The sequence below is a fragment of the Streptomyces sp. NPDC127092 genome (genome assembly GCF_042722475.1).
Classification (GTDB): domain Bacteria; phylum Actinomycetota; class Actinomycetes; order Streptomycetales; family Streptomycetaceae; genus Streptomyces.
Genome location: NZ_JBHXFE010000059.1, coordinates 1 through 48951, shown reverse-complemented (window position 1 = coordinate 48951; position 48951 = coordinate 1). Strand labels below are relative to the sequence as shown.

Genomic DNA, 48951 nt, shown 5'->3' with positions numbered 1-48951 from the left:
GACCACCGCTATCTGGAGCCGGAGATACGCGCGGGCGTCGCCACGGTCTTCGTGGACCGCCCGGCGGGACGGATCGACGCGGACACGGTGCTGTCCGACAGCTTCGGCGGCGCGCGGGCGGGCGTGGCGCACCTGATCGCGCACGGCCACCGCCGGATCGGTTTCATCGGCGACCGGCCGCGGATCCACACCGCCGTCGAGCGGCTGCGCGGCTACCGGGCGGCGATGGACGACGCCGGGCTCGACGTGGCCGAGGAGTGGGTGTCCCTCGGCCCGACCGACCCGGAGCGCGTGACGGCGGCGGCCGAGGCGATGCTGTCCGGCCCCGAGCCGGTGACGGCGCTCTTCGCGGGCAACAACCGGGTCACGGTGACGGCGGTACGGGTGCTCGCGGGGCGCGAACGGCCGGTCGCCCTGGTCGGCTTCGACGACATCGAACTCGCGGACCTGCTCGGCATCACCGTCATCGCGCAGGACGCGGCGGCCCTGGGCCGCACGGCGGCGGAGCGGCTGTTCCGCCGCCTCGACGGGGTCGAGGAGCCTCCGTCGACGGTCGTCCTCGGCACCCGGCTGATCGCCCGCGGCTCGGGCGAGATCCCGCCGCCGCCCGCCGCCTAGCACTCCGCCCGGAGACCGTGATCTCGTTGCCGGAGCGCGGCGGGGGGGCGCGCCGTCATCGACGAGATCGAGCCGGGCAGCAGAGGTGTCCGCTACTCGTCTACTCGTCGGGTCCGCCCAGACGACGGGCTTCTTTGATCTCGTGGAGTCTGGCAGCCGTGGTCGGGGTCCACTCCCTGCTCTGTCCAGCGGCATGGAGGGCTTCTCCGACCTCGCTGAGCTTCGCGGCGGACAGGACGCCCGCCCGCTCGATCAGGTCGTCCCGGGCCACGGTGGTCAGCCACGTACAAGGGGTGAAGCCCGGACGCGGGAACGCGAACCGCAGCACGCCTTCGAAGGGCAGTCCTTCCAGGGCACCCACGGCCACTTCGACGCCGAGGCCGCTCATGTCGACGCCCGCCGGGGCGACGACCTGCATCACCTGGAACCCGGATGACTCGTCGTCCGACAGCAGCACGACGGGGCGTCGCTCGTCGAAGTCGACCCACCAGACTTCACCGCGTCGCATGTGTCCTCCTAGGCCCTGTCCGGCCGCAGGCCGCCGTCAGCAGACCGGAAGGCCCGGTACCGGGCGGTCGTTGTCGCCGCCCTTGATGTAGACGACGCTGAAGTAGACGTTGGTGTTGCCGCTGTCGTCGTCCGTCCTGGCCCACCACACGTTGGTCCAGCTGCCGTACGTCTCACGGCGGCCGAGGTTCACCTGGCAGTAGAAGTAGTTCGTGCCGGCGTTCAGGATGCCCATCTCGCCGCCGTCGTGACGGTAGGTCTTCTCGGTGCGCCACACCTGGCAGTCGTACTTCCCGCCGCCGCGGGAGGTGCAGCCGCCGGACGCGGGGCTCGGGGCCGTACCGCCGCCGGAGCCGCCGCCGGCGGTCGCGCTCGGCGCGGGCGCCCTGGTCGTCCGCGACGCCGACGGCGCCGGTGCGGACGAGGAGCCGGCGGCGGGCGAGGACGGCGAGGCGGACTTACCGGCGCCCTCCTTCGACGGCGTCGCCGACGCGGAACCACTGCCGCCGGCGCTCGGGGTGGCCCCGGGCGCTCCCGGGTCAAGGACCCGGCCGGGCTCGCCCGTCGGGCCCGTCGGCGCCTGCCCGCCGGCCACCTGGCCCTGCCCGGCCTCGCCGTCCTTGCCGACGAGGGCGTACGTCACGCCGCCGCCGACGAGCAGGACGGCGGCCGCCGCCGCGGCGGCCAGGACCGACGAGCGGTTACGTCCGCCACGGGCGCGGCCGGCGCCCGGCGCGACGGGTGAGGTCTGCGGTCCCGACAGCGGTACCGCGCCCGGCGCGACGGGCGTGACCGGCGGCCCCTGCGGCGGGGTGCCGTGCCCGCCCTGGACGCCGTACGGCACGGGCGCCGGGCCGTACGGCGTGGGAACCGCGCCCCCGTCCGCCCCGGTGGCCGGCGGCACCGCCGGGCCGAAGCCCTCCGGGCGGTGCGGTACGGCGTCGGGCTCGGTAGGCACCCACAGGTGCGCGGCCCCGGGCGCCGGGGTCCCCGCGGCGTTCGGTACGTCTCCGGGCCCGCCGGCCGGGCCGTACGGCGCCGAGCCGTGCGGCGCCGGCGCCTGGCCGTACCCGGCCGGTGCCGGTGCCGTACCCTGCGCCGCCGTTGCCGGACCCGGTGCGCCCTCGGCACCCGGGGCGTGCGCTTCGCGGCCCTCGGCGACCGCCCTCAGCAGGCCCGCCGCCGTGCGGGCGTCCGGGCGGAGGGCCGGGTCCTTGTGCATGAGCAGGCGCAGGGCCGGGGCGAGCGGACCCGCCCGGAGGGGCTCCGGGAGGGGTTCCACGACGATGGCGTTGAGGGTGGACCAGGTGGAGGTGCGGCGGAACGGCGAGGCGCCCTCGACCGCCGCGTACAGGGTGGCGCCGAGCGCCCAGACGTCCGAGGCGGGGCCCGGCTGCTGGCCCTGGGCGCGCTCGGGTGCGAGGTAGTCGAGCGAGCCGACGATCTCGCCGCTGCGCGTCAGGTGGGTGGCGGAGCCGTCGCCGGGGTCCTCCATGGCGGCGATGCCGAAGTCGGTGAGGACGACCCGGCCGCCGGTGTCGAGCAGGATGTTGCCGGGCTTGACGTCGCGGTGGAGCACGCCGGCCTCGTGGGCGGCGGCCAGGGCGTCCAGGACGGCGGCGCCGACGGCGGCGGCCTCGCGGGGTTCCATGGTGCCGCGTTCGCCGAGGACGCCGTCGAGCGAGGGCCCGTCGACGAACTCCATGACGATGACGGGGCGGCCCTGGTGTTCGGTCACGTCGTGGACGGCGACGACTCCGGGGTGGCGGACGCGGGCAGCGGCCCGTGCCTCGCGCTGCATCCGCAGGCGCAGGTCCTCCAGTTCGCGTCCCGACGCGTCGTTGTAGGTGCGCAGTTCCTTGACGGCCACCTCGCGGCCGAGGACCTCGTCGACCGCGCGCCAGACGATTCCCATGCCGCCGCGCCCGAGCTGGGCCACGACCCGGTAGCGGCCGGCAAGCCGCTCGTACTCCCCCGAAGACACCGATGCCCCGTTCCCTGTCGGCCGAAGTGGACGCGTACAGGGTACGGGGCAGGGGCGGCGGCCCCGCGCGGGCCGGGGACTACGGGGCGGTGGCCGTCAGGTCGCCGCGCCGCGGGGCGGCGAACCGGTCGAGGTCGGCGCGGGTGAGGCCGGTGAGGGCGTCGACCTCGGCGGTGTCGAGGGCTCCGCAGTCGATGCCGCGCAGCAGGTAGGAGCTGAGCGCCTTGGCGGTGGCGGGCTCGTCCATGACGTCGCCGCCCGCCTGGTTGGCGTAGGCCGACAGGCGCTTGGCGGCGGTCCGGAAGCCCTCGCGGTAGAAGGCGAAGACGGCGGCGTAGCGGGTGGGGATGTGGCCCGGGTGCATGTCCCAGCCCTGGTAGTAGGCGCGGGCCAGGGCGCGGCGGGTGAGGCCGTAGTGGAGCTTCCAGGCCTCGTGGACGTGGGCGGTGGAGCCGACGGGGAGCACGTTGGTGGAGCCGTCGGAGACGCGGACGCCGGTGCCGGCGGCGGCGACCTGCATGATCGCCTTGGCGTGGTCGGCGGCGGGGTGGTCGCTGGCCTGGTAGGCGGCGGAGACGCCGAGGCAGGCGCTGTAGTCGAAGGTGCCGTAGTGCAGGCCGGTGGCGCGGCCCTCGGCGGCGTCGATCATGCGGGCGACGGTGGCGGTGCCGTCGGCGGCGAGGATGGCCTGGCTGGTCTCGATCTGGATCTCGAAGCCGAGCCGGCCGGCGTCGAGGCCGTGGGCCTTCTCGAAGGCCTCCAGGAGGCGTACGAAGGCGGTGACCTGCTCGGGGTAGGTGACCTTGGGCAGGGTGAGGACGAGGCCGTCGGGCAGACCGCCGTTCTCCATGAGGCCGGTGAGGAAGACGTCGGTGGTGCGGATGCCGCGGTCGCGTACGGCGGCCTCCATGCACTTCATCCGGATGCCCATGTACGGGGCGGCGCTGAGGTCCGCGTAGGCCTCGGTGATGATGCGGGCGGCGCGGGCGGCGTCGTGGTCCTCGTCCGTGCCGCCGTAGCCGTCCTCGAAGTCGACGCGGAGGTCCTCGATGGGCTCGCGCTCCAGCTTGGCGCGGACGCGGCCGTAGACGTCCTCGGCGAGGTCGTCGGAGAGGCCGAGGACGTCGGCGAAGGTGGCGGCGTCGGGGGCGTGCTCGTCGAGGGCGGCGAGGGCCTGGTCGCCCCAGGAGCGGATGGTGCCGGCGTCGAAGACGTTGCCGGGCACGTAGACGGTGTGGACGGGCTGGCGGGTGCCGGGGTCACCCGGGTAGCGCCGGTCCAGCTCGGCGTCGACCCCGGCGAGGGAGGCGCTGATGCCTTCGCTGACCGCGCCGGCGAGGCTCGTCGACACCTTCTCCTGCTGACCCATCCCACATCCTCCTGTTTTCCGCTGCACGGAATCAACAATCCGTATGGCGAAGTTAGTAGTCCGCCTCCACTTGCGTCAATGGGTGTCCACGGGTGGCCGAAACGGCCGGGGGGGGGGGGGGGGAAGGGTCCCCCCCAAAAGGGGGGGTTTGGGGTCCCCCGGCCGGTGCTTCCGGCCGGGGCGGCGGCCGTCAGTCCTTCCGAGACCATCAGACCTTCAGGGCCTTGCCGGTCTCGTCCAGGATGTGCTGCGCGGACAGCGGCCCGCCGAAGAGCCAGGTGCCCGGGTCGAGCGGCAGCGCCTTGTCGTTCTTGACGAAGGGCAGACCCTTCCACACCGCGTTGCCGGCGAGGTCGCCGGTGAACGGGTTGTCGTTGTCGGCGGCGACGTACAGGAAGGTCGCGTCCTTCTCCACCTGCGTCAGACCCTCGACGCCGACGGTGGTCATGCCCCACGCGTCGGACTGGCCCTTCCAGCCGTTCTTCAGCCCGGCGAGGTCGAGCACCTGCGGGGCGATGGCGTCGTCGGTGAGCATCCGGATCGAGGCGGCGCCGTTGGCGGTGAAGCCCTGGGCGAGGGCGTACTTGAGGCCGCCCTTGCCCGCCTTGTCCAGCCGGCCCTTGAGGTCGGCGGCCTTGGCGTCGATCTGCGCGGTCACCTCGGCGGCCTTGCTCTCCTTGCCGACCGCCTTCGCCAGCTCGGCGAAGTTCTTCTTCATCGTGGCGAGCTGGGGCTTGGTGGTGTACGTGAAGGACAGCACGGGCGCGATGGCCTGGAGCTGCTTGAGGTTGGCCTTGGAGCGGTCGTTGTCGATGACGATGAGGTCGGGCTGGAGCGCCTTGATCTTCTCCAGGCTGGGCTCGTTGCGGCTGCCGACGTCGGTGACCTGGGCCGGCAGGGCCGCGCCCTTGGCGGTGATCCAGGTGCCGTAGCCCTTGTTGTCGGCGTTGCCGACGGGCGGCAGGCCGACGGCGACGAGCTCCTCGGCGTACGTCCACTCCAGCGTGACGACCTTCACGGCGGGCTTGTCCAGCGAGACCTTGCCCTGCGCGGTGTCGACGGTGATCTTGGCGCCGGCGGTCGTGTCTCCGGTCTTCTTCCCGTCGTTCGCCTCGCCGACGGTACCGCCCCCGCAGCCGGCGACGGTCAGCACGAGGGCCACGGTGGCACCGCCCGTGGCGAGGGCGCGCAGCGTTTTCTGCATGGTGAATCTCTCCTTGTGTACGGGCTGTACGGGCAGTGCGGGCAGTGCGGACACCGCTGTCGGCGGAGCGCCGGAAGGTACGTCGCGGGTTCGGGACGTGATGAGGACGTGGCAAGGACGTGGCGAGGACGCGGTCGTGACGGGGCCGGGCCGGTTCAGGACGCGGCGGAGGCCTCGGACCGTTGGGGGAAGCACGCGAGGTAACCCGTCGCGGGGTCGCGGACGACGTTGACGCGCAGCCCGAAGGCGCGCTGGATGACGTCGGGGTTGAGCACCTCGTCGGGGGCGCCGGAGGCGGCGACGCCGCCGTCGGCCACCACGACGACCTCGTCCGCGTAGGCGGCGGCCTGCATCAGGTCGTGCAGCACGACGCCACAGGCGATGTCGTGTTCGCGGGCGAGCCGGCGGACGACGTCGAGGACGTCGAACTGGTGCCGCATGTCGAGGTAGGTGGTGGGCTCGTCCAGGAGGAGGACTCCGGCCCGCTGGGCCAGCACCATGGCGAGCCAGGCGCGCTGGCGTTCGCCGCCGGACAGTTCGTCGAGCCGGCGGTCGACCAGGGGCCGTGCGTCGGTGACGTCGAGGGCCCAGTCGATCGCCTCGGTGTCCTCGGCGGTGTGCCGGGCGAGGGCGCCGCGGTGGGCGTAGCGGCCGTGGCGTACCAGCTCACGGACCGTGACCCCGGCGGGTGCCTGCGAGGTCTGGGGAAGGAAGGCCAGGCGCTGGGAGAGCGCGCGGCGGCCGAGCGAGCGGAGCGGCTCGCCGTCGATGCGGATCTCGCCGCCGATGGGCGGGAGCAGTCCGGCCACGGTGCGCAACAGGGTCGACTTGCCGCAGCCGTTGGGGCCGACCAGGACGGTGATCTCACCGACCCGTAAGGACAGGTCCACCTGCTTCAGTACCGTCCGGCCGCCATGACCGACGTCCAGATCGTTCGCCATGAGGCGGACGTCACCCATGGACACCACATTCCCTCCCGCCGTCGAACCGACCGCGCCACCATACAACTTAGGTAAGGCACGCCTTAGGTGTCAGGCATTCTCCGGTGCGGCTTGTGACCATGTCGAGATCTCCCGCACCACCGTGCGCCCCTTCCTGCACGGTCAACCCCCTTGTCCGGAGGGCCACATGAGGATAGAGAACGCCCTTTTCCGGCCAGGGCGGCGAGGCGGCGGGAGGTGGCGGACGCACGCCTCTTGACGGAGCGTTTCCGGCCATGGGAGAAAGCGCTTGCCGTTCCGGTTGCCGTCCGACACGTCACCGGCCCGCCACCCGGGCGACGGCCCTTCACCGCCCGTGCGTCATCTCCCTCGCCCCCGAGAGGCAGTCACATGCATCCGGTGTCCTTCCCCGCCGACCCTGGCCGCCTGTCCCGCCGCGGGCTGCTGCGAGCCGCCGTCGCCGCGGCGGCGCTCGCGCCCGTCCCCGTCGCCGCCACGGCGGGCACCGCGGCCGCCGTGGAGGCCGCCGACGCGTACGGCGCCCTGCGCCTGGCGTGGCGGGATCTGATCCTCGGAACCGGTTACTCCCCGACCGCCGAACCCTTCGCGAGCAAGCTCGCCGCCCTGGGCTCCACCGCCGCGAACCTGCGCTCCACCATGTCCCGGGCGGCCGGCTCCCTCTGGCCCGACCTCCCCTACGCCGACCCGGAGCCCGACACGGACGCCGAGTCGTACACCTACTCCGGCAACCTCAACAGCAGTTTCAACCGGCTGCGCACCATGGCCGAGGCGTACAGCCAGCCCGGCACCGGGCTGACCGGGAACGGCGCGCTGCGCGACGAGATCCTCGCGGGCGTCGACCACCTGCACGACCAGGCGTACCACGCCGGGCAGGCCCGGTACGGCAACTGGTACAGCTGGCAGATAGGCGCTCCGCAGGCGCTGCTCGACATCGACGTGATGCTGTACGAGCACCTCGGGGCCGCCCGCGTCGCCGACCACTGCGCCGCCGTCGACCACTTCGTGCCCGACAGTGCCGTCGCCTCCTACAGCGGCACCTCCACCGGCGCCAACCGCGTCGACCTGTGCCGCGTCCTCGCGCTGCGCGGAGCGGTGGGCGGAGCCGCGCCGAAGCTCGCCCTCGCCCGTGACGCCCTCTCCCCCGTCTTCCCCTACGTCACGACGGGCGACGGGCTCTACCGGGACGGCAGCTTCGTCCAGCACCTCTACGTCCCCTACGCCGGGTCGTACGGATCCGTCATGCTCGGCGGACTGTCGCTGCTGTTCGCCCTGTTGAAGGGCACGGCCTGGGAAGTGATCGACCCCGGCCGCCAGGTCGTGCTGGACTCCGTCGAGAAGGCGTACGCGCCGTTCCTCTTCAACGGCCTCGCCATGGACCTGGTGTCGGGGCGCGCGATCAGCCGCGGCGTACAGAAGAGCGACCCGGCCGGCCTCCGCCAGGACGACCACCTGCGCGGACACGGGATCATCGCCTGCATCGCGCTCCTCGGCGTGAGCGCGTCCGCGGCCGAGAAGAGCCGCTGGGACCAGATGATCAAGGGCTGGATCGCCCGGGACTACTACCGTCCGGTGCTCGCCGGCCCCGCCCTCGGCGTCGCCCAGCTGGCCCGGCTCAAGGCCGTCGACGACACCGTCCCGACGGGCTCGGCGGAGCCGACGGGCCACCGTCTCTTCCCGTCGATGGACCGGGCGGTGCATCGCAGGCCCGGCTGGGCGGCCGCCGTGGCGATGGCGTCCCAGCGGATCACGTACTACGAGAACGGCAACGGCGAGAACCTGCGGGCCTGGCACAGCAGTTCCGGAATGCTGTACTGGTGGGGCGGCACGTTCGCCAACGGGCAGTACACCGACGACTTCTGGCCCACCGTCGACCCCTACCGGCTGCCCGGCACCACCGCGTCCCGCAAGCCCCTCGCGGACGGCGAGGGCGGCACCTGGGGCGCGGCGCGCCCGGACGTGCGCTGGGTCGGCGGTGCGACCGACGGCACCTACGCGGCCGTCGGCCAGTACCTCAAGGGCCTCTCCTCGACGCTGCTGGCGAAGAAGTCCTGGTTCTTCCTCGACGACGCGGTGGTCTGCCTGGGCGCCGGCATCCACGGCCGGGACGGCACGGGCGTCGAGTCCGTCGTCGAGAACCGCAACCTGGGCCCGTCCGGCACGCACGCCTTCACCGTCGACGGCGCCGCCCAGTCCACCGCCCTCGGGTGGAGCGCCACGCTGACCGGGGCGCGCTGGGCCCATCTGGCCGGCCACGCCGGATACGTCTTCCCCGGCGGCGCCACCGTCAGGGCCCTGCGCGAGGCCCGCACCGGGGCCTGGTCCGACATCAACCGCTCGGCCGTCACCGATCCGGTCACGCGCCGCTACCTCACCCTGTGGTTCGACCACGGTACGGACCCGACGTGGGCGGACTACGCCTACGTGCTCATGCCGGGCGCCACGGCCCAGCAGACCGCGGCCCGCGCCGCGGACACCTCCTGGCTCGGGGTCCTGGCCAACACCAACGAACAGCAGGGCGTCCGGGTCCCCTCGCTCGGCGTCACCGCGGTCAACTTCTGGCTCGCCGCCACCGTGGGCCCGCTGACCGTCTCCCAGCCGGCGAGCGTCCTGATCCGCGAGACCGGCGCCACCGCCACCGTCTGCGTCTCGGGCCCCCTGCGCACGGGCGACCTCATCGACGTCACCTGGAACCGCCCCGTCGCCTCGGTGACCGCCAAGGACCCCTCGGTCGAAGTCCTCTCGACGGGCACGGCCCTGAGACTGCGCGTCACACCGGGCACCCTGGGCGCGGTGCACAAGGCGACGGTGTCGCTGGGCTGAGCCGGCCGGGGGCGGCTCCGCCCGGATCAGTACAGCGGCGACTGGGGCATGTGGTGGTCCGGCCAGAAGGGGTCGTGTGGGGGCTGGGGCGGGTTGGCGCGGGCTTCCGCCGCGGCGTTCGCCAGGCGGCTCGGCCATTCCGCCGCCCACATCAGGGCGACCGTTCCGACGAGGGGCCAGAAGCCGTCGACGTGGAGCAGACCGGTGAGCCACACGACGAGCCAGAGCGCCAGCACGTTGAGCGACACGAGGACCAGCGACGCCACTCCGGGTACGGGAAGGGTCAGGGTGAACCGGAAGCGCAGGTCGAAGAGGGCGGCGACGACGGCGAGCGTCAGCCATCGCGGATCCGCCGCCTGCACGCCGTCCAGCCACACCTCCGCGAGCGCCAGGCCCGCCCCCGCCAGGAGCAGGCCGCTCAGGGAGCGCAGCGCCCCGCGGCGGCGGCGCTTCACCGGCACGGCGAGCACGAGCTGCAGCACCGTCTCCACGGCGGCGACCACGAGCCCGGCGGTGACGAGGGCCTTGAGCCCGCCGTCGAGCCGGACGTCCAGGCCCAGCGCGGCACCCAGCTCGGTCCCGGCCCACAGCCCCGCCGGCCCCACCACGAGCAGGACGACGGCCGCGAGCGCCATGCCGAGACCGACGTAGACGAAGTGTCTGCGCAGCGGCGCGAAGAACTCCCAGTCGGAGCCGCCCCAGTCGGGCTCCTCCGCCATGCGCCGCTGATTCTTCGTCACGGCCCGCCCGAGCAGTCGCGTCAGGGGCAGCGGGACGAGCATGACGGAGGCGATGAACACCGCGGCGAGAACGCCCACGGACCCCAGGCGCTCGCCCGCGGTGCCACCGATCCGTAACCGGCCCACGACCTCGGAGGCCACCCACACCCCGCCGGCCGCGCACACCAACCTTCCGATGATCCGCGCCGTTGTCTTCATGAAGCCAGAATCCCGCCGGGAACGCCACGACGGAACCCCCAGCGGCACGGAGTCGCCGTGACACCGCCTCCGCGCGAAGTGCCGGGCTACTGCGGGCGGTTGAAGCGGCGGGCCGCCCACAGGAGGGCGGCCGTGCCGACGGCCGCCAGGAGGCCGGCCTCGAGCAGCAGGGGAGGCTGCCGGCCGGCCCACTCGACGCCGCCGGTGGCGGCCTGGTCCGGTACGCGCAGGGCGATGCAGCGGCGCAGCAGGTCGACGGCGTGCGCGAGGGGGTTGGCGTCGGCGACGGCGCGGACCCAGCCGGGCAGCGTCGTCAGGGGGAAGAAGCCGCCGGATAGGAACAGCAGCGGCATCATCACCAGGCCGAGCAGCGTGTGGAAGGTCTCCGCCCGGCGCAGGCCGACGGCCAGGGCGAGGGCCAGCGCGGTGATGGTGAAGGAGGCCAGGACCATGCCGGCGAGGAGCAGGACCAGGAGCAGCGGGTCGTAGGGCAGGCCGACGTAGCCGGCCAGGGCGAGGAGTACGGCTCCCTGGCCGGTGGCGACCAGGGTGCCGCCGGCGCAGCTGCCGAGGAGCAGGGTGGCGCGGTGGACCGGGGCCATCAGGAGCTCTCGCAGGTAGCCGCTCTGCCGGTCGGTGATCAGCCGGACGCCCACCATGACGGCCGGGGTCTGCACGGTCATCATCAGCATGCCGGGGAAGAGGTAGCCCTGGTAGCCGACGCCCAGCCGGGAGCTGGGGATGAGCGCGGCCAGGCCGCCGCCGAGGACGAGCAGGTAGAGCACGGGATGGAGCAGCATCAGCGCGGTGTGGGTGCGCTGGCCCGCCAGACGCAGCAAATCGCGGTGGACCAGGGCCCCCACCGCCCGCAGTTCCCGCCGCAGACGGTCGGTCCCTCCGCCGTCGCGGACGCCCTTCGAGGCCCGGGCGGTCTCCGAGGCGCGCGAGGTCTCGGAGGCGTCGCCCGGTGGTGAGCCGCCGGTGCCGCCCGAGGCCTCCGGTGTGAGCGTGGTCATGGGCCGCCTCCGGTGTCCGCCGTGGCCGGGGACGCGGCGGAGCGGGCGTCGAGGCTGCGGCCGGTGTGGTGGAAGAAGACGTCGTCGAGCGTGGGCGGCGTGGCGGAGGCGGCGTGCACGGCGATGCCGTGGCCTTCCAGTGCCGCACACAGGCGGGGGATCCAGGCACTGCCGCCGCGCACCCGCAGCCAGACGCCGCCCGCGTCCACGGTGACGGCGCGGTCGGGCGCGACCCCGCGTACCACCTCTGCCGCAGCCGCGTCGTCACTCGTGCGCAGCGCCACCCGGTCGTCGCCGATCGCGGTCTTCAGCGCGGCGGGCGTGCCCAGGGCCGCGAGCCCGCCGCGGTCGATGATGGCGATGCGGTCGCAGTTCTCCGCCTCCTCCAGGTAGTGGGTGGTGACGAAGAGGGTGGTGCCGTGCCGGTCGCGCAGTGCGCGCAGGTGGTCCCAGACCTCGGCGCGGGCGTGGGGGTCGAGTCCGGTGGTCGGCTCGTCCAGGAACAGCACGCGGGGGGCGTGCAGGAGTTGGCGGGCGATCTCCAGCCGGCGCCGCATGCCGCCGGACAGGGTGCGTACGGGCGCGCGCCGCCGGTCGGTCAGCCGGGCCGTCGCCAGCACCTCGGCGGCGCGGGCGCGGGCGTCGCGGCGGCGCATCCCGTAGAGGCGCGCGTGGACGTGGAGGTTCTGTTCGACCGTCAGGTCGGTGTCCGTGGCGCTGTGCTGGAAGAGGATGCCGACCCGTCGCCGTACCTGGTGGGGCTGGGTGAGCACGTCGGCGCCGGCCACCGTGGCGTGACCGGACGTGGGGCGGGCGAGGGCGCACAGCAGGGCGATGGTGGTGGACTTCCCGGCGCCGTTCGGGCCGAGGAAGGCGAAGGTCTCGCCCTGGGAGACGTCCAGGTCGAGGCCGCGTACGGCGTGGGTGACGGTGCCCTGCGGGCCCGGGTAGCTCTTGACCAGGCCGCGCGTGCTGACGGCGGAGGCGGGGCCGGGCCGGTGGGGCGGGGCGGGCGGGCCGGCGGGCGCGGCTGTCGGGGCGGCGGCTCGGGCGGTTTCGCCGGCACCGGCGGATGGCTGCATGTGGTCCGTTCCTGTCTGGGTCCGTGCGTCATCCCGGCCGGCGGCTGTCCCGGGCAGCTGCCGGCCGGGCGACTGTCGGCCTAGGCGCAGCTGACGCCGATACAGACGGTGTTGAGGAGGGTCAGCAGTCCGACGCACTCGCACGTCGCGGCGAACGGCGCCCCGTCGGCGCCGACGGGTTCGGTCTCCGGCAGGGCGTGGAGCCGGGCCAGCAGTTCGAGGTCCTGGTTTTCCATGGTGACTCCCTTTTTTCCGTGTTCCTTTTCTTCGGGGACGGCGGCAGAACTTTCTGCCGCTCAGACCGGCTGCTGGACCATCCAGTGCCGGGGGCCGGCGTGGCGGACGCGCAGGAGGAAGGCGAGGATTCCGGCGGAACCGTCGCTCCAGCTGGTCGAGACGTCGCCGTACTCGTTGGGGAAGACCATGTGGCCGTTGCGGAGGGCGCCTTCGGAGAGGATGAGGCGGGCCAGGTCCTCGGCCATGGCGTGGTAGACGGGATCACCCGTGGCCTCGGCCATGTCGAGGAGGAAGTCGCCGTTTCCCGCGAGCCCGTGGCACTGGGTGAGCGGGGCGCGGGAGGCGCGTTCCGTGACCGCGTGCGCGCTGCGGCGGGCGAGCTCCCCGAACCTGTCGTCTCCGGTCGCCTGCCACAGGCGGACGAGGAAGGTGCCGATGCCCGCCGCGCCGTGGCACCAGTACGCGGCCGTGGGCAGGTCCGTGGCCTTGGCGGGCCACTGGGCCGCGTCACCCGTGCGCACGGCGTTGGCCGCCAGGAGCTCGCCGGCCGCGACGGCCAGGTCCAGGTGCTCCTGGCGGTGCGAGACGGCCGCGGCGGCGAGCAGGAAGCAGCCGATGCCGGCCGTTCCGTGGGCGAAGCCCAGGTAGCGCTTGCCCGCCTCTCCCGACGCGGTTTCCGCGGGAACCTCCCAGCCCGCTCCGGACGGCTCGCGCCGGACGGCGGCGGCCAGCCGGTCGGCCGCGTCGACGGCCAGTGCGGCGAAACGGGGGTCGCCGGTGCGGTGCCAGAGGTGGACGGCGGCGAGTCCGCTGCCCGCGGTGCCGTGGGTGATGTCGTGGCCGGGCGTGGACTGCTGCGGGGCCAGCGCCAGTTCCACCGCGTGGTCGGTGAGCCGGCGGTCGTCGACGGCGCGCCCGGCCTCGTACAGGGCCCACGCCGTTCCGCGACCGCCGAAGTGCAGGCCCGGGCGCGTGGAGCGGGTGTCGGTGCGGCGGGCGATCCAGTGGCCCGCGGTGGAGATCGCTCCGGGCAGGCGCGGGTCGCCGGTGAGTGCGTGGTACCGGGTCAGTACGGCGAGGACGCCGGCCGCGCCCTGCTGCACGGTGCAGGGGTCGGTCTCTCCGGCCGTGGTGGACACGGGCCACAGCCGGCGGTCGTCCCCCGGGGTCATGGAGTCGACGAGGTGGCCGACGATCGCGGCCACCGGGTCGTCGTCGTGACGACGGTCGGGCCCTGCTGGCGAGGCAGCGGCGGCGGCGTGGCGGTGGCCCGTCGGCGCCGGATCCCCCGTTCCGGGGGCCTCAGGAGTGCGGGCCTCGTCACGCGGCGATGCCTCACGTGCCGGGGGCTCGTCCGCCGTCAGGGCCTCGCCTGCCAGAAACCCGCCTGCCAGGGCCTCGCGTGCCGGCGCCTCGCCTGCCAGGGCCTCGCGTGCCTTCTGCGGGTCCCAGCGCTCGGCGGGCTCGTCCTTCATCAGTCCCAGGACCATGTCCACCAGGGCCTGCGGCAGCCCCAGCGGGCCGGTGCAGGCGGCCAGCCAGGAGGCGAGGCGCTGCTCCGGCGTCCTGGTGGCGGGCTCCTCGGGCAGCAGGTGGGGCACCTTGCCGGCCAGGACGAAGCAGAGGGTGGCCCCGAGGCTGTAGTAGTCGGCCGTCGGGCGGACCGGTGCGTCGGCCAGGCGTTCGGGAGCGCTGAAGCCGGGGGTGCCCACGCGGGTGGGCAGGGCGCGCTCGTCCTGCCAGACGGCGAGTTCCAGGTCGATGAGGCGGAGTTCGCCGTCCGGGCGGACCATGACGTTGGCGGGGGTGAAGTCCCGCAGGACGCAGCCGTGGGCGTGCGCCGCCGCGACCAGGTCCACCAGGCGGGCGGCCTGGGCCCGTGCGTCGGCGCGGTAGCGTTCGCCTCCCACGTCCCGGAAGCGCTCGGCGACCCAGGTGCGCAGGGTGACGCCCGGCACCTCCTCCTGGGCCAGGAACAGGTGCCCGCCGTGCTCGAACACCGCGAGCGGTTCCGGAGCGAGCCCCGTGCCCTTGAGCCGTTCCAGCGTGCGGGCCTCCGCCCGCAGCCAGTCGCGTACGTCGCTGCCGGAGGCGTCGGCCTCGACGTGCGGCCGCGTCTCCTTGATCACCACGGGTGCGCCGGTCCGGAGGTCGGTGCCACGGTAGACGCCGCCCTTGTTCGTGTGCCGGATCGCCTCCCGTACCGCGAAGCGGCCGCCGAGCACCACCGGCGCACTTGTCGCGTCCGCCGTGCGGGGCGGGGCGGGCACCGTGGCGGGGAACGGGCAGACCGCCCAGGAGGGCGGGGAGTACCGGCCGGTGCGCCTGTCCTCCACGGGATTGCCGTCGGGGTCCTCGATGTACCAGACCAGCAGGCCGTCCTCCGCGAGGCGTCGCCGGCCGACGAAGGCGCCGTAGCGGTAGTGCACGAGGCTGTTCCCGGCGTAGGGCTGGTCGGACAGGATCCGGGGGCCGGCGAGGCCCGCCGTGGCCTGGTGCAGGTCCTGCGCGAGCCGGGTGGCGGCGGCGTCGGAGCGCGGGTAGACGGTGAGGAACTTGCCCGAGCTTCCGCGGGGCGTGGCACGGGAGTTGAGCGCGCTCACCTGCTCCAGCGAGCGGGCGAACTTGAACGCCGACTGCTCCCGCAGGAGCACGTCGAGGGCCTTCGCGAGGACCGTGGGCGCCGAGGCGGCCGTCGCCGACAGGTGGAGCTTCCAGCCCTGCTCGCGCCGGGTCCCGGACCGGGGCGCGACACGGCACCACGTCTCGTCCGTCTCGGTCGTCCAGCGCGCGCCCGTGCCCGTGGCGCGCAGCGCCTGGTGCAGCAGGTCTTCAAGCCCGGCCTCGGTGGCGTGGCTCGTCATGGGTGCCCCTCTCAACGGTGAGAACCGCCGGCAGGAACGTGCCCGATGACATAAACCGACCAACGCGCACCCGGCCCCATTCACTTGAACCGGCGAGCGCACGGCGCTCTTCGCTTCCCGGGCCCCGCGCCGGGCGCACGGCAGACGGCTCCTGGCGCAGAAGAAGACGCCGGGCGCTCGCGGTGACCGGCGCGGCCCGGACCGGACCGGTCATCCCCTGGCTGGAAAGCGCACGCACGGCGGCGATCAGGTCACGGCGACTGCAGGGCCAGCCGGACGGCGAAGCCGATCAGCAGGAGGCCGGTGACCTGCTCGATCCGGGCGCGGACCCGCGGGCGGCGCAGCACTCTGCCGAGGCGGTCGACGGTGACGACGTACAGGCTGAACCACAGCAGGTACAGGACGGCGAACACCAGGGACAGGGCCATGGCCCTGGGGAACACCTGGCCGTCGGGCGGCAGGAACTGCGGCAGGAAGGTCACGAAGAACAGCGCGACCTTCGGGTTGAGCGCGTTGGAGAGGAAGCCGTACCGCACGTATCTGCCGCCGGCCCCGTCCTCCTCCGTCCCGTCGCCGCCGTCGGGCGTCCCGGACTGCTCGCGCAGCGTGCGGCGGGCTCCGCGCAGGGTCGCGATGCCCATCCAGACCAGGTAGACGGCGCCCACCACCTTCAGGACGGTGAACGCGGTCGCGGAGGCGAGGAGCACCGCGGAGATGCCGAGGACGGCGGCCCCGACGTGCACGACCAGACCGAGCACGCCGCCCACCATGGTGAGCAGGCCGGCCCGCCGGCCGCCGGCCAGGGCGCTGCGGGTGATCAGCGCCTGGTCGGGGCCGGGGATCATGATGAGGACCAGGGACGCGGCGGCGAAGGTCAGCACGGCGCTTTCCTCTCTCCCGCGCCCGCCGCCGTGAGGGCGCCGGAGAGTGCCCGCAGGACGGGGGCCGGCCGGTCCCGGAGGTAGAAGTGGCCGCCCGGGAAGCGGCGTACCGTCACCTCGGCGTCGGTCAGCTCGCGCCAGGCCTCCAGCTGTTCGGCGGTGACCCGGTCCTCCGTTCCTCCGAGCACGGTGACGGGGACGGACAGGGGTGCCTCGGGCCGGTGCGCGTAGGTCTCCAGGACCTGGTAGTCGGCGCGCAGGGCGCGGGCCGCGAGGGTCGCCAGGTCGTCGTCGGCCAGGACCTCGGGCGGGATGCCCCCGTGCAGCTCGGAGACGGCTTCGAGGAGCTCGCGGTCGCCCAGCAGGTGCAGCCGGGAGGCGGCGCGGGGCAGGTGCGGGGCGGGGTAGCCGGAGACGACGAGGTGGGCGGGCTGCGGCCGGCCGGCCGCCCGCAGCGCGCGGGTGAACTCGAACGCGACGAGCGAGCCGAAGCTGTGCCCGAAGAACACGAAGGGTTCCGCGGCCGGCCGTACGCCGTCGAGGAGCGCGGCGACCAGCGCCTCCATCGACGTGATCACGGGTTCGCCGGTCCGCGAGCCGCGTCCGGGCAGCTGCACGGCGTGCGGTTCGCCGGCCCTGAGGTCGCGGGCCCAGCGCAGGTACTCGGCGGCGGAGCCGCCCCCGTGGGCGAAGCAGTAGAGCTTGGGGGCGGCCGGCCGCGGCGCCCCGCCGATGATCCAGCGGGGCGGCGTGGAGGTGCTCACGGGTCGCTCACACTCCCGCGGGCTGTGGTGCCGTCAGGTGCCGGGCGAGGGCGTCCGCCGTGAAGTGGTCGAACACGTCCCTGGGCCGTACGGGCAGGGCGAACTCGTCGCTGAGACCGGCGCACATGACGAGCGTCGTGGCCGAGTCGACGCCGAGCTCGTCGAGCGGCGTGGCGGGGTCGATGTCCTGCGGCGGTACGTCGAGGATCTCGGCGAGGAAGCCGAGGACCCACGCCACGATCTCGTCGGCGGAGGGCCGGACTCCGGCGCGTGGTGGCGTGCCGCCGGTGCCCGTGTGCTGGGTCTGCTGGGTCTGCTGGGTCTCGTTCATCACTTCTCCCCGGGCATGAGCTCGGACGGTCCGAGGAGCTGCTCGAGGTAGCCGTCGAGCGCCTCCACCGTCGTGTACTGGAGGACCGTGCCGACCGGCACGGCGACGTCGAACGCGGTCTGCAGATGGGCGACGAGCCGCGCGGCGAGCAGCGAGTCGCCGCCCGCGTCCAGGAAGTCGTCGTCCAGGTCGACCCGGCTGAGGCCCAGGACCTCGCGCCAGATCTCGACGAGCTTGCGCTGCCGGTCGGTGCGCGGCGGCCTGGCCGGCTTGCCGCGGCTCGCTCCGCGTGCCCCCGCCTTGGCGAGTGCCGCGCGGTCCACCTTGCCGGTGGCGTTCAGGGGCAGCTCCTCCAGGGCGAGGATCTGCGCGGGCACCATGTGCCGGGGGAGGCGTGCCGCCGCGAACTCCCGCAGGGCGTCGGGCGCGAAGCGGCGGCGGGTGTCGGGCGCCTGGGCGACGATCACGTCGAAGCCGACGGAGGCGGGGCCGCCGGTGACGGTGAGAACCTGGCTGCGCGCGAAGCCGGCGGCGGCGAGTTCGGCGGCCCACTGCTCGCGGCCGAGCAGGCAGTGGCGGGTGCGCAGTTCGGTGTCCTCGAAGTTGTCGAAGCCCTGCTGGAGTCCCATGACGAGGTCGAACCACGGGTGGAAGGTGGTCTGCTCGACCATGAGCAGGATGCCGCCGGGCGCGGTCATGGAGCGCAGGTTGCGCAGGGTCGGGCCGATCCGCCGCATGTCGTGCAGCACGCTGGCCGCGACGAGGAGGTCCGCGGCCTGGTCGCCGAAGCCCTGGACGGCGGGCGGGAGGTCGAGGTCGAACAGGTCGAAGCGGAGCGCCGGGTGGTCGGCGAAGACGGTCCTGGCCCGGTCGGTGAAGTAGCGTGAGATGTCGGTGAAGAGGTATTCGGTGCGGTCCTCGGGGAGCAGGGGCAGCAGGTGCCGGGTGAGCGAGCCGTAGCCGGAGCCCACTTCCATGGCCTTGAGGGTGCGGTCGGCGGGCCACCGGGCGGCGAACTCGCGTACGGCGTCGGCGGCGGCCTCGTACGTGGGGCCGAAGAGCCGGTCGTAGACGCCGGGGGTGCGGTCGGAGGCGTACAGCTCGGCGGAGTGGACGCTCTGGGTGAGGACGTCGGCGAGGCCGTCGGCGAGGGTGAGCATCCAGTCGGTGACGTCCTCGTCGATGCCGAGGACGTCCTTGAGGACGTCGCGCGCACGGCCCTTGAGCTCGTCCGGCAGGGCCTTGGGCAGCGGGCGGGCGACGGTCGTCCCGTCGGGTCCCGCCGCGAGGTGCCCGGTCGCCTCCAGGCGGGCGACGGCGCGGGCCAGCCACCGTTCGTAGCGGGGCGCGACGCCCGCGCCGCGCAGCGCGGCCGGGTCGAAGACGGCGCCCGGCTCGTGCGGGAGGCCGAAGGAGCGGAAGGCGGCGGCGGTGGCGAGGGTGTACACCTCGTCGAGGACGTCCCAGGCGGCGCGCAGCCGCTCGGGGGCGGGGCCGGCGCCGGGGCGGCCGGCCGTCGTGCCGAGGGCCTGCCAGAGCTCCGCGCTGGTCCCGGGTTCGGCGTGCTCGGTCACGAACAGCGTCTCGTCGCGGGTCGAGGGGACGACGTAGCCGTGGAGGCGGGCGGCGCCGGCGCCGTCGGCGGACTTGACGACGACCGCGGCTTCCACGCCGGGGTGCTGGGAGAGGGTGGCCTCGATCTCGCCGAGCTCGACGCGGTGGCCGTTGATCTTGACCTGGCCGTCGCGGCGGCCGAGGAACTCGATGGTCCCGTCGGTGCGGTAGCGGCCGAAGTCGCCGGTGCGGTAGAGGCGTTCGCCGGTGCGCGGGTGGGTGACGAAGGCGGCGGCGGTGCGCTCCTCGTCGGCCCAGTAGCCGCGGGCGAGTCCGGTGCCGCCGATGTACAGCTGGCCGGCGGTCCACACCGGGCAGGGCTCCATGCGCTCGTCGAGCACGTGGAAGGTCTGGTTGCGCAGCGGCACGCCGTACGGCACGCTCTTCGCGCCCTGCGGGACCTCGTCGACGGGGTGGTGGATCGACCAGATGGAGGCCTCGGTCGCGCCGCCGAGGCTGATGATCTCGGCGTCCGGCCACAGGTCGTGGATGCGGCGGGGCAGGTCGACGGGTATCCAGTCGCCGCTGAGCAGGACGAGGCGCAGCCGCTCGGGGACCTCGCCGCCGGCTTCGAGGTGCTCGACGAGCATCTGCATCTGGGCCGGTACGGAGTTCCACACGGTGACGCCGTGCTGGGCCATGAGCTTGGCCCAGTGGGCCGGTTCCGAGCGCATGTCGGGGTCCGGCAGGACGAGCCCGGCGCCCACGGCGAGGGTGCCGAAGAGGTCGTACACGGAGAGGTCGAAGCCGAGGTCGGCGAGGCCGAACACGCGGTCGTCGGGGCCGACGCGGAAGCGCTCGTTGATGTCGGCGACGGTGTTGAGCACGGCGCCGTGCTCGATCATGACGCCCTTGGGCGTGCCGGTGGAGCCCGAGGTGTAGAGGACGTACGCCAGGTCGCCGGGGCGGGCGGGACCGGCCGGCAGGCGGCCTGCGGGCGCCTCCGGGGCGGCGGGGCCGTCGACGAGGAGGCGCGGGATCCCGTCGGGCCACTCCAGGGCGGCGTCGAGGGCGCGGTCGGTGACGATCGCGGGGGCCCGGCCGTCGGCGAGGATCCGGGAGCGGCGCTGCGCGGGGAGGGCGGCGCCGACGGGCAGGTACGCGGCGCCGGCCATCATCACGCCGTACGCCGCGGCCACCTGCTCGGGGCCCTTGTCGAGGGTGATGCCGACGAGCCGGTCGCGCGGCTCGCCGTCCGTGGCGGCTGCCACCTGGAGCCGTACGGCCTCGGCGCGGGCGGCGAGTTCGCCGTAGCTCACCTCGCGGCCGGCGGTCAGCACGGCGGGCCGCTCCGGGTGCGCGGCGGCCCGGTCGAGGAAGGGCTCGTGCAGCAGGCCGTCGGGGCGCGGGCCCTCGGTCGCGTTGGCCTGCGCGCGGGCGGTCAGCTGGTGCCCGGGCAGGTCGACGGTCAGTTCCTCGTCCCAGGGGCTGTCCTCGTGGGCGAGGCGGGCGACGGTCGCGCAGTAGGTGGCGAACATGTCGTCGAGGAGGCCTTCGGGGAAGAGCTCCTCCACGCAGTCCCAGGTGAGGTCGAGGGAGCCGGTGAAGTCGACGACCTGGTGGTCGAGCCAGACCTGCGGGGTCTGGCTGACCCGGTAGGAGATGTCGCCGAAGTAGGCCATGGCGTCGCTGACGTCGGCGGCGGTGCCGAGGCCGCTGGTGAAGACGACGGGCATCGTCTCGAAGCCGCTCTGCAGGCCGAGCCGGCGGCGTTCGCGCAGCGTCTGCAGGGCGCTGACCTGGCGGTGGCGCAGGTCCTTCTGGAGCTGGGTCTGGGTGGCCTCGGCGCGTGCGGTCAGCGAGCGGCCGGTCGAGGCGTCCACTTCCAGGAGGCAGATGGAGGTGAAGTCGCCGACCATGCGCCGCAGATGGGGGTGGACGACGCGCTTGCCGGCCTCGTTGCGGTCGAGGAGCAGCGGCAGCCGGTTGAAGAGGGTGAGGTTGAGGGTGAAGCGCCGGGTGCCGCTCCAGACGGCGAGCACCTCGGAGAAGACCGCGGCGAGGACGGCGGTCGGTGTGAGGCCGCGGGCCTCGCAGCGCTCCTGCAGCCGCTTCCAGTCGGCTTCGGGCAGGTGGTACTCGCGGTGGGTGAAGCGGGGCTTGTGGACGGAGACGGGCGACTTGGCGAGCGGCAGGTCGGGCGGCGGGGCGAGCGTGGTGGCGCGGGAGGTCCAGTAGTCGAGGGCCTTCCGGTGCCGGGGTGCCTGGGAGCCCTGCTCCAGGGCGAGCGCGTAGTCGCGGAAGGTCACGTCGACCGGAGGCAGTCGCAGCTCGGCGTCCTGGCAGAGCGCGCTCCACTCGCTGAACAGCAGCGTGAGGCTGGCCAGGTCGACCATGAGGAGGTCGAGGCTGACGTGCAGCCGGTCGTGGTCGGGCAGCCGGGAGAGGCGGATGTCGAACAGGGGCCAGTCGGCGGCGGTGTAGACGTGGTGGGACATCTCGTCGCGTATGCCGGTCAGCACGCGCTCCGCCTCTTCCGGCGGCGCCGACCGGAGGTCGGTACATCGGACCTCGAACGTCGGCACGGAGGCGAGGACGCGCTGCTGTCCGTCCTCGTCCACGACCGCGCGCAGCATGTCGTGCCGCTCGATCAGGGTCCGCCAGCCGCGGGAGAGCACGTCGGGGTCGAGGCGTCGTCCTTCGAGTTCGAAGTAGGCGTGTGGCGCCACGTTGCCGAGCACGAAATTGGACCCTCGACCGACCCAGTAGGCGTACTGGATCTCCGTCAGCGGAAACTTCTCGAACCTGTCGTCGCTCCGGGGTGTCCGGCTCGTACGACCGTTGTCCGTCATCGTTTTCCCTCTTCGTCTGTTTCGGCTTCCACCGGATCACGGAGGAAGTCGTGCGGCCCGCTACCATTTGTTGAAGACGCGAGAGTTGAAGGAGTAAGGATTCGGCTCCGACGAAGGCCCGCCCGCCCGGCGCGGAACCGCCGGGGGCATGCCGAAGGCGCCGCCCTCGGCGGCGCACCCTTCCCGATCGCCGACCTCCTCGCAAGCCCCCGTGACGCCCTTTCGGACAGCCCGTACGAATGGGCCCGCCAATTAGAACCACCGCGAACCCGGGGGTCCACGGTGAGGACCCTCACGTTTCACCACGACGGCCGGAAACACTCCCTCGGACCGGCCCCGAGAAGACCTCCGCGCAGGGACTTCTCCTCCGGTAAGGGAATTCTCGGAGTATGACGGATGACGCGAATTCGCCGGGCGATGGCGAAGACCTGACAGAGAAACTGACCGAAAAGGACTGAACCCCCGGGGGCGCTGTTCGATCGGCGTCCGCCGGGGGCTCCCGGTTCGTCGGCGGCGGGCGCGCCGGACCGATTATTCGCCCGCCCGGCGCAAGCTCCGGCGCGCCCGTGGCCGCCCGGGGAGGACGGGGCGGCAGGGTCTCCAGGGCGGCCCCGCGGGCGGCGGGGCGCGGGAAGCGGCGGGATCGTCAGGGAGAAGACGGATGTTCCTTCGCAGGCACAGGAACCGCTGGAACGCCCGCGCGAAGGCGGCGGTCGTCCGCGGCTTCGACGCGGCCGACGGGCGCCTTCCGCTCGCGGAACTCGCCCGTGGCGCCCTGCGGAAGGCGTTCCCCGACCACTGGGCGTTCCTGCTCGGCGAGATCGCCCTGTACGCGTTCGTCGTGCTCCTGCTGACCGGGGTCTACCTCACGCTGTTCTTCGACCCGAGCATGGTGGAGACCGTGTACGCCGGCCCGTACGCCCCGCTGCAGGGGCAGCGGATGACGCAGGCGTACACGACGACGCTGCGCCTCAGCTTCGAGGTACGCGGCGGCCTGCTGATCCGGCAGGTGCACCACTGGGCGGCGCTGGTGTTCGTGGCCGCCATCGCCGTGCACATGCTGCGGGTCTTCTTCACGGGGGCGTTCCGCAAGCCCCGCGAGGCCAACTGGGTCGTGGGGGTGACGCTGTTCGTGCTGGCGATGCTGGAGGGCTTCGCCGGCTACTCGCTGCCGGACGACCTGCTGTCCGGGACCGGACTGCGCACGGCGGCCACGATCGTCGGCTCCGTCCCGGTGCTCGGCACGTACCTGGAAATGGCCCTGTTCGGAGGGCAGTTCCCGGGCCAGGTGGTCATTCCCCGGCTGTACGTGCTGCACGTGCTGCTCGTCCCGGCGCTCCTCGTCGCGCTCGTCACCCTGCACCTGCTGCTCGTGTTCTACCTGAAGCACACGCACTGGGCCGTGCCCGGGCGGACCAACCGCAACGCGGTGGGGCAGCCGATGGTCCCGCACTTCGTCACCAAGTCCTCGGGACTGTTCCTGCTGGTGTTCGGCACGCTGACGGTGACGGGCGGCATCGCGCAGGTCAACCCGGTGTGGAACTACGGCCCGTACCGGCCCGACCAGGTGTCGGCCGGCTCCCAGCCGGACTGGTACGTCGGCTTCCTGGAAGGCGCGATGCGGCTGATGCCCGCCTGGGACACGGTGGTGGCGGGCCACACGATCATGTGGAACGTCTTCGTGCCCACCCTGGTCCTTCCCGGCGTGCTGTTCACCGCGTTGCTCTGCTATCCCTTCCTCGAGAAGTGGGCGACGGGCGACCACGCCGAGCACCACCTGTGCGACCGGCCGCGCAACCGCCCGGCCCGGACCGCCCTCGGAGTGGCCGGGATCGTCTTCTACGCCGTGCTGCTGCTCGCCGGCGGCAACGACGTCATCGCCTTCACCTTCCGGGTCTCGGTCGAGACGATCACCTGGCTGCTGCGCGTCGCGCTGGTGCTCGGGCCGGTCCTGGCCTTCGCCGTCACCAAGCGGATCTGCCTCGCGCTCCAGGCGGCGGACCGCCGCCGGCTGACCCGCGGCGAGGAGACCCGTCAGGTGGAGCAGGCGGTGTACGGCGAGCTGTCCGGCCGCCACCGGCCCGTCCCGGCCGACGTCCGCTACCGGCTGCTGGTACGGGAGTCCCCGGAACCCCTGGCGCTCCCCGAGGACGGGCCGGTGCCCCGCCGGCTGCGGCTGCGGGCCGCCCTGAGCCGCTTCCTGCTCGCCGACCGGGTCGTGCTGCCCGCGCGGGCGGAGGAACGCGCCGCGGTCGCGGAGCGCACGGCGCCGCCCACCCGGCCGCTGGTGCCGGAGGGCTCCGGAGAGGGGGCGGCGGTGCCGGCGGCGGCGGAGGGCGGCGGCGGCGAGGACGTGACGCCTTGACGGGACCGCCCCGCCGGCGGCCCCCGTCTACCGGCCCTCGTCCTCGCCCGCGTACTGGAAGACCAGGCCGCCGACGCCCGCGGCGAGGGTGCCGAGACCGATGAGGGCCAGCCACAGGCCGTAGACGACACCGAGCGCGAGGACGGCCGCCCCGGTGGCGATGAGCACCGGCCAGCCGCTGTGCGGCGGGAACAGGTCGAGCGGGCCGGTCCGGTCCTGCACCTCGCCGTCCCCGCGGTCCTCGGGCCGCGGCCCGTTGACGCGGTGGTGACGGGCGAAGAAGAAGCAGACCAGCAGGGCCATCAGGAAGGCCACGGTCAGCGCGGCGATGCCCGCGGGTTCCCGCGCCCAGACCCCGTACAGGACGTCCACGGCGAGGAAGAAGCCCGCCGTGACGGCGAACACGAACGCCTCGGCCCTCATCCGTTCTCCCCTTCCTCCACTGCCTTCCGCACCCGGTCCCGCGCGTCTCCCGTCCACGTCCCGGGGCCGGGAGACTGCGGATGGTGCAGGTCGGAGGCGGGCGAGTCGGACCGTACGCGGGGCAGGGCGAGGAAGTTGTGCCGGGGCGGCGGGCACGAGGTCGCCCACTCCAGCGAACGGCCGTACCCCCACGGGTCGTCCACGCCCGCCTCGCGTCCCCGCGTCCGGGTGCGCACCACGTTGTACAGGAACGGGAGGGTCGACAGGCCGAGCAGGAAGGAGCCGACGGTCGAGACGGTGTTGAGGAGCGTGAACCCGTCGGCCGCGAGATAGTCGGCGTAGCGCCTCGGCATGCCCTCCTCCCCCAGCCAGTGCTGCACCAGGAACGTCGTCTGGAATCCCGTGAAGAGGGTCCAGAAGTGGATCCGGCCCAGGCGTTCGTCGAGCATCCGTCCCGTCCACTTGGGCCACCAGAAGTAGAAACCCGCGAACATCGCGAAGACGACGGTCCCGAACAGCACGTAGTGCAGGTGCGCCACGATGAAGTACGAGTCGGTGAGGTGCAGGTCGAGCGGGGGCGAGGCGATCAGCACACCGCTGAGCCCGCCGAGCAGGAACGTGACGAGGAAGCCGATCGCGAACAGCATCGGGCTCTCGAAGGAGAGGCTGCCGTGCCACATGGTGCCGATCCAGTTGAAGAACTTGACGCCCGTCGGCACGGCGATGAGGAACGACATCAGCGAGAAGAACGGCAGCAGCACGGCCCCGGTCGCGAACATGTGGTGCGCCCACACGACGGCGGAGAGCATGGTGATCCCGATCGTCGCCCCGACCATGCCGACGTACCCGAAGAGCGGTTTCCTGCTGAACACCGGGATGACCTCGGAGATCACGCCGAAGAACGGCAGCGCGACGATGTAGACCTCCGGGTGTCCGAAGAACCAGAACAGGTGCTGCCAGAGCAGGGCGCCGCCGGAGGCCGCGTCGAAGACGTGGGCGCCGAACTTCCGGTCGGCCTCCAGGGCGAGCAGCACCGCGGTGAGCACGGGGAAGGCGAGCAGGGCGAGGACGGAGGTGAGCAGCACGTTCCAGGTGAAGATCGGCATCCGGAACATCGTCATGCCCGGGGCCCGCAGGCACACGATCGTGGTGATGAAGTTGACCGAGGTGAGGGTGGTCGCGACGCCCGAGAGGACCAGACCCATGGTCCACAGGTCACCGCCCGCTCCGGGCGAGAACACCGGCCCGTTGAGCGGGGCGTAGGCGAACCAGCCGAAGGACGCGGCTCCGCCGGGGACGACGAAGCCGGACACGACCATCGTCCCGCCGAGGGCGAAGAGCCAGTAGGTCAGGGCGTTCAGGCGGGGGAAGGCCACGTCGGGCGCGCCGATCTGGAGCGGCATGACGGCGTTGGCGAAGCCGGCGAACATGGGGGTGGCGAAGAGCAGCATCATCACGGTGCCGTGCACGGTGAAGAGCTGGTTGTACTGCTCGGCGCTGACCAGGGACAGTCCCGGCCGCATGAGTTCGGCGCGCATCACCATGGCCAGCAGCCCGGCGAGCAGGAAGAACGCGAACGACGTGACCATGTACAGATAGCCGACGACCTTGTGGTCCGTGGTCGTCAGCAGCCCCAGGAACCTGACTCCGGACCGGATCCGCCGGTCCACGGCCGTGTCCGCGACCGTCGGCGCGGGCGCCGTGTCCCGGCTCTCCGGCAGCGCGCTGTCCCGCCGCATCGTGCACCCCAGTGTCTCGTCGGCCAAGGCCGAGGCCCGTGCCGCGATCCTGCCGCCGTACGGGGCGACGGGGAGGCCGCCGGGCGGCGACGCGCACGGAATTCACCGGTTCGTCGCCGAGGACCTGCCGGGGCGGGACGCCCGGGACCGGCGGGACGCCTCGGGCCTCGCGGGGGGGGTGCCGGGGCGCCAGGCCCCAGAACCCGCGGGACCCCCGGGCCTCGCGGGAAGGGCAGCGCTCTCCCCCGGGCAGGGTGAAGGCGGGCTCCCGGTCGGGGAGTCCGCCTTCGGTGAGGGCTTCGTGGGTAACGGCTCAGGGGCCCGTCACCTGGGGGTTCGGAGTCGGTAGGGGTGGAGGGTCAGGGTTCGTCGGGCGGGCGGCCGCCGGGGATTCCGCCGTCCGGTGCGACGCCCTTCTCCGCCTGCCCGGGCCGGCTTCCCCGGTCCCCGCCGCGGTCCCGGGGAGCCGCGTGCCGCCCGGTCCGCTGCTCAGCCGTCTCCTTGCGCTCGTCCTCACGGTGGGCCTGCCGCTCCTTGAGCTCGGCGAGGTCACGTGGCGTGGCCGAGGTCCTGCCTCCGCCCGGCTGCGTACCGCTCCGTGATCCGTTCATGGCCGCCTCCTGATGTCGTACGGGTCCGCCGGTCAGCGGTCTGCCGCCTCCTCCGGCCCGCTGCGCGGCCAGCGCAGGAGCGCGCCGATGCCGCCTGCCGGGATGTCGGCCGAGCTGTCGCCCGGCACCATGACGGCCTCGCCGCCGGTCGCCGCCGCGCTCAGCACCAGGGCGTCGTCCGCGCGGGCGGCGTGCGGGCTGCCGGCGCCCAGCGACTCGGCCTCGGAACGCCGTACCGCCACCTGGTCCGGCGCGTCGCCGACCCAGACCTCGCGGCCGGAATCGGCGCCCTCGGGGCTGATCAGCAGCGTGTCGACCCGGTGCTGCCGGACGGCGTCGACCACCGCCGGGATGCCCTCGACCGCCGTACGGTCCCGGTCGCCGTCGGCGCGGCCCGCGCGGAAGCGGTCGAGAACCTCCTCGGTGCCCTGCGCCGCCATCTCCATCCGGGCCGCCTCGACGTCGGCCATCAGGAGATCGGTGTCGGCTCCGGCCGCCCTGCCGCCGTGCTCGCTGATCCTGGTCATCTCCCTCAGGTCCGCCGGCAGCCTTTCGCGTACGGCGTGGCACTCGCGCGCGCCTCCGGCCAGCATCATCATCGCGGCGCCGTGGGCGCGGCAGAGCGCGGCGAGCTCGTCGGCGATCAGGGCGGCGTTCTCCTCCCAGGTGTTCTCGACGGCGGCGTCGAAGTGCGTGGCCGACCAGTCGCCCGAGGACGCCTTGTGCAGGGGCCAGTCACGGCCTTCGACCGAGCCCGCCTCCTCCGCCGTGGCCGCTCCATGGACGCGGTAGTCCGCGCCACCGCGGTCGACGCGCGCCACGAGGCATACGGGCGCCTGTCCGACGGGTTCGAGCAGCGGCGTGACGTGGGGCAGGTCCGCCCAGAGCGCCTCGGTCACGCTCGGCGGCCGGTCGAGACCGCGGGTGAGCGCGACCCGCCCCTCCGCGGCGAAGAGCGCCAGTCCGCGCTGTCCGGTGTCGGGCCGCACCCGGTCCAGCGCCTCGCGCACCGCTCGGGTGGTCTCCTTGTCCGCGCCCTGTTCCTCCAGGGAGCGGCACAACTCACTCCAGGTGAGTTCCCGGCGCTGTGCCGACGCTTCGTCGGGCGGTCCGGTGGTCGCGTACACGGAGGCCCAGGGTCCCTTGTGGGTCACGGGCTCCAGGAAGTCGAGCTTCACCCTCATCACCTCGCACGCCGGTGTGGTGTGTCGGTCGGTCGCGATGCCCCTGTCAGTCGCCGCGGCCGTCGATCCCGGTGTCCCGGTGGACCGCCGCCTCCTCGGCGGCGATCTCGTCGTCGGGACCGGTGTCGCGGGCGGTGACGCCGCCGGGGACCGGCGGGTCGGGTACGACGAGGCGTCCGGCCGGCGTGGCGCCGGACTCCTCGTCGAGCGGCTCGCCCTCGCCGCCGGGAAGGTCTCCGACGTCGTCGCCCTCCGCGGGCGTCACGTCGGGGCGCTCCTCCGCCAGGCGGTCGTCGAGGCTGGTGCCTTCGCGTTGGTCGTCGGTCGTCGGGCCGCGGCGGGTGAGCACGCTCGGCCGGTCGGGCGGCGAGAATCCCGGTTCTTCGGGGCTTTCGCCCGGCTCCAGGTCCAGCATGTTCTCCGGGTCGAGCGGGTCGCTCGGCCGGTTGGCGGCGTCCGAGCCGGTCGGCTGGTAGACGTCGTCGCCGCGTGCGTCCGTGTCTGTCGCGTCCGTGTCCGTCGGGTCCGTGGCGGGCTCCTCGGGCGCCGTCACTTCCCCTCGCCTTCCTCCTTGTCGTACGGCGGCGGGTCCACCGGAGGCTCGGGGTCGTGCCATTCCTCGGCACGCGTCGGATGCCCGGACCTGACCTGGCCCTCGACTTCCTTCTTGCGTTCGTCGTCCAGTCGGGGACCGGACTTGCTGCTGCCGCGCTGAGGCGTGGTCATGGCTCTCCTCCTCCTGCGCACGCTGTTGCTCGGTATCGGCGTACCTCGCTGCGCGACTACCCGCTGGGGACGAATGAAACCGGCCCGGCGGGGCAGTCGTCGGACCGCACGGCCGTGCCGGCGTGCCGGAACCCCTGAGCAGGAGGTGACGGTCATGACCGTCCCGAGCAACCCCGATCCCGACCCCCGTTCCACGACGGGCCTGGAGCCCGGCGGGGGCGTGCCTCCGGGCGAGACGCCTCCGGCGGAGACGGGCACGAGCACCGGCGTCGGCCCGCACCGGCGTCCGACCCGCGGCTGGGCCGCCGGTCCGCTGGTCATCGTGCTCATCGTCGTCTTCGTGGTCGCCCTCTTCTTCGCGGTGTACGGAATCGTCCTGGCCACCCGCTGACCCCGGCGAGGTGTGCCGTACGGGCGGGTGCCGGCTCCCGGCACCCGCCCGTACGTCGCTCCGCGCGCGTACGCCGCTCCGCGCCCGTACGCCGCTCTGCGCTCTCCCGGTCAGCTCTGACCGGTGATGTTGACCATCCACGTGATGCCGAACTTGTCCGTGCACATGCCGAACACGTCGCCCCACATCTGCTTCTCCAGGGGGACGGAGACGTCTCCGCCGGAGGACAGTTTCTCCCAGTAGCCGCGCAGCTCTTCCGCGTCGTCGCCGCTCAGGCTGACCGCGTAGTTGTTCCCGGGCCGGTGCTCCATGCCGGGCGGCAGGTCGGCCCCCATCAGCGTGAATCCGCGGTCGGTCTCCAGCATGCCGTGCATGATCTTGTCCTCGTAGCCGGGCGGCGTCTGCGAGCCGAACTCGCCGTAGCCGCTGAGGCTCAGCGTGCCGCCGAGGACGCTCTTGTAGAACTCCATGGCCTGCCGCGCATCGCCGGAGAAGCTGATGTACGGGTTGAGTCGAGATGCCAAGGGTCGCTCCCTTCGGGTGACGAACGATGTCAGGCGGCCAGCTTATGGCGCTATGGGGTGATTTGAGCGTTGTGGTGGTCCTGGTGGCTCGTCCGGTCGCGGCGGATGTCTGTTCCGGCGGCCGCCGGGTAGTCGTCGGGCGAGAACCGCGGAAGCGGAGAGGCGGAGAGGATCATGGGCAGGCAGGCCGAGAACCGGGCGACCGACGGTGGTGCCCGCCGTCGACGCAGGCTCAGCGACGAGGAGTTCGTCCTCCTGATGCGGGAGGCCCGCGCGGAGGCGCGGCGCTTCTCGGTCGGCCGCCCGCCCGGGGAGGAGACCGACTTCGCGCTCCGTACGCAGCACGCCGAGTTCGGCGCCGCCGCCCACTGAGCGGGCCGCGACACGCTGCCCGGCCCCACCGACGAGGGGCTGTTTCCCTCGTGGACACGCGGGCAGTCGCGAGGCGAAAGCGCCCGTCACAGTCAAGCCCGTCACGGTCAAGGGGGCCGGGTCATGTCCACAGGAACCGTTCTGGCCATCGTCATTCCGATCGCGGTCGTGATCGTCCTGATCGTCCTGGCCTTCGTGCTCGACCGCCGCAGACGGAACCGGCTGCGGGAGCGTTACGGCTCCGAGTACGACCGCACGGTCGACGAGGCGGGCGGCCGGCGGGCGGCCGAGTACGACCTCGGCGCACGCGAGGAGCGGCACGACTCGCTCGACATCCGCCCGCTCGACGAGGACCTGAGGAAACGCTATCTGCGCGAGTGGCGCGGCGTGCAGGAGCAGTTCGTCGACCACCCCGAGTCGGCGGTCCACGACGCGGACCGGCTGGTGACGGCCGTCATGCGCGAGCGCGGCTATCCCACCGAGGACTTCGAGCAACAGGTCCGTGACCTGTCCGTCGAACACGGCCGCACCCTGGAGCACTACCGCGCGGCACACGACGTCGAACACCTCAGCTCACGGCACCAGGCCACCACCGAGCAGCTGCGCGGGGCGATGATCCACTACCGGGTCCTCTTCGACGAACTGCTCGCCGACGGAAACCAGTCCGGCTCCGGCCGGGCCTGAGAGTCAGGACTTCGGCATGCGCGACAACGACCCTTCCGGACGGGCCGACACCGGCCTGTCGACCGAGGACATCGCCCGGGGCCCGGTCGGGAAAGAGCGTGAGCCCGGGAGCACGACCGAACCCGGGTCCGAAGCCGGACCCGAGACCGGACCCGAGACCGGGGTCGGACCCGGGACCGGGACGGAACGCGAGGGCGGCTGGGGCCGTGAGACCGACTCCGGTGCGCCTCCGACGTACCCCGGCGAGAGCATCGCCACGAGCGGCGGCGAGTACGCCGGCACCGGCGCGGACACGGCGACCGATGCGGACACCGTGACCGGCGCCCGTACCGCCACGGACGGCGACGAGACCGGCGCCGCCAGGGCGGACCGTGCGGCGGAGGAGACGCCGCGGCTGATGGAGTCCGCGGACGAGGAGGATTTCCGGACCCGCTGGCACGACATCCAGAGCATGTTCGTGGACGATCCCCGCGAGGCGGTGCACGCGGCCGACACCCTCGTCGCCGACGTGATGCAGAAACTCGCCGCCACCTTCGCCGACCACCGGCGGACGCTCGAAGGGCAGTGGAAGCAGGGCGAGGACGTCGACACCGAGGACCTCCGCACGGCCCTGCGGCAGTACCGCTCCTTCTTCAGGCGGCTGCTCAGCCACGGCGCGGACCATGGGAGCGAGGAAGCGTGATGACGACGAACACGAGACGCCCCGTGGCGGGAACGGCGCCCGTACGGACGGCAGCACTGCTGATCGGCGCCGCGTTCCTGGTGGTCGGGATCCTGGGCTTCATCCCGGGCGTGACCACCGACTACGACGCGATGACCTTCGCCGGACACGACTCGGGCGCCGAACTGTTCGGCGTCTTCCAGGTCTCCGTCCTGCACAACATCGTGCACCTGCTCTTCGGTGTCGCGGGCATCGCCATGTCCCGGACCGCGCCCACGGCCCGTTCGTTCCTCGTCGGCGGCGGTCTGATCTATCTGGCCCTGTGGCTGTACGGCCTGCTGATCGACCTCGCCGACGACGCCAACTTCGTTCCCGTCAACGAACCCGACAACTGGCTCCACTTCGGCCTGGGCCTCGCGATGCTCCTCCTGGGTCTGCTGCTCGCCAGGCCGCGCCGGGCCCGCTGACGCCCGCGCCTCCCCCAGGCGGGATCCGGGGGCGCGACGGGGCCGCCGCGTCAGCCGTGGACCCGCGAGGTGACGCTGAAGAGGCCGGTCATCGTCCCCAGCGGGGCGCTGACGTCCTCCCAGAACCCGTTGATCCACGGAAGGGCGAGCACGAGGAGGAACAGCCCTACGGCCAGCGGGATGAACTCTGGTCGGCCCATGTCTCCAGCACACCCGGGATCCGGAGCGCCCGCCCCCAGGGATCGGCCGAACGAGGGTTTCGCCGGTGTGTCGCGCGGGCCGCGCGACGCGCGCGGGCAGGGTGGGAGCATGTCGGTGAATCCGCGAGCGGTCGGTGCGCTGCTCGGCACGGCGGCGCTGCTGTGCGTACTGGGCGGGTGTGGCGCCTCGCCGGCGCACGAGCGAGGGGCCTCCGAAGCGGGGCGGCGGTTCGCCGCGGCACTGGCCGCCGGGGACTACCGCACCGGTTGTGAGCTGCTCGCGCCCGAGACCCGCGACCAGGTCGAGGAGGACGCGGAGGGCCCGTGCGGCCCCGCCCTGCGCGAGCTGGAGCTGCCGCGGGCGGGTGCGACGCGGGGCGTCGACGTGTACGGCCGCGACGCCATGCTCCGCATGACGGGCGACACGCTGTTCCTGTCGCTGTTCCACGGCGGCTGGCGGGTGACCGCGGCCGGCTGCGAACCGCAGGCGGAGGACGAGCCCTACCACTGCTCGCTCAAGGGAGGATGACGCGATGAGGGCCGTGTTCATCGGCTGTGTCCTGACGATCCTGGGCGGCCTCGCCTACTTCACCGCGATCGGGGCGATGCACAGGTGACCGGGCGGACGTCCGGGCCGGGAGGCGAGGACCGGACCGGGTTCTGGCGGTCCAACAGCCTGACCCTCGCCTTCGGGGCGGCCTTCTTCGTCGTCCTCGCCGCGCAGGCCGTCGCGGGCCGCGCCGAGTTCAACGAGCAGCTGACCCTGGACGGACTCCAGCAGGTCGGGCTCGGCGAGTACCTGATGTCCTCGGACTTCGCCGCCGACGTCACCGAGAACTGGCAGTCCGAGTTCCTGCAGTTCTTCCTGTACGTGTTCGGGACGGTCTATCTGGTCCAGCGCGGCTCGCCGGAGTCGAAGCCGCTGGACCGCGCGGGGACCGAGAGCGACCGCCAGCAGCGGATGGGCGACCACGCGGAGCCGGTCTCGCCCCGCTGGGCGGGGACGAAGGACTGGCGCCAGGGGCTGTACTCCCGCTCGCTGGGCCTGGTCATGGCGGTGTTCTTCCTGCTGTCCTGGCTGGCCCAGTCCGTGGCCGGCGTCGCCGCGTACAACGGCGAGCGGCTGCGGCGGCTCCAGGCCCCGATCGACTGGGGCGCGTACCTCGGATCCTCCGACTTCTGGAACCGCTCGCTGCAGAACTGGCAGTCCGAGCTGCTCGCCGTGGCCGCGATGGCCATCCTGTCCGTCTACCTGCGTCAGCGCGGCTCCCCCGAGTCCAAGCCGGTCGGCGCCCCGCACTCCGCCACCGGCGTCGAGGGCTGACCCCGGCCGTCGCCGGGCGGCCGTTTACGGCCGGGCCCACGGGGAACCGCGCGACACATGATGCACATCGGCTACACGATGATGACCGAACAGACCGGCCCGCGTGAGCTGGTCCGGGACGTGGTCGAGGCGGAGGCCGTGGGCTTCGACTTCTCCGTGGTCTCGGACCACTCCTTCCCGTGGCTGGAGTCCCAGGGGCACGCGCCGTACGTGTGGAGCGTGCTCGGGGCGGCCGCGCAGGCCACGTCCAGCATCCCGCTGATGACGTTCGTGACCTGCCCGACCTTCCGCTACCACCCGGCGGTGGTCGCGCAGAAGGCGGCGACCGTGCAGCTCCTGTCCGAGGGCCGCTTCCGGCTCGGCCTCGGCTCCGGCGAGAACCTCAACGAGCACGTCGTCGGCGCGGGCTGGCCCTCCGCCCGGGTCCGGCTGGAACGGCTCGAGGAGGCGGTCGGGATCATCCGGGCGCTGTTCACGGGAGAGTACGTGACCCGGCACGGACGGCACTTCCAGGTCGACGCCGCCCGGCTGTGGGACCTGCCCGAGACCCCGCCGCCCATCGGGATCGCCGCCTCCGGCCCCCGCTCCTGCGCCCTCGCGGGCAACCACGGCGACCTGCTGATCGCCACCGAGCCGGAGCGCGAGCTCGTCGACGCCTTCGACGCCCACGGCGGTGCGGGCAAGCCCCGGATCGGCCAGCTTCCGATCTGTTACGACACCGACCGGGACGCGGCGGTGGCCCGCGCGCACGCACAGTTCCGCTGGGCGCTCGGCGGCTGGCGCATGAACGCCGAGCTGCCCCTGCCGGCGGGCTTCGAGCAGGCCGCCGCGCACGTCCGTCCGGAGGACGTGGCCGAGGCGTTCCCCTGCGGGGACGATCCCGACGCGGTCGTGAAGGCGGCGCGGGCGTACGAGGAGGCCGGCTTCACCGATCTCGCCCTGGTCCAGATCGGCGGCGGGCAGCAGCGCCCGTTCCTGCGCTGGGCCGAGGACACGCTGCTGCCGGCCCTGCGCGAGCGCTGAGCCCGCCGTCCGGGGTCAGCGGTCGAGGGGTTTGCCGGCGGTCTCCGGCAGCCGCAGGTACACGACGGACGACACCAGACACAGCACCGCGACGTACCAGGGGAACAGGTCCGGCCTGCCCAGGTCCTTCACCAGCGTGCCGACGTAGGGCGCCGTCCCGCCGAAGAGCGCGACGGTCAGCGAGTACGGGAAGCCGATGCCCGCGGCCCGTACGCGCGCGGGGAAGGTCTCCGCGTTCACCGCGGCCGAGACCGACGTGAAGCCGGTCAGCAGCACCATGCCGGCGCACTGGACGAGGAGCAGGTTGAGGAAGGAGCCGTCGAGCGCGCGCAGCAGGGGCACCACGAGCACCGCGAAGCCCAGCCCGAAGAACAGCAGGGCCGGCCTGCGCCCGAAGCGGTCGGACAAGATGCCGCCGAGCGGCTGCAGCGCGGCGAAGAACGCGAGGGACAGGGTGCCGGCGAGCAGCGCGTCCTCCTTGGCGATGCCGGTCTCGAGCTCCGCGTAGGTCGGCAGGTAGGAGGTCCAGGTGTAATACGCGAGGGTGCCGCCCGCGGTGATGCCGCAGATCAGCAGCGAGGCCCGCGGGTGGTGACGGAGCGCGTCGAGCAGTCCGGGCCGGCGGTCCTCGGCGTGGTGGCCGCCGCGGGTCTCCTCGGCGCCGCGGCGGATCCAGAAGCCCGCGAGGCTGAGCACCGCGCCGAGCAGGAACGGTACGCGCCAGCCCCAGCCGTCCATGGCATCCGCGGGCAGCACGGCGACGAGGAACGCTGCGGTGCCGGAGGCGGCGAGCTGGCCGACGGACGTGGAGACGTACTGGAAGGAGGAGAACAGTCCGCGGCGGCCGGGGCCCGCCGATTCCACCAGGAAGGTGGTCGACGCGGCGAACTCACCTCCGACCGAGAGGCCTTGGAGCAGCCGGGCCGTCACGAGCACGACGGGGGCGAGGACTCCGGCGGCGGCGTAGGTGGGCGTGAGGCCGACCAACAGGCTGCTGCCGCCCATCAGCAGGATGGTGACGGTGAGCGCGGTGCGGCGGCCGCGCCGGTCGGCGACGGCGCCCATGAGGAGCCCGCCGACCGGGCGCATGAAGAAGCCGACGGCGAAGACGGCGAACGTGGACAGGAGCGGGACCAGCGAGTTCCCGGTGCCGGGCGGGAAGACCTGGCGCGCCAGGTAGGCGGCGAGGAAGGTGTACGCGTACCAGTCGTACCACTCGACGGCGTTGCCGACGGAGGCGGCGAGCAACTGCCGTAACGGACGGGCCGGGGGCGCCGGGACGGCAGGGGCGGGCGGCGCGGGAGCGGCGCCGGGCGGCGTCGAGCCGCCGGTCGACGAGGGGGAGGCAGACGGGGACGGAGACGGGGACGGGGACGGGGACGGGGACGGGGATTCTGTCATGATCACGCTCTGCCCGACCTTCGGACTCCCTACGCACCGCCCCTCCCGGTGCCGATGCCGCCGTCAGGCAGGCGGGGGCGACCCCGGGGGCGTGGCCCGGAGGTCGGCGAGCAGTTCCGCCTGACCGGCCAGCACGCCCGAGAGGATCGAGCGGGCGACGGCCAGCAGTTCCGCCACCTGAGGGTCGGTCAGGGTGTAGGAGACGGCCGAGCCTTCGCGGCGGGCGACGACGAGGTTGGAGCGGCGCAGGACCGCGAGCTGCTGCGAGAGGTGGGCGGGCTCGACGCCGATCTCGGCGAGCATCTCGGAGACGAGGTGCTCGCGGCGGCTCAGGAGTTCCAGGACGCGGATGCGTACGGGGTGGCCGAGCGTCTTGAAGAATTCCGCCTTCAGCTGGTAGAGCGGCGCGCTCACCGCACCCACCGCCGTTCCGCGCCCGGGCCCGTACCGCGGGCGGCCCGCCCGGCCATCTCCCGGCCGGCCGCCGGCCGGGTCCGTCGCGCTGCCTGTCCAGAACTCTTCCTCATGGGACCATCCTCGCCCCTCCGCGCCGATGCGACGGCCTTCCCATCGGATATCCCATGGCAGGTATCGCCTTCTTCATTGGATCCCTATGGGTCGGCCGTCCTACCGTCGACGTCGTCGCCCCTTCCGCCGGCCCCGCCGGGGCCCGTGACTTCCGGAGCACTCCCATGTCGAAGATCCTTTTCGTGATGACCGGCGCCGACCGCTGGACGCTGGCCGACGGCACCGAGCACCCCACCGGCTTCTGGGCCGAGGAGGCCGTCACGCCCTACGAGGCCTTCACCGCCGCCGGGCACGAGGTCGTCGTCGCGACGCCGGGCGGAGTCGAGCCGCCGGTCGACGCCGGCAGCCTCGCCGCGGAGACCAACGGCGGGCAGGAGGGCGCCGACCGGATCGCCGCCGCGCTGGCCGCCATGGACGAGATCAGGAACCCGGTGAAGCTGGAGGACGTCGACCTCGCGGACTACGACGCCGTCTTCTACCCCGGCGGCCACGGCCCCATGGAGGACCTCGCGGTGAACACCGCCTCCGGGCGGCTGCTGACCGCCGCCCTGGAGTCGGGCAGGCCGCTCGGCGTCGTCTGCCACGGTCCGGCCGCGCTGCTCGCCGCCGAGAAGGCGGACGGCGGCAACGCCTTCGCGGGCTACGAGGTCGCCGCGTTCACGAACGCCGAGGAGATGCAGGCCGGCCTCGGCGAGCGCGCGAAGTGGCTCCTGGAGACCCGGCTCGTCGAGGCGGGCGTGGTCGTGAAGGCCGGCGAACCGTGGGCTCCGCACGTCGTCGTCGACCGCAACCTGGTCACCGGCCAGAACCCCGCCTCCTCCGCCCCGCTCGCCGCCGAGCTGCTCAAGAAGCTGGCCTGAGTCCCCGGCGGGGCTGGACCGACCGCCTCCGGAGCCTCTACGCTGCTCCCACCTACTCAATTTGTTGATTAGTCGTGGAGGTCAGGATGAAGGCATTCCGACAGGCGGTCGAGGCCGGCGACCACGCCGCGATCGAAGCCCTCCTCGCCGAGGACGTCGTCTTCACCAGCCCCGTGGCCTTCAAGCCGTATCCGGGCAAGGCGATCACGGCGGCCATCCTGCGCGGTGTCGGCCGGGTCTTCACCGACTTCCGCTACGTACGGGAGATCGTCGGCGCGGACGGGCGTGACCACGCCCTGGTCTTCAAGGCGAAGGTCGGCGACCGGGAGATCGACGGCTGCGACTTCCTGCACCTCGACGAGGACGGCCGGATCGACGACTTCACGGTGATGGTCCGGCCGCTGTCCGCCGCCAAGGCGCTCTCCGAGGCCATGGGGGCGCAGTTCGAGCGGATCGCCGCCGAGGCCGCCGAGGCCGAGGGAGCTGCGGGGGCCGCGGGAGCTGCCGACCGCGGCCTGCATTTCGGCGGATGACCGTTCCCGCCTCTTGTCGATCAGGGGAGGCCTGTGCTGCAATCCGTGGCGAACACACCTACGGACCGGGATGCTCGTCAGTCCCGGGGCGGCCCCACTGGCGCGGGGCCGGACGGCGGGGAGCGTCACGCGATGCGCGTGCGCTGGACGCCGGGCGTACGGGGACCACGTTTCCACGTACCCGCAGGAGCAACGCCATGAGCAAGCACGTCCTCGCCCAGAACCAGTACGGCAAGGCCGAGAACCGCATCGTCACGATCACCCGCCAGGGCAACGAGGGCGCCTGGCACGGGATCCGCGACCTGAACGTCTCCGTCGCGCTGCGCGGCGAGTTCCGCGAGGTCCATCTGACCGGCGACAACGGCAACTGTCTGCCGACCGACACCACCAAGAACACCGTCTACGCCTTCGCCAAGGAACACGGCATCGCCTCGCCCGAGGCGTTCGCGATCCTGCTGGCCAAGCACTTCGTGCACTCCCAGCCGGTGATCCACGAGGCGCAGATCCGGGTCGAGGAGTTCGGCTGGGACCGGATCCCCGTGCCCACCCGCGCCGAACAGCACTCCTTCGTCCGCAAGGGCCAAGAGGTGCGCACCGCGCAGGTCACGTACAGCGGTCACACCGGGCAGCTCCAGGTCATCTCCGGCCTGAAGGAACTGACCGTCATGAACTCGACCAACTCCGAGTTCCACGGCTTCATCAAGGACAGGTACACGACCCTCCAGGAGGCCTACGACCGGATCCTGGCCACCAAGGTCACGGCCCGCTGGGCCCACTCCGCGATCGCCGCCGGCGAGCCGGACTTCGCCTGGGACCGCTCGTACAAGCAGGTCAGGCGCCACATGCTGGAGGCGTTCGCCGAGACGTACAGCTACTCGCTGCAGCAGACGCTCAACGCGATGGCCGAGCGGGTCCTGGACAACTGCGGAAGCGTGAACGAGGTCCGCCTCAACCTGCCCAACAAGCACCACTTCCTCGTCGACCTCGAGCCCTTCGGCATGAAGAACGACAACGAGGTGTACTACGCCGCCGACCGGATGTACGGCCTGATCGAGGGCACCATCCACCGCGACGGCGTCCAGCCGGTCATCGCCACCAGCGACTGGATCACCGCCTGACACCTTTCCGCCCGGCGCCGCCGCGGCCGGTCTCCAGGCCGGTCAGCAGCGCGTCGAGCGGGGTGGGCGTGCCGGTCGGCGGGAGGGCCTCGACCAGGGCGCGGCCGTAGTGGATCTTGCGGCCCTTCTTCGTGCCGAGGAAGCGGCGCAGCTGCTGCTGCGGTGTGCGGGTGCGCTGTTCGGGCTGGCGCAGGAAGGTCTGCAGGGGGCGCAGGTCGCCCTGCGCCTCGACGACTTCCCGCACCCGCTCGTGGCCGAGCGCGCGGATGAGTTCGTCCTCCAGGTCCGCCTCGCAGACGTGGAACTCCTGCCCGTCCGACACGCCCGCCCGCTCCCAGCCGCGCGCGTAGTAGGCGCGCTCCCGCTCGTCGCACAGGCCGGTGAGGCGCAGGCCGAGGCCGGGCGGGCCGAGGAGGCGCGCGAACCGGGCCACGTTCATCGCGCCGTTCATGGACAGGACGCAGACGCCCTCGGCCGCCAGGTCGCGGCCGCGGCGCGCGGCGAGCGCCTCGACGGCGGCGACGTCGCTCAGCCCTTCGAGCAGGACGACGGTCCGTACGGGCAGCCGCGCGGCGAGCTCCCGCGCCGGGTCACCGGGGCCGCCCGCCGCCCACGTCGTGACCGCCTGCCGGAACGCCTCCATGTCACTCATGGGACGAGTCTCCGGCCCTCGCGGGCGCCACGCCAGGCAATTTCCGCCGGTGGACGGGCGCCGGACGCCGGCCTGGCCCGTCCTGCCGCCGCTCCGCTCAGTCGTCGAAGGAGCCGTGCCGTCCGGCGCCCGACGCGAAGCGTGCGGCGCCCGCCGTGGTCTCGCCCGCCGACAACGGGACCATGCCGTGGCGGAGTTCGGCCGCCAGGGCCTCGGGCTCGGGCAGGCCGTGCTGTTCGCGGACGGACAGCCGGTCGTGGCGCAGACACCGTTGCGGGAAGGCGGCGATCTCGCGGGCGAGCGCCTCGGCCGCGGCGCGGGAACGGCCCGGCGGGACGAGGCGGTTGGCGAGGCCGATGGCGTGGGCCTCGACGGCCGGAACGGGTCGGCCGGTGAGGATCAGGTCCATGGCGCGGCTCTCGCCGATCAGCCGGGGCAGGCGGACGGTGCCGCCGTCGATCAGCGGCACGCCCCAGCGACGGCAGAACACGCCCAGGACGGCGTCCTCCTCGACCACCCGCAGGTCGCACCACAGGGCCAGTTCGAGACCGCCGGCCACGGCGTGTCCGGCGACGGCCGCGATGACCGGCTTGGTCAGGCGCAGCCGGGTCGGTCCCATGGGGCCGTCGCCGTCCTCGGCCACCCGGTTGCCGCGCTCGGTGCCCACGGCCTTGAGGTCCGCGCCGGCGCAGAACGTCCCGCCTTCTCCCCACAGCACGGCGACCGACGCCTCGTCGTCCGCCTCGAACTCCCGGAAGGCCTCCACCAGTCGGGCCGCGGTCGGACCGTCCACGGCGTTGCGGGCGGCGGGCCGCGACAGCACGACGGTCGTCACCGGCCCGTCCCGCTCGACACGTACGGAAGGGCTCATGTCCGGATCCCGCTCGCGCGAGGGCGAGGGCGAGGGCGAGGCCGGGATCGGGGCCGGGGGCCGGGGCGCGGCGGCGTCGGTCATGCCCGCATTCTCACGCGCCCGCGACCGCACCACCAGGCCCCGCCACGCCGTCGGCGTCGTGCGACGTTCACGGGGCGTCGGCCGTGAACAGGCTGATGTTCAGCCGGGCGCCGGGCGCGGCGGCGAGGTCGGCGAGGCAGGTCGTGAGCCGGCCGGGGCCGTGTACGGCGTGGCGCACCGGGAGTTCCGAGCCGTCGTAGAAGGGGATCGGGGCGGAGGCGCAGTCGCGGTAGAGCGGGCCGGTCACGGGGTCGTCGAGGACGTCGCGCTCGAGCCGGGCCAGGCCGTCGTTGGCGGGGCGCAGGGCGGCGCTCTGCTTCAGGTGCGGCATCATGGCCGGCACCCACTGGGTCTCCCAGTCGGTGAGGACCTCGGTGCGGGCCTCGGGGTCGAGCAGCATGTAACGCATGATGTTGGCCGGGGCCTGCCCGCGCGGGAAGAAGCGGCGGAACCCCTCGTTGTGGACGAGCACGTTCCACTCGGCGTCGTGGACGAAGGCCACGGAGTCGCCGACCCGGTCGATGACCCGCTGCCAGACCCCGGCTATGGACATGCCGGAGCTGCTGTGCAGCGGGTGCGGCGGGTGCTCCTTGCGGAGCAGCTGCCACAGGAAGGCCCACTCGTGTTCGTCCAGCCGGAGGGTCCGGGCGACCGCGGTGAGGAAGTCGGTGGCCGGGTTGGCGAGCTGACCGTTCTCGAACCGGTTGTAGGTGCCGACGGTCCGCGTGAGCAGCACGTCCATCTGCTCCTGGCTCAGTCCGGCGGCCCGGCGCCCGGGGCCGGGCCGCCGCTCCGGGAACCCCATGGTGACGGGGTCGAGCGCGGCCCGGCGCTTCTGGAGGATCTCCTTCAGACGGCCTCGGTCACTGGCCGAGAGTCTCATGCGGCACCTTTCGTCCGGACGGCCGCCGGCCGCCGCCGGCGGCTCTCATTATCTGCATGATCATCCACTGGAAAGCCGGGCGGGCCGGCGGAAGACTCCATCCCGCGAACCACCGGCGCCCCGGACCGAACGGGGGATCCGGGGCACCGGTGGTCGATGTCCGCGGCGGGCCGTGGACACGACCGCAGCGATCTGATCGGAAGATCTCCCGGTTTCCCGTCACATCTTCTTCGGCCGGTCCGTCAGTGCTGTGAAGACGCCGGAGAGGCGCCCGGCGCCCCGGCAGACCGACACGAAGGAGACACCCGTCATGACGAAGCCCTCGATCTCGCGCATGCCCAACCCCGGCGAGTTCGTCCCGGAGATCAACGACATCAGCGCCGCGTTCTTCCGCGCGACCGGCAACCACTCGGTGCCCCGCAACACCATCAACCTCATCCACCTGCGTGCCGGTCAGATCGCGGGCAACACCTACCTGACCATCCTCAACACCGGCTTCCTCCGCAAGGCGGGCGAGACCGAGGAGCGGATCACCGCGGTCTCCTCCTGGCAGGACGCCCCGTACTTCACCGACGCGGAGCGCGCCGCGCTCGCCCTGCTCGAGGCCACCCTCCAGCCCGCCCCGCACGGCCGCGAGCGGGTGACGGACGAGCTCTACGCGGAGGCCGCGAAGCACTACGACGACAAGGCCCTCGCCACCCTCATGATCGCCATCGGGCAGATCAGCTTCTTCATCGCCGTGGCCGTCATCGGCAAGCCCCAGCCCGTCACCTCCCTCGCCGACAACCAGTGGGACTGAACGGGCCGGAGTCCTGAAGGCCTCAGCCCCGCCGCGGGCGTGGCACGCCGATCACCCCGAGGCCCCCGGAGAGCCCGCCGTCCGCGGCTCACGCGTCCTGGATGCGGCGGAACGGGCGCTCCGACTCCAGGGTGAACGCGACGTCCAGCAGGGTGCGTTCGGCGCCGGGGCGGGCCGAGAACATGACGCCGACGGGGAGGCCCTCGGGCGTGGCGACGGGTCCGGGCAGGGACAGCGACGGGGTGCCGACCACGTTGTCGATCGGGGTGAACGCGACGTACGCGAGGATCCGTTCGATCAGCGTCGGGTACGGCACGGCCGGGCTGAGGTGGCCGATCGGCGGCGTCGTGTGGGCGAGGACCGGGGACAGGAGCAGGTCGTGGCCGCGGAACGCCGCCGCGTACGCCTCCTTCGTGCGGCGCAGCCGGCGCAGGACGCCCGGGGTGCCGCGCCAGTTCGCGAGGTAGGTCTCGCGAAGGCCGCGGCTGAGGCCGTCCATGCGGCGGCGGTCGAAGTCCGCGCCGAGGGCCCGGCCGGTGGCGCCGATGAGGAACGACAACATCCCCCAGTACGTGAGGAAGTCGTCGGTGAACCGGGGATCGATGGCCGGTCGCACGGGCTCCACGGTGTGCCCGAGCCGTTCGAGCGTCGCCGCGGTCTCGGTGACCGCCTCGCGGGTGGTCGCGTCGGAGCGGACGCCGTTCGGGGAGTCGAGCAGCAGGCCGATGCGCAGCCGGCGGCCCGAGGGGCCTTCGACGAGGCCCACCGGCGGCAGCTTGGGGTTGCGCCAGTGGCGTTCGGCGGCGGCGAGGAACGCGGCGGTGTCCCGTACCGAGCGGGTCACGACGCCGTCCGAGACGATGTCGAGGGGCAGTTGGCGGCTCTGGGCGTTGGGCACGACGCGGCCGCGGGTCGGCTTGAGGCCGACGAGTCCGCAGCAGGCGGACGGGATGCGGATCGAGCCGCCGCCGTCGTTGGCGTGCGCGATCGGCACGGCTCCGGCCGCCACGAGGGCGGCGCTGCCGCCGGACGAACCGCCCGCCGAGTGGGCGGGGTTCCAGGGGTTGCGGACCGGCTCGGCGCCCTCGAACTCCGTCGACGGGCTGAACCCGAACTCGGGCAGCCGGGTCTTGCCGAGGACGGTGACGCCGGTGGCCAGGAACTGCCGGGCGAAGGGCGCGTCCCGGCGGGCGGTGCGCGGGGTGAAGGCCGCGCTGCCGTGGCCGGTGGGCAGACCGCGCTGGTCGGTGTTGTCCTTGACGAAGCTCGGTACGCCGGCGAAGGCCCCGCCTCCGGTGACGGCGGCCGGGCCGGCGGCGAGGGCCGCGGTCGTGGGGTCGGTGGAGAGCTGGACCGCGTGGAGGCGGTCGTCCACGGACCGTACGCGCTCCGCCGCGTCCCGTGCGACCTCGGCGGCGGCGATCTCGCCCCGCCGGATCGCCGCGGCGAGCCCGACCGCGTCGTGTTCGCCCAGGGCGTCGTCCCGGAAGGCGTGCACCCTGGTCCGTTCCTCGGATCGGGAGTCGGTCCGCGCCCCGGATCCCGCGTCGGATCGCGCATCGGACCGGGAATCGGAAGGGGAATCCGAATGGGAAGTCGTCACCGCTGCCTCAGCCCCCGGGCGTGTGGAATGCGTGTGGATGGTGGTCGGACACCATCATTCCGTACCAGCAAGTAACCCGCGAGGGGATCCGGCCATCAGACTGGGGTCATGGCAACTGTCAACGGAGTCCCCGCGTCCCTCGCCCAGCTGACCGCCCTCGCCCTCACCAACTACGGGCACTTCACCACCCTGCGCGTGGAGGACGGCGCGGTGCGCGGGCTCTCCCTGCACCTCGACCGCCTGGTACGGGACTGCTCCGCCGTCTTCGGCACGGAACTCGATCTGGAGCGGGTGCGGGGGTACGTGCGGGAGGCGGCGGGCGGACGGCCGGGGCCGTCGACCGTCCGTGTGACCGTCTTCGACCCGGCCCTGGACATCACGCGCCCGGCCGAGGGGGCCGACCCCCACGTCCTGGTGACGACGCGGCCGGCGGGCACGCTCTTCCCGCCGCCGCTGCGGGTGACCGCCCGCCCGTACCGCCGCGACGCCGCCGGCGTGAAGCACGTCGCCCTCTTCGGTCAGCTGGCGCTGCGGCGCGCGGCCCGGCTCGCGGGTTTCGACGACGTGCTCTTCACGGAGCCCGGCGGCACGGAGCCCGGCGGCGTGGGGCCGGGTGACCTGGTCTCCGAGGGCTGCACCTGGAACGTGGGCTTCGTGGACGGCGACGGCCAGGTGGTGTGGCCGCAGGCCGAGGTGCTGTCCGGAGTGACCATGCGGCTGCTGCGTGAGGCACGCCCCGGCGCCCTGGCCCGTCCCGTGCACACCGCCGAACTGCCCGCCATGCGCGCCGTCTTCGCCACGAACGCGGCGATCGGCGTGCGCGCCGTCCGCGAGGTCGACGGTCTGCGCTTCCCCGACGACGATCCGGTCCTCACGGAACTCCGCGATGCCTACCTCGCCGTGCCGGCGGAGCGGCTGTAGCCGGACCGTCCCCCCGCGCCCCGTACCGCGCCGCCGGCCTCTGGCAGACTGAACGGCCACGTCAGCGAAGGAGCCTTGGGATGTCGATGGTCGGCGGCCTGCGGAAGATGGCCCGTCTCGCCCGGCGCGGGCGCCGGGTGGACCTCAGCCACCCGGCCCGCTCACCGCTCGGCAGCACCGTGGTGAACTGCGTCGGCTACCACGACGGCCGGCGCCTTCCGGACGCGGGCGGGGTCGCCGAGACGGTCCGCCACCTGCGCAAGCACGGCGGTCGCGGCGGCTTCGTGTGGCTGGGCCTGCACGAGCCGAGCGAGCGGGAGTTCGAGGGCGTGGCCGAGCTCTTCGACCTCCATCCCCTCGCCGTCGAGGACGCCGTCCACGCCCACCAGCGGCCCAAGCTGGAGCAGTACGGGGACGTCCTGTTCGCCGTGTTCAAGACCGTCACGTACGTCGAGCACGAGCAGCTCACGGCCACCAGCGAGGTCGTCGACACCGGCGAGATCATGGTCTTCACGGGTCCCGACTTCGTGGTCACCGTGCGGCACGGCCGGCACGGCTCCCTCGGTCCGCTGCGCGAGGCGCTGGAGGCGAGCCCCGAGCAGCTGCAGCAGGGGCCGTCGGCCGTGCTGCACGCGATCGCCGACCAGGTGGTCGACGACTACCTCGCGGTCGTGGACGCGGTCCAGAACGACATCGAGCAGGTGGAGACCGAGGTCTTCGCGCCCCGGACGAAGACGCCGCCGGACCCCGGGCGCATCTACCAGCTCAAGCGCGAACTCCTGGAACTCAAGAGGGCCACCGTTCCCCTGGCCCGCCCGCTGGAGGCGCTGATCTCCCGGCCGCCGGCCGTCGTCGACCCGGCGATACAGCCGTACTTCCGTGACGTCTCCGACCACCTCGCCCGCGTCACCGAGCAGATCAACGGCTTCGACGTCCTGATCGACTCGATCCTCCAGGCGCACCTCGCCCAGGTGACGGTCGCCCAGAACGAGGACATGCGCAAGATCACGGCCTGGGCCGCCATCATCGCCGTGCCGACCATGGTGTGCGGGGTGTACGGCATGAACTTCGAGCACATGCCCGAGCTGAAGTGGCGGTTCGGCTATCCCCTCGTCCTCGCGGTCATGGCGGCCGCCTGTGTGGTCATCCACCGCGGCTTCAAGCGCAACGGCTGGCTGTAGCCCGCCGGTCGGGTCGCCAGAGCCCCTCCGGTCCCGATCCGCCGGACAGCGTCCTACGCCGGGGCCGCGAGCTCCGGGTGGTCCTTGAGCAGCCGGGGCGGGGCGGCCTGCTGCCAGGAGTCGACGACGATCGCGCGCAGCTCCTCCAGGTCGTCGACGGCCGCGAGCCGCACCCGTACCCACGCGAACGCCGCCTCGTGGTCCGCGACCCAGAACTTCTCCGGCTCCGCGAGGACCAGCTCGTCGCGCTCCAGCTTCGGGCAGCGGACCGCCATCGACGTCTCGTCCTCCGGAAGCGTCAGGAACATCTTCCCGGCGACCCGGAAGGTGGGCATGGACCAGGCCACCTTCTCCGTCGTCTCCGGCAGGGCGAGCGCGAGCGCGCGGACTTCGTCGGAAGTGCTCATGTGGCCGACCCTACGACGGGCCACCGACATCGGCCGTGCCTATGATCACCACGACGGCGGCACGGGCGGCCGAGGACGGCCGACAGACCACGGAGGCGTGACCGGCATGGCGGAGGACGCGGACCAGCGTGTGTGTCTCGTGACCGGCGGCGGCACCGGCATCGGCGCCGCGACAGCGCGGCTGTTGGCCGCCGCGGGGCACCGGGTCGTGGTCTCGGGACGCCGTCCCGAGCCGCTGCACCTGGTCGCGGAGGAGACCGGCGCGCTCGCCGTGCCGTCGGACATCGGGGACCCGGACGCGGTACGCGCGCTCGTCGACGCGGCGATCGGCGCGTACGGGCGGCTCGACGGCCTCGTGCTCAACGCCGGGATCGGTCGTGGCGGGGGCGTCGGCGAGGTCACGCTCGAGGACTGGGACGCCGTCATGCGCACCAACCTCACCGGGCCGTTCCACCTGCTGCGCGCCGCGCTGCCGCACCTGCTCGAGGCCCGCGGGTCGGTGGTCGCGGTCGCCTCGGTGTCCGCGCTGCGCAACGGCGTCGGCAACGCCGCCTACGCCACCTCCAAGGCGGCGCTGCTCCAGCTGTGCCGTTCGCTCGCGGTCGACTACGGCGGTGCCGGGCTGCGCGCCAACACCGTGTGCCCGAGCTGGGTGCGCACGGACATGGCGGACCGGCGCATGAACCGCCTCGCGGAGGAGGCGGGCCTGGACGGCGGCGCGGCGGGCGGGACCGGCGGGAGCGGGACCGGCCGGAGCGGCGTCGAGGCCGCGTACGAGGAGGTCACCCGGGTGCTGCCGGCCGGGCGGCCCGGAGAGCCGCGGGAGGTGGCCGAGGCGATCGCCTGGCTGCTCTCCCCCGCCGCCTCCTTCGTCAACGGCGCGGTGCTCACCGTCGACGGCGGCGCGACCGCGCTCGACCCGGGCACGCTGGGCTTCTCCTTCCGTATGGAGCCGCGGAACGGCTGACGGTCCGGCCGCCCCGCCCCCGACCGGGGTCAGGGCGCGACGGCGCGGGTCCGGCGCTGGTGCCACAGGCAGGAGAGGACCACCACCAGCGGCCACAGGGACTGCATGCAGGTGACCAGCCGCTCGGCGACGCCGGCGGCTCCCGCCCGGTCGGTCTCCACCAGGTACCAGAGCGCACCGGCGCCCATCGAGGCCGTGGCCAGGGCGGCGGGCCAGGGCCGGAGCGCCCACGGGGCCGTCGCCCCGCCGCGTACGGAGGCGAGCACCGGCCACAGCGCGAGCAGCGCGAAGCCCGTGGCGGCCACGGAACCGTGCCGCAGCGAACCTCCGCTGCTGGGCGCCGGGACGAACGCCACGGCCAGCGCCGCCATGCCTCCGGCGGCCAGCGCCACGCGGCCCGGGGTGGCCGCGGCGCGCAGTCCCCACGCCGTGCCCAGGTGGCACAGGCCCACGGCCAGCAGCGCGCCGGTCATCACCCAGAACCCCGCGGCGCCGTAGGCCGCGAGGACGCTGATGGTCTGCCGTGCGGCGTCGTAGGAGGGCCCTTCCAGCGCGGCCGCGGCCGACCAGCCGACGATCAGCACGACGGGCGCCGTGCCCGACGGCAGCAGGGTCCATCTCGGAACGCGTCGCATCGGATCACGGTAGGCGGCGAACCCGCCCGGGCCCGCGGAGCACGCCGCGCGCCGGTGGCCTCGCTCCGAAAGCGGGGCGGGCCGCCGGCGGGCGCGGGGGCTACCGGGCTCCGAAGACCTGCGTCCAGTAGGGGCCGCCGGCGGAGTGGATGCCGATGCCGATCTCCTTGAAGGAGCAGTTCAGGATGTTGGCGCGGTGGCCGGGGCTGTTCATCCAGGCCTCCATCACCTCGGCGGGCGTGCGCTGGCCCTTGGCGATGTTCTCGCCGTACGTCGACCAGCGGTATCCGGCGGCCGTGACGCGGTCGCCGGGGCCGGCTCCGTCGGGGTTGGTGTGGTCGAAGAAGTTCCGTGCGGCCATGTCGTCGGAGTGGCCCTGGGCGGCGCGGGTGAGCAGGGAGTTCTCGGTCAGCGGCCCGCAGCCGGCCTTCGCGCGCTCGGCGTTGGTGAGTTCGATGACCTGGGCGGCCTCGGACGAGGAGGTGGGAGCGGAGCCGCCGCCGGTGGCCGTGGGCCGCGGGCTGGGCGCGGGCGGGGCGGTGGTGCGCGGCGGCGCGGGCTTCGTCGTCGCGGGCTTGGTGGGCTTGGGCGAGGGCGTGGCGGTGCGGCTGGGCTGCGCGGTGGAGCGGCTCGGGCTGGGCGTCGCGGAGAGGGTCGCCGGGTCCGTGCCGGCGGGCGACAGACCGGAGCCGGTGTCGGGGGCCGCGGCCCGGGTCACGTCGACGGCGTCCGGGTCGCCGCCCTCGGGGCCGGTGGTGAGGGAGAAGGCGCCGCCGGTGACCGCGACGACCGCGAGGCCCGCGGCGGCGGCCGCGCGGCGCCGGCCGCGCT

Annotated in this window: 49 protein-coding genes; 18 read left to right on the top strand and 31 right to left on the bottom strand. The window is 73.3% G+C overall.

The window, feature by feature from the left end; all coding sequences use genetic code 11:
• Positions 1-618 (top strand): substrate-binding domain-containing protein (locus ACFWJO_RS34030; RefSeq protein ID WP_386871525.1); only part of this gene is annotated, 618 nt, incomplete at its 5' end.
• 100 nt (positions 619-718) lie between these two features.
• Here the strand turns inward: ACFWJO_RS34030 and ACFWJO_RS34025 are convergent.
• The 5 genes from ACFWJO_RS34025 to ACFWJO_RS34005 form a co-directional block, all read right to left on the bottom strand.
• A complete protein-coding gene (locus tag ACFWJO_RS34025) occupies positions 719-1126 on the bottom strand; it encodes a type II toxin-antitoxin system PemK/MazF family toxin (RefSeq protein WP_386871523.1) in 408 nt (135 codons plus the stop codon).
• A 36-nt stretch (positions 1127-1162) separates the two neighbouring features.
• Positions 1163-3109 (bottom strand): protein kinase, encoded by a 1947-nt coding sequence (locus tag ACFWJO_RS34020; protein WP_386871521.1) that lies wholly within the window; start codon positions 3107-3109, stop codon positions 1163-1165.
• Between the two features lie 79 nt (positions 3110-3188).
• Positions 3189-4478 (bottom strand): DUF6986 family protein, encoded by a 1290-nt coding sequence (locus ACFWJO_RS34015; protein WP_386871519.1) that lies wholly within the window; start codon positions 4476-4478, stop codon positions 3189-3191.
• Positions 4479-4686: 208 nt separating this feature from the next.
• Positions 4687-5682 (bottom strand): ABC transporter substrate-binding protein, encoded by a 996-nt coding sequence (locus ACFWJO_RS34010; protein ID WP_386871517.1) that lies wholly within the window; start codon positions 5680-5682, stop codon positions 4687-4689.
• Between the two features lie 155 nt (positions 5683-5837).
• Positions 5838-6641 (bottom strand): ABC transporter ATP-binding protein, encoded by an 804-nt coding sequence (locus ACFWJO_RS34005; RefSeq protein ID WP_386871515.1) that lies wholly within the window; start codon positions 6639-6641, stop codon positions 5838-5840.
• Between the two features lie 372 nt (positions 6642-7013).
• Between ACFWJO_RS34005 and ACFWJO_RS34000 the strand changes: the two genes are divergently transcribed.
• Positions 7014-9464, top strand: coding sequence for a polysaccharide lyase 8 family protein (locus ACFWJO_RS34000; protein WP_386871513.1), 2451 nt, complete (start codon positions 7014-7016; stop codon positions 9462-9464).
• Positions 9465-9490: 26 nt separating this feature from the next.
• Here ACFWJO_RS34000 and ACFWJO_RS33995 read toward each other — a convergent pair whose 3' ends face one another.
• The 9 genes from ACFWJO_RS33995 to ACFWJO_RS33955 form a co-directional block, all read right to left on the bottom strand.
• Positions 9491-10402: a hypothetical protein gene (locus tag ACFWJO_RS33995; RefSeq protein ID WP_386871512.1), complete on the bottom strand. Its 912-nt coding sequence runs from the start codon at positions 10400-10402 to the stop codon at positions 9491-9493.
• Positions 10403-10488: 86 nt separating this feature from the next.
• Positions 10489-11418 (bottom strand): ABC transporter permease, encoded by a 930-nt coding sequence (locus tag ACFWJO_RS33990; protein ID WP_386871510.1) that lies wholly within the window; start codon positions 11416-11418, stop codon positions 10489-10491.
• Positions 11415-12500, bottom strand: coding sequence for an ATP-binding cassette domain-containing protein (locus ACFWJO_RS33985; protein ID WP_386871508.1), 1086 nt, complete (start codon positions 12498-12500; stop codon positions 11415-11417). Before ACFWJO_RS33985 ends, ACFWJO_RS33990 begins: the two co-directional genes overlap by 4 nt.
• Positions 12501-12580: 80 nt before the next feature.
• Positions 12581-12736: a VenA family class IV lanthipeptide gene (locus ACFWJO_RS33980; RefSeq protein WP_384408242.1), complete on the bottom strand. Its 156-nt coding sequence runs from the start codon at positions 12734-12736 to the stop codon at positions 12581-12583.
• 60 nt (positions 12737-12796) lie between these two features.
• Positions 12797-15601 (bottom strand): class IV lanthionine synthetase LanL, encoded by a 2805-nt coding sequence (lanL, locus tag ACFWJO_RS33975; protein ID WP_386871506.1) that lies wholly within the window; start codon positions 15599-15601, stop codon positions 12797-12799.
• A 251-nt stretch (positions 15602-15852) separates the two neighbouring features.
• Positions 15853-16482 (bottom strand): LysE family translocator, encoded by a 630-nt coding sequence (locus tag ACFWJO_RS33970; RefSeq protein WP_386871504.1) that lies wholly within the window; start codon positions 16480-16482, stop codon positions 15853-15855.
• Positions 16476-17246, bottom strand: coding sequence for a thioesterase II family protein (locus ACFWJO_RS33965; protein WP_386871502.1), 771 nt, complete (start codon positions 17244-17246; stop codon positions 16476-16478). Before ACFWJO_RS33965 ends, ACFWJO_RS33970 begins: the two co-directional genes overlap by 7 nt.
• Before the next feature lie 7 nt (positions 17247-17253).
• Positions 17254-17577, bottom strand: a complete 324-nt coding sequence (locus ACFWJO_RS33960; RefSeq protein ID WP_386871500.1) for an acyl carrier protein — start codon at positions 17575-17577, stop codon at positions 17254-17256.
• A complete protein-coding gene (locus ACFWJO_RS33955) occupies positions 17577-21983 on the bottom strand; it encodes an amino acid adenylation domain-containing protein (protein ID WP_386871498.1) in 4407 nt (1468 codons plus the stop codon). The genes ACFWJO_RS33960 and ACFWJO_RS33955 overlap by 1 nt, the downstream gene beginning before the upstream one ends.
• A 661-nt stretch (positions 21984-22644) precedes the next feature.
• Between ACFWJO_RS33955 and ACFWJO_RS33950 the strand changes: the two genes are divergently transcribed.
• The gene (locus ACFWJO_RS33950) at positions 22645-24348 is read left to right on the top strand and encodes a cytochrome bc complex cytochrome b subunit (RefSeq protein ID WP_386871496.1); all 1704 of its coding nucleotides are present in this window, start codon (positions 22645-22647) and stop codon (positions 24346-24348) included.
• Positions 24349-24375: 27 nt separating this feature from the next.
• Here ACFWJO_RS33950 and ACFWJO_RS33945 read toward each other — a convergent pair whose 3' ends face one another.
• The 6 genes from ACFWJO_RS33945 to ACFWJO_RS33920 form a co-directional block, all read right to left on the bottom strand.
• A complete protein-coding gene (locus tag ACFWJO_RS33945) occupies positions 24376-24771 on the bottom strand; it encodes a cytochrome c oxidase subunit 4 (protein WP_386871495.1) in 396 nt (131 codons plus the stop codon).
• Complete coding sequence (gene ctaD / locus ACFWJO_RS33940; protein ID WP_386871493.1) at positions 24768-26510, bottom strand: cytochrome c oxidase subunit I; 1743 nt, start codon at positions 26508-26510, stop codon at positions 24768-24770. The genes ACFWJO_RS33945 and ctaD overlap by 4 nt, the downstream gene beginning before the upstream one ends.
• A 359-nt stretch (positions 26511-26869) precedes the next feature.
• Positions 26870-27121 (bottom strand): hypothetical protein, encoded by a 252-nt coding sequence (locus tag ACFWJO_RS33935; RefSeq protein ID WP_386871491.1) that lies wholly within the window; start codon positions 27119-27121, stop codon positions 26870-26872.
• Between the two features lie 32 nt (positions 27122-27153).
• Positions 27154-28299 (bottom strand): Vms1/Ankzf1 family peptidyl-tRNA hydrolase, encoded by a 1146-nt coding sequence (locus tag ACFWJO_RS33930; protein ID WP_386871489.1) that lies wholly within the window; start codon positions 28297-28299, stop codon positions 27154-27156.
• Positions 28300-28351: 52 nt separating this feature from the next.
• Entirely contained in the window at positions 28352-28858 is a 507-nt protein-coding gene (locus ACFWJO_RS33925) for a DUF5709 domain-containing protein (protein ID WP_386871488.1), read from the bottom strand.
• Complete coding sequence (locus ACFWJO_RS33920) at positions 28855-29031, bottom strand: hypothetical protein (RefSeq protein ID WP_386871486.1); 177 nt, start codon at positions 29029-29031, stop codon at positions 28855-28857. Before ACFWJO_RS33920 ends, ACFWJO_RS33925 begins: the two co-directional genes overlap by 4 nt.
• 154 nt (positions 29032-29185) lie before the next feature.
• Between ACFWJO_RS33920 and ACFWJO_RS33915 the strand changes: the two genes are divergently transcribed.
• Positions 29186-29422, top strand: a complete 237-nt coding sequence (locus ACFWJO_RS33915; protein WP_386871484.1) for a DUF6480 family protein — start codon at positions 29186-29188, stop codon at positions 29420-29422.
• Between the two features lie 110 nt (positions 29423-29532).
• On the opposite strand, the gene ACFWJO_RS33910 is transcribed toward ACFWJO_RS33915, so the two are convergent.
• Positions 29533-29946 (bottom strand): VOC family protein, encoded by a 414-nt coding sequence (locus ACFWJO_RS33910; protein WP_386871482.1) that lies wholly within the window; start codon positions 29944-29946, stop codon positions 29533-29535.
• Positions 29947-30120: 174 nt separating this feature from the next.
• Between ACFWJO_RS33910 and ACFWJO_RS33905 the strand changes: the two genes are divergently transcribed.
• From ACFWJO_RS33905 to ACFWJO_RS33890, 4 genes are all read left to right on the top strand, one after another.
• Positions 30121-30318 (top strand): hypothetical protein, encoded by a 198-nt coding sequence (locus ACFWJO_RS33905; RefSeq protein ID WP_386871480.1) that lies wholly within the window; start codon positions 30121-30123, stop codon positions 30316-30318.
• A 123-nt stretch (positions 30319-30441) separates the two neighbouring features.
• A complete protein-coding gene (locus tag ACFWJO_RS33900; protein ID WP_386871478.1) occupies positions 30442-31002 on the top strand; it encodes a hypothetical protein in 561 nt (186 codons plus the stop codon).
• A gap of 16 nt (positions 31003-31018) precedes the next feature.
• The gene (locus ACFWJO_RS33895) at positions 31019-31684 is read left to right on the top strand and encodes a hypothetical protein (RefSeq protein WP_386871476.1); all 666 of its coding nucleotides are present in this window, start codon (positions 31019-31021) and stop codon (positions 31682-31684) included.
• Positions 31684-32130, top strand: coding sequence for a DUF4383 domain-containing protein (locus ACFWJO_RS33890; RefSeq protein ID WP_386871474.1), 447 nt, complete (start codon positions 31684-31686; stop codon positions 32128-32130). Before ACFWJO_RS33895 ends, ACFWJO_RS33890 begins: the two co-directional genes overlap by 1 nt.
• A 50-nt stretch (positions 32131-32180) precedes the next feature.
• Here ACFWJO_RS33890 and ACFWJO_RS33885 read toward each other — a convergent pair whose 3' ends face one another.
• Positions 32181-32330: a hypothetical protein gene (locus tag ACFWJO_RS33885; RefSeq protein ID WP_386871472.1), complete on the bottom strand. Its 150-nt coding sequence runs from the start codon at positions 32328-32330 to the stop codon at positions 32181-32183.
• A 109-nt stretch (positions 32331-32439) separates the two neighbouring features.
• Between ACFWJO_RS33885 and ACFWJO_RS33880 the strand changes: the two genes are divergently transcribed.
• The 3 genes from ACFWJO_RS33880 to ACFWJO_RS33870 all read left to right on the top strand — a co-directional run bounded on the left by ACFWJO_RS33880 (position 32440) and on the right by ACFWJO_RS33870 (position 34677).
• A complete protein-coding gene (locus ACFWJO_RS33880; RefSeq protein WP_386871470.1) occupies positions 32440-32859 on the top strand; it encodes a hypothetical protein in 420 nt (139 codons plus the stop codon).
• An 84-nt stretch (positions 32860-32943) separates the two neighbouring features.
• The gene (locus ACFWJO_RS33875; RefSeq protein ID WP_386871469.1) at positions 32944-33654 is read left to right on the top strand and encodes a DUF6766 family protein; all 711 of its coding nucleotides are present in this window, start codon (positions 32944-32946) and stop codon (positions 33652-33654) included.
• Between the two features lie 57 nt (positions 33655-33711).
• The gene (locus ACFWJO_RS33870; protein WP_386871467.1) at positions 33712-34677 is read left to right on the top strand and encodes an LLM class F420-dependent oxidoreductase; all 966 of its coding nucleotides are present in this window, start codon (positions 33712-33714) and stop codon (positions 34675-34677) included.
• A gap of 15 nt (positions 34678-34692) precedes the next feature.
• On the opposite strand, the gene ACFWJO_RS33865 is transcribed toward ACFWJO_RS33870, so the two are convergent.
• Entirely contained in the window at positions 34693-35925 is a 1233-nt protein-coding gene (locus ACFWJO_RS33865) for an MFS transporter (protein ID WP_386871465.1), read from the bottom strand.
• A 216-nt stretch (positions 35926-36141) separates the two neighbouring features.
• Positions 36142-36492 (bottom strand): ArsR/SmtB family transcription factor, encoded by a 351-nt coding sequence (locus ACFWJO_RS33860; RefSeq protein ID WP_386871463.1) that lies wholly within the window; start codon positions 36490-36492, stop codon positions 36142-36144.
• Positions 36493-36770: 278 nt separating this feature from the next.
• Between ACFWJO_RS33860 and ACFWJO_RS33855 the strand changes: the two genes are divergently transcribed.
• The 3 genes from ACFWJO_RS33855 (at position 36771) to pucL (ending at position 39117) form a co-directional block, all read left to right on the top strand.
• Positions 36771-37466 (top strand): type 1 glutamine amidotransferase domain-containing protein, encoded by a 696-nt coding sequence (locus ACFWJO_RS33855; protein WP_386871461.1) that lies wholly within the window; start codon positions 36771-36773, stop codon positions 37464-37466.
• Positions 37467-37552: 86 nt separating this feature from the next.
• Complete coding sequence (locus ACFWJO_RS33850) at positions 37553-37999, top strand: nuclear transport factor 2 family protein (protein WP_386871459.1); 447 nt, start codon at positions 37553-37555, stop codon at positions 37997-37999.
• A gap of 197 nt (positions 38000-38196) precedes the next feature.
• The gene (pucL, locus tag ACFWJO_RS33845; RefSeq protein WP_386871457.1) at positions 38197-39117 is read left to right on the top strand and encodes a factor-independent urate hydroxylase; all 921 of its coding nucleotides are present in this window, start codon (positions 38197-38199) and stop codon (positions 39115-39117) included.
• Here pucL and ACFWJO_RS33840 read toward each other — a convergent pair.
• The 3 genes from ACFWJO_RS33840 to ACFWJO_RS33830 all read right to left on the bottom strand — a co-directional run bounded on the left by ACFWJO_RS33840 (position 39107) and on the right by ACFWJO_RS33830 (position 41607).
• Positions 39107-39769 carry a TOPRIM nucleotidyl transferase/hydrolase domain-containing protein gene (locus ACFWJO_RS33840; RefSeq protein WP_386871455.1) on the bottom strand — a complete coding sequence of 221 codons (663 nt, stop codon included), beginning with the start codon at positions 39767-39769 and terminating at the stop codon, positions 39107-39109. The two genes, pucL and ACFWJO_RS33840, sit on opposite strands and share 11 nt — an antisense overlap.
• A 97-nt stretch (positions 39770-39866) precedes the next feature.
• Entirely contained in the window at positions 39867-40640 is a 774-nt protein-coding gene (locus tag ACFWJO_RS33835) for a crotonase/enoyl-CoA hydratase family protein (RefSeq protein WP_386871527.1), read from the bottom strand.
• Between the two features lie 151 nt (positions 40641-40791).
• On the bottom strand, positions 40792-41607 hold the full coding sequence (locus ACFWJO_RS33830; RefSeq protein WP_386871453.1) for a helix-turn-helix domain-containing protein: 816 nt from the start codon (positions 41605-41607) through the stop codon (positions 40792-40794).
• Positions 41608-41917: 310 nt separating this feature from the next.
• Between ACFWJO_RS33830 and ACFWJO_RS33825 the strand changes: the two genes are divergently transcribed.
• Positions 41918-42406: a carboxymuconolactone decarboxylase family protein gene (locus ACFWJO_RS33825; RefSeq protein ID WP_386871451.1), complete on the top strand. Its 489-nt coding sequence runs from the start codon at positions 41918-41920 to the stop codon at positions 42404-42406.
• A gap of 88 nt (positions 42407-42494) precedes the next feature.
• Here ACFWJO_RS33825 and ACFWJO_RS33820 read toward each other — a convergent pair whose 3' ends face one another.
• Positions 42495-43904: an amidase gene (locus ACFWJO_RS33820; RefSeq protein WP_386871449.1), complete on the bottom strand. Its 1410-nt coding sequence runs from the start codon at positions 43902-43904 to the stop codon at positions 42495-42497.
• A 213-nt stretch (positions 43905-44117) separates the two neighbouring features.
• On the opposite strand from ACFWJO_RS33820, the gene ACFWJO_RS33815 reads away from it, so the two are divergent.
• Together ACFWJO_RS33815 and ACFWJO_RS33810 are read left to right on the top strand one after the other, a co-directional pair.
• Positions 44118-44930 carry an aminotransferase class IV gene (locus tag ACFWJO_RS33815; protein ID WP_386871447.1) on the top strand — a complete coding sequence of 271 codons (813 nt, stop codon included), beginning with the start codon at positions 44118-44120 and terminating at the stop codon, positions 44928-44930.
• 80 nt (positions 44931-45010) lie between these two features.
• Positions 45011-46111, top strand: a complete 1101-nt coding sequence (locus ACFWJO_RS33810) for a magnesium and cobalt transport protein CorA (protein WP_386871445.1) — start codon at positions 45011-45013, stop codon at positions 46109-46111.
• A 53-nt stretch (positions 46112-46164) separates the two neighbouring features.
• On the opposite strand, the gene ACFWJO_RS33805 is transcribed toward ACFWJO_RS33810, so the two are convergent.
• Complete coding sequence (locus ACFWJO_RS33805; RefSeq protein ID WP_386871443.1) at positions 46165-46518, bottom strand: MmcQ/YjbR family DNA-binding protein; 354 nt, start codon at positions 46516-46518, stop codon at positions 46165-46167.
• Positions 46519-46624: 106 nt separating this feature from the next.
• On the opposite strand from ACFWJO_RS33805, the gene ACFWJO_RS33800 reads away from it, so the two are divergent.
• Complete coding sequence (locus ACFWJO_RS33800) at positions 46625-47485, top strand: SDR family NAD(P)-dependent oxidoreductase (RefSeq protein ID WP_386871441.1); 861 nt, start codon at positions 46625-46627, stop codon at positions 47483-47485.
• A gap of 29 nt (positions 47486-47514) precedes the next feature.
• Here the strand turns inward: ACFWJO_RS33800 and ACFWJO_RS33795 are convergent, their stop codons facing one another.
• Together ACFWJO_RS33795 and ACFWJO_RS33790 are read right to left on the bottom strand one after the other, a co-directional pair.
• Positions 47515-48120 (bottom strand): DUF998 domain-containing protein, encoded by a 606-nt coding sequence (locus ACFWJO_RS33795; RefSeq protein WP_386871439.1) that lies wholly within the window; start codon positions 48118-48120, stop codon positions 47515-47517.
• Positions 48121-48220: 100 nt separating this feature from the next.
• A partial coding sequence (locus ACFWJO_RS33790; protein WP_386871437.1) for a CAP domain-containing protein occupies positions 48221-48951 on the bottom strand: 731 nt, incomplete at its 5' end.

Coding starts and splice junctions, on each gene's coding strand:
- ACFWJO_RS34025 (WP_386871523.1), bottom strand. CDS start 1,126: ATGCGACGCGGTGAAGTCTGGTGGGTCGACTTCGACGAGCGACGCCCC.
- ACFWJO_RS34015 (WP_386871519.1), bottom strand. CDS start 4,478: ATGGGTCAGCAGGAGAAGGTGTCGACGAGCCTCGCCGGCGCGGTCAGC.
- ACFWJO_RS34010 (WP_386871517.1), bottom strand. CDS start 5,682: ATGCAGAAAACGCTGCGCGCCCTCGCCACGGGCGGTGCCACCGTGGCC.
- ACFWJO_RS34005 (WP_386871515.1), bottom strand. CDS start 6,641: ATGGGTGACGTCCGCCTCATGGCGAACGATCTGGACGTCGGTCATGGC.
- ACFWJO_RS34000 (WP_386871513.1), top strand. CDS start 7,014: ATGCATCCGGTGTCCTTCCCCGCCGACCCTGGCCGCCTGTCCCGCCGC.
- ACFWJO_RS33995 (WP_386871512.1), bottom strand. CDS start 10,402: ATGAAGACAACGGCGCGGATCATCGGAAGGTTGGTGTGCGCGGCCGGC.
- ACFWJO_RS33990 (WP_386871510.1), bottom strand. CDS start 11,418: ATGACCACGCTCACACCGGAGGCCTCGGGCGGCACCGGCGGCTCACCA.
- ACFWJO_RS33985 (WP_386871508.1), bottom strand. CDS start 12,500: ATGCAGCCATCCGCCGGTGCCGGCGAAACCGCCCGAGCCGCCGCCCCG.
- ACFWJO_RS33980 (WP_384408242.1), bottom strand. CDS start 12,736: ATGGAAAACCAGGACCTCGAACTGCTGGCCCGGCTCCACGCCCTGCCG.
- lanL (WP_386871506.1), bottom strand. CDS start 15,601: ATGACGAGCCACGCCACCGAGGCCGGGCTTGAAGACCTGCTGCACCAG.
- ACFWJO_RS33960 (WP_386871500.1), bottom strand. CDS start 17,577: ATGAACGAGACCCAGCAGACCCAGCAGACCCAGCACACGGGCACCGGC.
- ACFWJO_RS33955 (WP_386871498.1), bottom strand. CDS start 21,983: ATGACGGACAACGGTCGTACGAGCCGGACACCCCGGAGCGACGACAGG.
- ACFWJO_RS33950 (WP_386871496.1), top strand. CDS start 22,645: ATGTTCCTTCGCAGGCACAGGAACCGCTGGAACGCCCGCGCGAAGGCG.
- ACFWJO_RS33945 (WP_386871495.1), bottom strand. CDS start 24,771: ATGAGGGCCGAGGCGTTCGTGTTCGCCGTCACGGCGGGCTTCTTCCTC.
- ctaD (WP_386871493.1), bottom strand. CDS start 26,510: ATGCGGCGGGACAGCGCGCTGCCGGAGAGCCGGGACACGGCGCCCGCG.
- ACFWJO_RS33935 (WP_386871491.1), bottom strand. CDS start 27,121: ATGAACGGATCACGGAGCGGTACGCAGCCGGGCGGAGGCAGGACCTCG.
- ACFWJO_RS33920 (WP_386871486.1), bottom strand. CDS start 29,031: ATGACCACGCCTCAGCGCGGCAGCAGCAAGTCCGGTCCCCGACTGGAC.
- ACFWJO_RS33915 (WP_386871484.1), top strand. CDS start 29,186: ATGACCGTCCCGAGCAACCCCGATCCCGACCCCCGTTCCACGACGGGC.
- ACFWJO_RS33905 (WP_386871480.1), top strand. CDS start 30,121: ATGGGCAGGCAGGCCGAGAACCGGGCGACCGACGGTGGTGCCCGCCGT.
- ACFWJO_RS33900 (WP_386871478.1), top strand. CDS start 30,442: ATGTCCACAGGAACCGTTCTGGCCATCGTCATTCCGATCGCGGTCGTG.
- ACFWJO_RS33895 (WP_386871476.1), top strand. CDS start 31,019: ATGCGCGACAACGACCCTTCCGGACGGGCCGACACCGGCCTGTCGACC.
- ACFWJO_RS33890 (WP_386871474.1), top strand. CDS start 31,684: ATGACGACGAACACGAGACGCCCCGTGGCGGGAACGGCGCCCGTACGG.
- ACFWJO_RS33885 (WP_386871472.1), bottom strand. CDS start 32,330: ATGGGCCGACCAGAGTTCATCCCGCTGGCCGTAGGGCTGTTCCTCCTC.
- ACFWJO_RS33880 (WP_386871470.1), top strand. CDS start 32,440: ATGTCGGTGAATCCGCGAGCGGTCGGTGCGCTGCTCGGCACGGCGGCG.
- ACFWJO_RS33870 (WP_386871467.1), top strand. CDS start 33,712: ATGATGCACATCGGCTACACGATGATGACCGAACAGACCGGCCCGCGT.
- ACFWJO_RS33855 (WP_386871461.1), top strand. CDS start 36,771: ATGTCGAAGATCCTTTTCGTGATGACCGGCGCCGACCGCTGGACGCTG.
- ACFWJO_RS33850 (WP_386871459.1), top strand. CDS start 37,553: ATGAAGGCATTCCGACAGGCGGTCGAGGCCGGCGACCACGCCGCGATC.
- pucL (WP_386871457.1), top strand. CDS start 38,197: ATGAGCAAGCACGTCCTCGCCCAGAACCAGTACGGCAAGGCCGAGAAC.
- ACFWJO_RS33840 (WP_386871455.1), bottom strand. CDS start 39,769: ATGAGTGACATGGAGGCGTTCCGGCAGGCGGTCACGACGTGGGCGGCG.
- ACFWJO_RS33835 (WP_386871527.1), bottom strand. CDS start 40,640: ATGAGCCCTTCCGTACGTGTCGAGCGGGACGGGCCGGTGACGACCGTC.
- ACFWJO_RS33830 (WP_386871453.1), bottom strand. CDS start 41,607: ATGAGACTCTCGGCCAGTGACCGAGGCCGTCTGAAGGAGATCCTCCAG.
- ACFWJO_RS33825 (WP_386871451.1), top strand. CDS start 41,918: ATGACGAAGCCCTCGATCTCGCGCATGCCCAACCCCGGCGAGTTCGTC.
- ACFWJO_RS33815 (WP_386871447.1), top strand. CDS start 44,118: ATGGCAACTGTCAACGGAGTCCCCGCGTCCCTCGCCCAGCTGACCGCC.
- ACFWJO_RS33810 (WP_386871445.1), top strand. CDS start 45,011: ATGTCGATGGTCGGCGGCCTGCGGAAGATGGCCCGTCTCGCCCGGCGC.
- ACFWJO_RS33805 (WP_386871443.1), bottom strand. CDS start 46,518: ATGAGCACTTCCGACGAAGTCCGCGCGCTCGCGCTCGCCCTGCCGGAG.
- ACFWJO_RS33800 (WP_386871441.1), top strand. CDS start 46,625: ATGGCGGAGGACGCGGACCAGCGTGTGTGTCTCGTGACCGGCGGCGGC.
- ACFWJO_RS33795 (WP_386871439.1), bottom strand. CDS start 48,120: ATGCGACGCGTTCCGAGATGGACCCTGCTGCCGTCGGGCACGGCGCCC.